Annotated in this window: 51 protein-coding genes (2 of these 51 only partly in view); 29 read left to right on the top strand and 22 right to left on the bottom strand. The window is 69.5% G+C overall.

Going from position 1 to position 54,752, the window contains the following annotated elements:
- The 10 genes from AC1Q9M_RS10860 to AC1Q9M_RS10815 all read right to left on the bottom strand — a co-directional run.
- Positions 1-1,195 carry the 5' portion of an acyl-CoA dehydrogenase family protein gene (locus AC1Q9M_RS10860; RefSeq protein ID WP_492433726.1) on the bottom strand. The gene continues 497 nt to the left of window position 1, outside the view, so 1,195 of the gene's 1,692 nt are visible here — the first part of the coding sequence; its start codon is at positions 1,193-1,195; its stop codon lies beyond the left edge, outside the window.
- Positions 1,192-1,932, bottom strand: a complete 741-nt coding sequence (locus tag AC1Q9M_RS10855) for an ABC transporter ATP-binding protein (protein WP_444686916.1) — start codon at positions 1,930-1,932, stop codon at positions 1,192-1,194. Before AC1Q9M_RS10855 ends, AC1Q9M_RS10860 begins: the two co-directional genes overlap by 4 nt.
- 10 nt (positions 1,933-1,942) lie before the next feature.
- On the bottom strand, positions 1,943-3,712 hold the full coding sequence (locus AC1Q9M_RS10850; RefSeq protein ID WP_444686915.1) for a branched-chain amino acid ABC transporter ATP-binding protein/permease: 1,770 nt from the start codon (positions 3,710-3,712) through the stop codon (positions 1,943-1,945).
- A 1-nt stretch (position 3,713) separates the two neighbouring features.
- A complete protein-coding gene (locus tag AC1Q9M_RS10845) occupies positions 3,714-4,754 on the bottom strand; it encodes a branched-chain amino acid ABC transporter permease (protein ID WP_382320653.1) in 1,041 nt (346 codons plus the stop codon).
- 141 nt (positions 4,755-4,895) lie between these two features.
- Positions 4,896-6,029, bottom strand: coding sequence for an ABC transporter substrate-binding protein (locus AC1Q9M_RS10840; protein ID WP_444686914.1), 1,134 nt, complete (start codon positions 6,027-6,029; stop codon positions 4,896-4,898).
- A 53-nt stretch (positions 6,030-6,082) separates the two neighbouring features.
- Positions 6,083-6,502 carry an acyl-CoA thioesterase gene (locus tag AC1Q9M_RS10835; RefSeq protein WP_382320649.1) on the bottom strand — a complete coding sequence of 140 codons (420 nt, stop codon included), beginning with the start codon at positions 6,500-6,502 and terminating at the stop codon, positions 6,083-6,085.
- Between the two features lie 8 nt (positions 6,503-6,510).
- Positions 6,511-7,275, bottom strand: coding sequence for an SDR family NAD(P)-dependent oxidoreductase (locus AC1Q9M_RS10830; protein ID WP_444686913.1), 765 nt, complete (start codon positions 7,273-7,275; stop codon positions 6,511-6,513).
- Positions 7,276-7,298: 23 nt separating this feature from the next.
- Positions 7,299-8,546, bottom strand: coding sequence for a thiolase family protein (locus AC1Q9M_RS10825; RefSeq protein WP_492433722.1), 1,248 nt, complete (start codon positions 8,544-8,546; stop codon positions 7,299-7,301).
- 12 nt (positions 8,547-8,558) lie between these two features.
- Positions 8,559-10,427, bottom strand: coding sequence for a feruloyl-CoA synthase (locus tag AC1Q9M_RS10820; RefSeq protein WP_492433720.1), 1,869 nt, complete (start codon positions 10,425-10,427; stop codon positions 8,559-8,561).
- A gap of 142 nt (positions 10,428-10,569) precedes the next feature.
- Positions 10,570-11,358 (bottom strand): crotonase/enoyl-CoA hydratase family protein, encoded by a 789-nt coding sequence (locus tag AC1Q9M_RS10815; RefSeq protein WP_382320642.1) that lies wholly within the window; start codon positions 11,356-11,358, stop codon positions 10,570-10,572.
- A 113-nt stretch (positions 11,359-11,471) separates the two neighbouring features.
- On the opposite strand from AC1Q9M_RS10815, the gene AC1Q9M_RS10810 reads away from it, so the two are divergent.
- On the top strand, positions 11,472-12,338 hold the full coding sequence (locus tag AC1Q9M_RS10810; protein ID WP_444686910.1) for an amidohydrolase family protein: 867 nt from the start codon (positions 11,472-11,474) through the stop codon (positions 12,336-12,338).
- Positions 12,339-12,348: 10 nt separating this feature from the next.
- Positions 12,349-14,187 (top strand): AMP-binding protein, encoded by a 1,839-nt coding sequence (locus AC1Q9M_RS10805; RefSeq protein ID WP_492433717.1) that lies wholly within the window; start codon positions 12,349-12,351, stop codon positions 14,185-14,187.
- A gap of 7 nt (positions 14,188-14,194) precedes the next feature.
- On the opposite strand, the gene AC1Q9M_RS10800 is transcribed toward AC1Q9M_RS10805, so the two are convergent.
- Positions 14,195-14,803, bottom strand: a complete 609-nt coding sequence (locus AC1Q9M_RS10800; protein ID WP_382320638.1) for a 2-hydroxychromene-2-carboxylate isomerase — start codon at positions 14,801-14,803, stop codon at positions 14,195-14,197.
- 215 nt (positions 14,804-15,018) lie between these two features.
- Between AC1Q9M_RS10800 and AC1Q9M_RS10795 the strand changes: the two genes are divergently transcribed.
- On the top strand, positions 15,019-16,059 hold the full coding sequence (locus AC1Q9M_RS10795) for a TRAP transporter substrate-binding protein (protein ID WP_444686908.1): 1,041 nt from the start codon (positions 15,019-15,021) through the stop codon (positions 16,057-16,059).
- 147 nt (positions 16,060-16,206) lie between these two features.
- Here AC1Q9M_RS10795 and AC1Q9M_RS10790 read toward each other — a convergent pair whose 3' ends face one another.
- Complete coding sequence (locus AC1Q9M_RS10790; RefSeq protein WP_492433714.1) at positions 16,207-17,337, bottom strand: 5-methyltetrahydropteroyltriglutamate--homocysteine S-methyltransferase; 1,131 nt, start codon at positions 17,335-17,337, stop codon at positions 16,207-16,209.
- A gap of 151 nt (positions 17,338-17,488) precedes the next feature.
- Here AC1Q9M_RS10790 and AC1Q9M_RS10785 point away from each other — a divergent pair, with 151 nt between their 5' ends.
- The 6 genes from AC1Q9M_RS10785 to AC1Q9M_RS10760 all read left to right on the top strand — a co-directional run bounded on the left by AC1Q9M_RS10785 (position 17,489) and on the right by AC1Q9M_RS10760 (position 23,507).
- Positions 17,489-18,271 carry a GntR family transcriptional regulator gene (locus AC1Q9M_RS10785; protein WP_382156709.1) on the top strand — a complete coding sequence of 261 codons (783 nt, stop codon included), beginning with the start codon at positions 17,489-17,491 and terminating at the stop codon, positions 18,269-18,271.
- A 177-nt stretch (positions 18,272-18,448) separates the two neighbouring features.
- Positions 18,449-19,489 (top strand): TRAP transporter substrate-binding protein, encoded by a 1,041-nt coding sequence (locus AC1Q9M_RS10780; protein ID WP_492433712.1) that lies wholly within the window; start codon positions 18,449-18,451, stop codon positions 19,487-19,489.
- Positions 19,490-19,606: 117 nt separating this feature from the next.
- On the top strand, positions 19,607-20,077 hold the full coding sequence (locus AC1Q9M_RS10775; RefSeq protein ID WP_382325655.1) for a TRAP transporter small permease: 471 nt from the start codon (positions 19,607-19,609) through the stop codon (positions 20,075-20,077).
- Positions 20,074-21,393: a TRAP transporter large permease gene (locus tag AC1Q9M_RS10770; protein ID WP_444686906.1), complete on the top strand. Its 1,320-nt coding sequence runs from the start codon at positions 20,074-20,076 to the stop codon at positions 21,391-21,393. The genes AC1Q9M_RS10775 and AC1Q9M_RS10770 overlap by 4 nt, the downstream gene beginning before the upstream one ends.
- A 5-nt stretch (positions 21,394-21,398) precedes the next feature.
- Positions 21,399-22,394 carry a Bug family tripartite tricarboxylate transporter substrate binding protein gene (locus AC1Q9M_RS10765; RefSeq protein ID WP_444686905.1) on the top strand — a complete coding sequence of 332 codons (996 nt, stop codon included), beginning with the start codon at positions 21,399-21,401 and terminating at the stop codon, positions 22,392-22,394.
- Positions 22,395-22,535: 141 nt separating this feature from the next.
- Positions 22,536-23,507, top strand: coding sequence for an AEC family transporter (locus AC1Q9M_RS10760; RefSeq protein WP_444686904.1), 972 nt, complete (start codon positions 22,536-22,538; stop codon positions 23,505-23,507).
- Here AC1Q9M_RS10760 and AC1Q9M_RS10755 read toward each other — a convergent pair.
- On the bottom strand, positions 23,504-24,397 hold the full coding sequence (locus AC1Q9M_RS10755; protein WP_382156719.1) for a LysR substrate-binding domain-containing protein: 894 nt from the start codon (positions 24,395-24,397) through the stop codon (positions 23,504-23,506). The two genes, AC1Q9M_RS10760 and AC1Q9M_RS10755, sit on opposite strands and share 4 nt — an antisense overlap.
- A 125-nt stretch (positions 24,398-24,522) precedes the next feature.
- Between AC1Q9M_RS10755 and AC1Q9M_RS10750 the strand changes: the two genes are divergently transcribed.
- The 8 genes from AC1Q9M_RS10750 to AC1Q9M_RS10715 all read left to right on the top strand — a co-directional run bounded on the left by AC1Q9M_RS10750 (position 24,523) and on the right by AC1Q9M_RS10715 (position 31,075).
- Positions 24,523-25,224 carry a substrate-binding domain-containing protein gene (locus AC1Q9M_RS10750; protein WP_444686903.1) on the top strand — a complete coding sequence of 234 codons (702 nt, stop codon included), beginning with the start codon at positions 24,523-24,525 and terminating at the stop codon, positions 25,222-25,224.
- A 29-nt stretch (positions 25,225-25,253) separates the two neighbouring features.
- Positions 25,254-26,288, top strand: a complete 1,035-nt coding sequence (locus tag AC1Q9M_RS10745; RefSeq protein ID WP_382156723.1) for an amidohydrolase family protein — start codon at positions 25,254-25,256, stop codon at positions 26,286-26,288.
- A gap of 10 nt (positions 26,289-26,298) precedes the next feature.
- On the top strand, positions 26,299-26,982 hold the full coding sequence (ligK, locus tag AC1Q9M_RS10740) for a 4-carboxy-4-hydroxy-2-oxoadipate aldolase/oxaloacetate decarboxylase (RefSeq protein WP_382156725.1): 684 nt from the start codon (positions 26,299-26,301) through the stop codon (positions 26,980-26,982).
- A gap of 111 nt (positions 26,983-27,093) precedes the next feature.
- On the top strand, positions 27,094-28,029 hold the full coding sequence (locus AC1Q9M_RS10735; RefSeq protein WP_492433709.1) for an amidohydrolase family protein: 936 nt from the start codon (positions 27,094-27,096) through the stop codon (positions 28,027-28,029).
- An 85-nt stretch (positions 28,030-28,114) separates the two neighbouring features.
- On the top strand, positions 28,115-28,546 hold the full coding sequence (gene ligA, locus AC1Q9M_RS10730) for a protocatechuate 4,5-dioxygenase subunit alpha (RefSeq protein WP_382320625.1): 432 nt from the start codon (positions 28,115-28,117) through the stop codon (positions 28,544-28,546).
- A gap of 1 nt (position 28,547) precedes the next feature.
- On the top strand, positions 28,548-29,414 hold the full coding sequence (locus AC1Q9M_RS10725; RefSeq protein ID WP_382320623.1) for a class III extradiol dioxygenase subunit beta: 867 nt from the start codon (positions 28,548-28,550) through the stop codon (positions 29,412-29,414).
- 1 nt (position 29,415) lies between these two features.
- Positions 29,416-30,378, top strand: a complete 963-nt coding sequence (locus tag AC1Q9M_RS10720; RefSeq protein WP_382156733.1) for a Gfo/Idh/MocA family oxidoreductase — start codon at positions 29,416-29,418, stop codon at positions 30,376-30,378.
- A 22-nt stretch (positions 30,379-30,400) separates the two neighbouring features.
- Complete coding sequence (locus AC1Q9M_RS10715; RefSeq protein WP_382320620.1) at positions 30,401-31,075, top strand: class I SAM-dependent methyltransferase; 675 nt, start codon at positions 30,401-30,403, stop codon at positions 31,073-31,075.
- A 16-nt stretch (positions 31,076-31,091) separates the two neighbouring features.
- Here the strand turns inward: AC1Q9M_RS10715 and AC1Q9M_RS10710 are convergent, their stop codons facing one another.
- Positions 31,092-31,916, bottom strand: a complete 825-nt coding sequence (locus tag AC1Q9M_RS10710; protein WP_444686901.1) for a class I SAM-dependent methyltransferase — start codon at positions 31,914-31,916, stop codon at positions 31,092-31,094.
- Positions 31,917-32,008: 92 nt separating this feature from the next.
- Here AC1Q9M_RS10710 and AC1Q9M_RS10705 point away from each other — a divergent pair, with 92 nt between their 5' ends.
- Complete coding sequence (locus AC1Q9M_RS10705; RefSeq protein WP_492433705.1) at positions 32,009-32,983, top strand: class I SAM-dependent methyltransferase; 975 nt, start codon at positions 32,009-32,011, stop codon at positions 32,981-32,983.
- On the opposite strand, the gene AC1Q9M_RS10700 is transcribed toward AC1Q9M_RS10705, so the two are convergent.
- From AC1Q9M_RS10700 to AC1Q9M_RS10680, 5 genes are all read right to left on the bottom strand, one after another.
- Positions 32,928-33,779, bottom strand: coding sequence for a class I SAM-dependent methyltransferase (locus AC1Q9M_RS10700; RefSeq protein ID WP_444686899.1), 852 nt, complete (start codon positions 33,777-33,779; stop codon positions 32,928-32,930). The two genes, AC1Q9M_RS10705 and AC1Q9M_RS10700, sit on opposite strands and share 56 nt — an antisense overlap.
- On the bottom strand, positions 33,776-38,968 hold the full coding sequence (locus tag AC1Q9M_RS10695; RefSeq protein WP_492434014.1) for a glycosyltransferase: 5,193 nt from the start codon (positions 38,966-38,968) through the stop codon (positions 33,776-33,778). The genes AC1Q9M_RS10700 and AC1Q9M_RS10695 overlap by 4 nt, the downstream gene beginning before the upstream one ends.
- Positions 38,969-38,978: 10 nt before the next feature.
- Positions 38,979-40,820, bottom strand: a complete 1,842-nt coding sequence (locus AC1Q9M_RS10690) for a glycosyltransferase (RefSeq protein WP_492433703.1) — start codon at positions 40,818-40,820, stop codon at positions 38,979-38,981.
- Positions 40,821-40,901: 81 nt separating this feature from the next.
- The gene (locus AC1Q9M_RS10685; RefSeq protein WP_492433701.1) at positions 40,902-41,756 is read right to left on the bottom strand and encodes a FecR family protein; all 855 of its coding nucleotides are present in this window, start codon (positions 41,754-41,756) and stop codon (positions 40,902-40,904) included.
- 55 nt (positions 41,757-41,811) lie between these two features.
- Entirely contained in the window at positions 41,812-43,146 is a 1,335-nt protein-coding gene (locus AC1Q9M_RS10680; RefSeq protein ID WP_492433699.1) for a surface lipoprotein assembly modifier, read from the bottom strand.
- 243 nt (positions 43,147-43,389) lie between these two features.
- Between AC1Q9M_RS10680 and AC1Q9M_RS10675 the strand changes: the two genes are divergently transcribed.
- Genes AC1Q9M_RS10675 through AC1Q9M_RS10655 form a run of 5 tightly spaced genes read left to right on the top strand, consistent with a single transcriptional unit; the run spans position 43,390 to position 48,562 of the window.
- Positions 43,390-44,271: a WcbI family polysaccharide biosynthesis putative acetyltransferase gene (locus AC1Q9M_RS10675; RefSeq protein WP_492433697.1), complete on the top strand. Its 882-nt coding sequence runs from the start codon at positions 43,390-43,392 to the stop codon at positions 44,269-44,271.
- Positions 44,272-44,281: 10 nt separating this feature from the next.
- Positions 44,282-45,463 carry a thiolase family protein gene (locus tag AC1Q9M_RS10670; RefSeq protein WP_492433695.1) on the top strand — a complete coding sequence of 394 codons (1,182 nt, stop codon included), beginning with the start codon at positions 44,282-44,284 and terminating at the stop codon, positions 45,461-45,463.
- Positions 45,464-45,523: 60 nt separating this feature from the next.
- Entirely contained in the window at positions 45,524-45,745 is a 222-nt protein-coding gene (locus AC1Q9M_RS10665) for an acyl carrier protein (protein WP_382156757.1), read from the top strand.
- Entirely contained in the window at positions 45,738-47,537 is a 1,800-nt protein-coding gene (locus tag AC1Q9M_RS10660) for an HAD-IIIC family phosphatase (protein ID WP_492433692.1), read from the top strand. The genes AC1Q9M_RS10665 and AC1Q9M_RS10660 overlap by 8 nt, the downstream gene beginning before the upstream one ends.
- Before the next feature lie 26 nt (positions 47,538-47,563).
- Positions 47,564-48,562, top strand: a complete 999-nt coding sequence (locus AC1Q9M_RS10655; RefSeq protein ID WP_444686892.1) for an aldo/keto reductase — start codon at positions 47,564-47,566, stop codon at positions 48,560-48,562.
- 22 nt (positions 48,563-48,584) lie between these two features.
- Here the strand turns inward: AC1Q9M_RS10655 and AC1Q9M_RS10650 are convergent, their stop codons facing one another.
- From AC1Q9M_RS10650 to uraD, 3 genes are read right to left on the bottom strand one after another with little or no spacing between them, the layout of a single operon-like run.
- Positions 48,585-48,953 carry a hydroxyisourate hydrolase gene (locus AC1Q9M_RS10650; protein ID WP_382156763.1) on the bottom strand — a complete coding sequence of 123 codons (369 nt, stop codon included), beginning with the start codon at positions 48,951-48,953 and terminating at the stop codon, positions 48,585-48,587.
- Between the two features lie 5 nt (positions 48,954-48,958).
- Positions 48,959-49,936, bottom strand: coding sequence for a Bug family tripartite tricarboxylate transporter substrate binding protein (locus tag AC1Q9M_RS10645; RefSeq protein WP_382320597.1), 978 nt, complete (start codon positions 49,934-49,936; stop codon positions 48,959-48,961).
- Entirely contained in the window at positions 49,933-50,520 is a 588-nt protein-coding gene (uraD, locus tag AC1Q9M_RS10640) for a 2-oxo-4-hydroxy-4-carboxy-5-ureidoimidazoline decarboxylase (protein WP_492433690.1), read from the bottom strand. Before uraD ends, AC1Q9M_RS10645 begins: the two co-directional genes overlap by 4 nt.
- 77 nt (positions 50,521-50,597) lie before the next feature.
- On the opposite strand from uraD, the gene AC1Q9M_RS10635 reads away from it, so the two are divergent.
- The 6 genes from AC1Q9M_RS10635 to AC1Q9M_RS10610 form a co-directional block, all read left to right on the top strand.
- A complete protein-coding gene (locus tag AC1Q9M_RS10635; RefSeq protein ID WP_382156769.1) occupies positions 50,598-51,569 on the top strand; it encodes a LysR family transcriptional regulator in 972 nt (323 codons plus the stop codon).
- A gap of 69 nt (positions 51,570-51,638) precedes the next feature.
- Positions 51,639-52,109, top strand: a complete 471-nt coding sequence (locus AC1Q9M_RS10630) for a Spy/CpxP family protein refolding chaperone (protein ID WP_382320594.1) — start codon at positions 51,639-51,641, stop codon at positions 52,107-52,109.
- Positions 52,110-52,123: 14 nt separating this feature from the next.
- The gene (locus tag AC1Q9M_RS10625) at positions 52,124-52,420 is read left to right on the top strand and encodes a hypothetical protein (protein ID WP_291118856.1); all 297 of its coding nucleotides are present in this window, start codon (positions 52,124-52,126) and stop codon (positions 52,418-52,420) included.
- A gap of 9 nt (positions 52,421-52,429) precedes the next feature.
- Entirely contained in the window at positions 52,430-53,137 is a 708-nt protein-coding gene (locus AC1Q9M_RS10620; protein WP_382156773.1) for a response regulator transcription factor, read from the top strand.
- The gene (locus AC1Q9M_RS10615; RefSeq protein WP_492433686.1) at positions 53,134-54,513 is read left to right on the top strand and encodes a HAMP domain-containing sensor histidine kinase; all 1,380 of its coding nucleotides are present in this window, start codon (positions 53,134-53,136) and stop codon (positions 54,511-54,513) included. The genes AC1Q9M_RS10620 and AC1Q9M_RS10615 overlap by 4 nt, the downstream gene beginning before the upstream one ends.
- 36 nt (positions 54,514-54,549) lie before the next feature.
- On the top strand, positions 54,550-54,752 hold the 5' portion of the coding sequence (locus tag AC1Q9M_RS10610) for a DEAD/DEAH box helicase family protein (RefSeq protein WP_492433684.1). 700 nt of this gene lie beyond the right edge of the window; 203 of the gene's 903 nt are visible here — the first part of the coding sequence; its start codon is at positions 54,550-54,552; the stop codon falls past the right edge of the window.

Genomic DNA, 54,752 nt, shown 5'->3' with positions numbered 1-54,752 from the left:
GCTCGGTCCAGGCGGACTTGAGCACCGGCGTGACCAGGCTGCACCAGCGCGCGGCAGCCTCGCGCCGGGCGGCGTCGGGGTGGTGCTTCTGGGTGTCGAGTTCGAGCGCGGTGCGGTAGGCGATCACGCGCCCGGCGTCGATCCAGGCGCGTTGGGTGCCCAGAATGCGTTGGATCGCCGGGTGCAGGGCGATCGGGTCGGCCTCGCCGGCCTTGCTCGTGGTGCCGGGCGCGCGCATCTGGCGGCGTTCCTGCGCGTAGGCATGGGCTTTCTGCCAGGCGGCGTCGAGCAGGCCCACGCCCTGCAGGCCCACCAGCAGGCGCGCCGCGTTCATCATGACGAACATGGCGTTGAGGCCCTTGCCGGGCTCGCCGACCAGGGAGGCGGCGGCCTCGTCGAAGCGCATCACGCAGGTGGGGCTGCCGTGGATGCCCATCTTTTCCTCGATGCGCTCGCAGTGCACGGCGCTGCGGCTGCCGTCTTCGTGGAACTTGGGCACGAGGAAGAGCGAGAGGCCCTTGGGGCCGGGCGGTGCGTCGGGCAGGCGCGCGAGCACCAGGTGCACGATGTTGTCGGCCAGGTCGTGTTCGCCGCCCGAGATGAAGATCTTGGTGCCGCTGAGGGCGTAACGTCCGTCGGCCAGCGGCACGGCCTTGGTGCGCACCAGGCCCAGGTCGCTGCCGGCGTGGGGCTCGGTCAGGCACATGGTGGCGAGCCATTCGCCCGAGGCCAGTTTCTCCAGGTAGCGCGCCTTGAGTTCGTCGCTCGCGTGGTGGCGCAGGCATTCGTAGGCGCCGTGCAGCAGGCCGGGCGCCATGGTCCAGCCATGGTTGGCGGCGTTGAGCATCTCGTGCAGCACCGCTTCCACCACGGTGGGCAGGCCCTGGCCGCCGTCTTCGGGGGCGCTGGCCAGCGAGGGCCAGCCGGCCTGCCAGAAGGCTTGGTAGGCGTCGCGGAAGCCGGGCGGCATGGTGACCGCGCCGGCGTTCCATTGCGCACCCACTTCGTCGCCCTCGCGGTTGAGCGGGGCGACCACCTCACCGACGAACTTGCCCGCTTCCTCGATCACCTGCGTGAGCAGGCCAGTGTCGGCGTGCTCGGCCAGCGCGGGCAGTTCGGCGATGCGTTCGTGCGCGCGCAGCACGTCGAACAGCACGAAGGCGTGTTCCGCGGCGCGGGGTTGGTAGGCGTTCATGCGGCGGTGGCTTTGCGCGCGGTGCCGAGGTAGGTCTCGATCACGCGCGGGTCGCTGGCGAGTTCGCTGGCGGGGCCCTGGGCACTGAGTTCGCCCATTTCAAGCACGTAGCCGTGGTCGGCGACCTGCAGCGCGGCGCGCGCGTTCTGCTCCACCAGCACGATGGTCACACCGGTCTGGCGCAGGCGGTCGATGATGGCGAAGATCTCTTTGACGATCAGCGGCGCCAGGCCCAGGCTGGGCTCGTCGAGCATCAGCAGGTCGGGGGCGGACATGAGCGCGCGTCCCACGGCCAGCATCTGGCGTTCGCCGCCCGAGAGCGTGCCTGCGAGCTGGACGCGGCGCTCCTGCAGGCGCGGGAAGATGCTGTAGACGTCGTCCAGGCGGCTGCGCCACTTCGCATTGCCCAGCCGCATCTGGCGGAAGCCCCCGAGCAGCAGGTTGTCTTCGACCGGCATGGTGCCGAACAGCTCGCGCTTCTCGGGCACCAGGGCCATGCCGTTCATCACGCGCTCTTCGAGCGTGAGGGTGCTGATGTCCTGCCCGCGGAACTCGATCGCGCCCTGGCCGGGCAGGATGCCCATGAGGGTGTTGAGCAGCGTGGACTTGCCCGCGCCGTTGGGGCCGATCACGGTGATCACGCCGCCGGCTTGCGCCTGCAGGTCGATGCCGTGCAGCACCTCGGCGCGGCCGTAACCGGCGCGCAGGCCCTTGACTTGAAGAATGGGGTTGCTCATGTCTCGTGCCTCAGTGTTCCGTGCCCAGGTAGGCGGCGCGCACCTTGGGGTCCTGCTGCACCTGCTCGGGCGGACCCTGCGTGAGAAGGGTGCCGAATTCCATCACCACCAGGTGGTCGCAGATCTGCATCACCAGGTCCATGTCGTGTTCCACCAGCAGGATGCTCATGCCCTCGGCCTTGAGCTGGCGCAGCACGCCGGCCAGGGCCTGCTTCTCCTTGTGGCGCAGGCCGGCGGCGGGTTCGTCCAGCAGCAGCAGGGTCGGGTCGGCGCACAGGGCGCGCGCGATTTCCATCAGGCGCTGTGGGCCCATGGCCAGGTTGCCGGCCTGTTCGTGCAGGTACTCGCCCATGCCGATGCGCTCGAGCTGGCGCTGCGCCTCGCGGAACAGCTGGCGTTCCTCGGCGCGGTTGGCGCGCAGCATGGCGGGCAGCACGCCCTTGCGGCCGCGCGTGTGCGCGCCCAGGGCCACGTTCTCGAGCACCGTCATGTCCGGGATCATCTTCACGTGCTGGAAGGTGCGCGCCATGCCCAGTTGCGCGATGGCGCGCGAGGGCTTGCCGATCACGTTGCCACCCTGGAAGCGCACCTCGCCGCTGGTGGCGGGCAGCACGCCCGTGATCAGGTTGAAGGTGGTGGACTTGCCGGCGCCGTTGGGGCCGATCAGGCCGACGATCTGGCCGGCGTGGATCTGGAAGCTGATGTCGTTCACCGCCACCAGGCCGCCGAACTGCATGCGTGCCTTCTGCACGTCGAGCACCAGCTCGCCGGCGGCGGGTTTGGCGCGCTCGGGCAGGGCGGCGGCGTTCTGCCAGTCCACCGCGCGCGGCTTCGGCGCCTTGCCCTTGCCGACCACGGACCACAGGCCGTCGGGCAGGTACTTGAGCACCACCACCAGCGCGATGCCGAAGACGATCACCTCGTAGCTGCCGCTGGTGCCGATCAGGCGGGGCAGCAGCACCTGCAGCTGGTCTTCCAGCACGCGGATGAGGCCGGCGCCGACGATGGCGCCCCACACGTGGCCCACGCCGCCGATCACCGCCATGAACAGGTACTCGATGCCCATCTTCAGGCCGAAGGCCGAGGGGTTCACCGTGCGCTGGAAGTGCGCGAGCAGCCAGCCCGCCACCGAGGCGAACAGCGCGGCCAGCACGAACATGGTGACCTTGTAGCGGAAGGTGTTGATGCCCATCGCCTCGGCCATCTGCGAGCCGCTCTTGAGCGAGCGCATGGCGCGGCCCGCGCGCGAGTCCAGCAGGAACATCAGCGCGGCCACGAAGGCCAGCAGGATGACCCAGGTCAACACGAAGAAGGCGCGGCCCTGGCCGATGTCGAAGCCGCCGATGGACAGGCTCTTGATGCCCAGCAGACCGTCGTACTTGCCCAGCGCGTCCAGGTTGCCCATGAGGTAGTACAGCGACAGGCCCCAGGCGATGGTGGCCAGCGGCAGGTAGTGGCCCGACATGCGCAGCGTGATCAGGCCCACGATGAGCGCGCTGCCTGCGGTCAGCGCCATGCCGATGAACAGCGTGATCCAGGGCGAGACGCCCAGGTTGAGCGTGAGCCAGGCCGTGGTGTAGGCGCCGATGCCGACGAAGGCCGCCTGGCCGAACGAGGTGAGGCCGCCCACGCCGGTGAGCAGGATCAGGCCCAGCACCGTCATGCTGTAGATGCCGATGTAGTTGAGCTGTGTGACCCAGAAATCGGGCAGGGGCGCGAGCGCAAGCAACGGGATCGCGACGGCCAGGATCAGCAGGCCCAGGTTTTGATTTTTTGGCATGTCAGTGGTCCTCGTCGGAGTGCTTGCTGCGCAGCGAGCGGAACAGCAGGACCGGAAGAATGAGCGTGAAGACGATGACCTCCTTGAAGGCGCTGGCCCAGAAGGAGCCGAAGGCCTCGATCACGCCCACGCCCAGGGCCGCGACCAGCGCGCCCGGGTAGCTCGCCAGGCCGGCCGCCACGGCGGCCACGAAGCCCTTGAGGCCGATCAGGAAGCCCGAGTCGTAGAACACCGTGGTGGTCGGGCCGATCAGCAGGCCCGAGAGCGCGCCGATGAAGGCCGCCATGGTCATGGTCAGCTGGCCGGAGGCTTGTGAGGAGATGCCCATCAGGCGGGCACCGGTGCGGTTGACGGCGATGGCGCGCAGCGCCTTGCCGCGCAGCGAACGCTCGAAGTAGAGCCAGAGCATGACGATGAGGGCCACCGTCGCCGCGAAGGTGATGATGGCCTGACCCGACAGCATGACGGGGCCGATGGCGTAGCGCGCGTCCCAGAACGCCGGGTTGCGGAAGCCCTCGGCGCCGAAGAACAGCAGGCCCAGGCCGGTCAAGGCGAAGTGCACGCCGACCGACACGATCAGCAGCACCAGCGGCGTGGAGCTCTCCAGCGACTGGTAGGCCACGCGGTACACCAGCGGGCCGTACACGGTGACCACCGCCACGCTGAGCACCGCCTGCACCCACAGCGGGAACTGCTGCGGCGCGGCCCAGATGGCGACGAGAGAGACGACAACGGGCAAGGCGAGCGTGCGCGCGGCCGCCTTGACGGCGATCAGCGCATTGCGCTGGTGCTGCCAACGGCCGAACAGCTCCATGAGCGCGGCCACGCTGGCCAGCAGCAACAGCAGCCACACGGTGCCGGGCACCTTGCCGGTCTGGAAGATGGCCAGGGTGAGCGCGCCGTAAGCGACGAACTCCCCCTGGGGAATGAAGATGATCCGGGTGACGGTGAACACCAGGACGATGGCCAGGCCCAGCAGCGCGTACACCGCACCGTTGGTCAGACCATCCAACGCCAGGATGCTGGCGATTGAGAAATCCATAAAAGCCTCAGCGCAAGAAAGAGACACTCTCGAACAGGGACACCGAGGGTCCGGCTCCGCCGGCCCCAGGTGTCGTCCCCCCTCGAAGCGCCGAAGGCGCGCCACAGAGGGGGGAAGCCGCGTCAGCGGCGCAGGGGGGTGTTACTCGACTTTGAACTTGCCGTCGACGACCTTCAGCATCACGCCCGTTTCGTTCGTGAAGCCCCAGTGGTCGTCCTTGGTCCAGTTCATCACGCCGTGCGCGAACACGGTGCGGCCCATGGTTTCGAGTGCGTCGCGCAGACCGGCGCGGAACTCGGGCGTACCGGGCTTGGCGGTCTTCAGTGCGATCGGCACGGCCTTGTTCAGTGCGATGGCGGCGTCGTAGGCGTGGCCCGCGAACTGGTTGCGCATGCCTGGGCCGACCAACTTCTCGTAGTTGGTGACGAAGTCCATGGCCAGCTTCTTGGACGGGTGGTTGTCAGGCAACTGTTCGGCGATCACAGCCGGACCGGAGACCACGAAGGAGCCTTCCACGTCCTTGCCACCGATGCGCACCAGGTCGGGCGTGGCGGCAGCGTGCGTCTGGTAGATCTTGCCCTTGTAGCCGCGCTCGACGATGGCCTTGTGCGGCATGGCCGCACCCGAGCCGGTCGCCACCACCAGGATCGCATCGGGGTTGGCGGCGGTGAGCTTGAGCGCCTGCGGCGTCACGCTGGTGTCGGCGCGCGCGAAGCGCTCGGCGGCCACGATCTTCATGCCGGCCTTCTCGGCCAGCGGCGTCATGGCCTTGAGCCACAGCTCGCCGTAGGCGTCGGTGTAGCCCAGGAAGCCGATGGTCTTGATGCCCTGCTTCTTCATGTGCTCGACCACGGCGAAGCCCATCACATCGTTGCCCTGCGGCAGGCGGAACAGCCATTGGTCGGCACCGGGCGGCACGCCTACGGGCGAAGCGGCCAGTTGCACGGTCTTGGCTTCGGCTGCCACCGGGGCGATGGCCGCGGCCACCGGGGTGAGGGTCGAACCGATGATGACGTCGACCTTGTCGTCGGTCACCAGGCGGCGTGCGTTGGCAGCGCCCTTGCCCGGGTCGCTCGCGTCGTCCAGGATGATCAGGTTGACCTTCTCGCCACCGATGGTCTGCGGAAACAGTTTGAACTGGTTCTGCATCGGAATGCCGAGGCCGGAGCCCGGGCCCGTGAGCGAGAGGATCACGCCGACGTTGATGTCGGCCAGCGCCGTGGTGCTGGCCAGGGCCGTGACGGCCACGGCGATGAGGGTTTTGACGGTTTTCATTCGAGTCTCCTTCTTGGGGTGGTGAAAAGGGAAAGGGCGGGGGAAACAGCGGTTCAGGAACAGAGGGCCTTGATGTCCTCGGGCACGGGAATGGCCTTGATGCGCTCGGGCGCCTCGGGCGGGTGGATCACGAAGGCGCGCGTCTCGGTGCCTTCGCAGAGCACCTCGTCCCCGCGTTTCACCACGTGCCGGTGCATGAACACCTTCTCGCGCCACTCGGTCACGCTGGTGTGGATCTGCAGGCGCTCGCCGTAGGTGGCGGGGCGGCTGAACTTGGTGTGGATCTCCAGCAGAGGCGTGCCCACGATGCCGCGCGTCTTGACCAGCTCGCGCCAGGGCGGCACGCCGCACTTGACGAAGAAGTTCAGCGAGGACGCATCCATCCACTTCGAGAAATTCGGAAAGAAGACGATGCCGGCGGGGTCGCAGTCGCCGAACATCACTTCCACTTCGTAAACAACGGTCTTGGTCATGAGGGGGTTTACCGGGGGGCCATGCGGAGTGCGCCATCGAGGCGGATCACTTCGCCGTTGAGGTGCGTGTTGGTGACGATGTGCGCGGCGAGCTGGGCGAACTCTTCGGGCTTGCCCAGGCGCGGCGGGAAGGGGATGCTGGCGGCCAGCGACTGCTGCACCGGCTCGGGCAGCTGCTTCATCAGCGGCGTGCTGAACAGGCCGGGCGCGATGGTGCAGACGCGGATGCCGTGTTGCGCGAGGTCGCGCGCCATCGGCAGCGTCATGCCCACCAGGCCACCCTTGGAGGCGCTGTAGGCCTGCTGGCCGATCTGGCCGTCGAACGCGGCCACGCTGGCGGTGAAAACCATCACGCCGCGCTCGCCGTCTTCCAGCGCATCCAGCTTGGCGCAGGCGGCAGCGAACAGGCGGCTGGCGTTGTAGGTGCCGATCAGGTTGACGTTGATGACCTTGGCGAAGTCTTCCAGCGGCGCGGGGCTGCCGTCCTTGGCGACCACGCGCTTGGCCGAGCCGATGCCGGCGATGTTCATCAGGATGCGCGCCGGGCCGTGGGCGGCGGCGGCCTGGTCGATCGCGGCCTGCAGGTTCTCGGTGTTGGTGATGTCGCACAGCAGCGCCACGCCGCCGATGTCGGCCGCCACGCGCTTGGCGTTGTCCAGGTTCACATCGAGCACGGCGACCTTGGCGCCCAGGCGCGCGAGTTCGCGCGCGGTGGCCTCGCCCAGGCCCGAGCCACCACCGGTGACGAGGGCCGCGTGTCCTTGAATGTTCATAGAGGTCTCCTTCTTCTCTGGTTTCAGGCGTTCGGATTTTGAATCAGGAGGGCCATGCCCTGGCCACCGCCCACGCAGGCGCTGGAGATGCCGTAGCGCTGGCCGCTGCGCTGCAGTTCGCGCGCCAGCGTGAGCGTCAGGCGCACGCCGGTGGCGGCCAGCGGGTGGCCCAGCGCGATCGCGCCGCCGTTGACGTTGAGCTTGTTCAGGTCCATGCCGAGCTCGCGTGCCACCGCCAGGGTCTGCGCGCCTTGCGCTTCGTTCACCTCGAAGCGCGCGATGTCGCTCAGCTTCAGGCCGGTGCGCTCCAGCAGCAGGCGGATGGCCGGCGCCGGGCCGATGCCCATGATCTCGGGCGGCACGCCCACGGCGGCGGCGGCCACCACGCGGGCCAGCGATTGCTTTCCGTTCGCCTTCGCGTAGGCGCCGGAGGCGACCACGCAGGCCGCGGCGGCGTCCACCAGGGCCGAGCTGTTGCCACCGGTCTGCACACCGCCATCGAACACGGGTTTGAGTTTGGCCAGCACCTCCATCGGCGAGAGGCGCGGGTGGGTGTCGGTGGCCACCTCGGTGAGCTTGCCTTGCAGCTTGATGCCGCGCGCCTTGTAGCCCGCGAGCTCGAACTTCTCGGTCACCACCGGCACGATCTCACCGGCGAGAAAACCGCTTTCCTGCGCGGCCACGGCCTTGGCGAACGAGGCCGAGGCGAAGGCATCCACCTCTTCGCGGGTGATGCTGTATTTCTTCGCCAGGTTCTCGGCGGTCTGGATCATGTTGATGCCCGCGGCCGGGTCCTTCAGCGCTTCCCACATGTAGTCCTTGAAGCCCACCGGCGCGCCCAGCTTGAAGCCGGTGCGGTGGTCGAAGGCGGCGATGGGGTTGCGCGTCATGCTCTCGGTGCCCACCACCAGCGCGGCCTCGCAGGCGCCGCCCTGGATGTGTTCGCCGGCCTGGCGGAACAGCTCGAAGCCGGTGCCGCAGATGCGCTGCGCCATGATGGCCGGCACCTCCACCGGCACGCCGGCGTACAGGCCGATGTGGCGCGGCAGGAAGAACTGGTCGAAATCGCCGGGCGCCATGTTGCCCGTGACCACCGAGCCGATGTGCTCGCCCGGCACGCCCGCGCGCGCCAGCGCTTCGCGCGCGGCCTTGATGCCCAGGTCGGTGGGCGAGATGTGGCCGAGCGCGCCGCAGTAGTCCACCAGGGGGGTGCGCACGCCGTCGAGCAGCCAGACGTCGTCGAACGCGTTGAAGAATCCTCGGGAAGCCATGTCGTCTTTCGTTTATTCGGGTTTCAGGATGGCGTGCAGCGTGTCGGCGTGCAGGCGCTCCACGGTCTCGGCCCGGTGGGCCAGCACCGCGCGCTGGTTGATCGAGCCCTTGTCGGTGATCTCGCCGCGGTCGATGGTGGGCGGGTCGGCCAGCAGGCATAGGCGCGCGATGCGGCTGGCGCTGCCGGTGGACGTCTTGGCCAGCTCGGTCACCACGCGCTGGAAATGCGCGAGCACGGGCGCGCTGTTGAGCACCTCGTGCAGCGAGGCCTCGGCGCCCAGGCCGCTGAGCGCGCGCACCGCGCCGGTGGGGAACACCATGGCGCCGACTTCCTTCATGTTCAGGCCGGTGAGCACCACGTCCTGGATGTAGGGCGCGCCGGCGGCGATGATCTTGGCGCGCAGCGGGCCCACGCTCACGAAGGTGCCGGTGGCGAGCTTGAAGTCTTCGGCGATGCGGCCGTCGAATTTCAGGCCTTGGTGGATGTCGGTCTCGTCGATCCACTTCACCGCATCGCCGGTCTTGAAGAAGCCTTCTTCGTCGAAGGACTCGGCGGTCTCCGCCGGCATGCGCCAGTAGCCCGGCGTGATGTTCGGGCCCTTGTAGCGCACCTCCGTCTTGCCGTCGGTGTCGACCAGTTTGAGCACCAGGCCCGGCGTGGGCAGGCCCAGGTCGCCGGCCTTCACGTTGGCGCTGGTCACGTACAGGCCGAACGGGCCCGACTCGGTCATGCCCAGGCCCGTGCCCATGACGATGCGCTCGCCGATCTCCTGTTCCTGCACCGCGTGCAGGGCGTCCCACACCGGCTGGGCCAGGGCGGCGCCCGCGTAGAAGAACATGCGCACGCGCGAGAGCAGGGTCTTGCGCAGGGCCTCGTCGGTCTTCATCGCGTTGGCAATCGCCTCGAAACCCGTGGGCACGTTGAAGTACACCGTGGGCGCGATCTCGCGCAGGTTGCGCAGCGTCTCGGCCATCAGCGCGGGCGTGGGTTTGCCGTCGTCGATGTAGAGCGTGCCGCCGTGGTACAGCACCATGCCGACGTTGTGGTTGCCGCCGAAGGTGTGGTTCCAGGGCAGCCAGTCCACCAGCACCAGCGGGTTCTCGGCCAGCACCGGCATGGACTCCGTCATCTGCTGCTGGTTGGCGCACCACATGCGCTGCGTGTTGATCACGGCCTTGGGCATCTTGGTCGAGCCCGAGGTGAAGAGGAACTTGGTGATGGTGTCCGGGCCGGTGGCGGCCATGGCGGCGTCCACCGCCGGTGTGGCCTCGGTGGCCAGCAGCGAGGCGAACGAGGTGGTGGCACGGCCGGGCACGCTGCCCTCGGTCGTCACCAGCTCCACGTCGGCCCCCAGCGTGGCCAGCATGGCGCGGCTGTAGCGCTGCGCGTCGGCGGCGAACACCAGGCCGGGCGTGAGCGTCTTCACCACGTGGTGCAGCTTGTCGAAGTCCTGGCTCACCAGCGAGTAGGCCGGCGAGGTCGGGCAGTAGGCAATGCCGGCGTAGACGCAGCCCAGCGCGAGCAGCGCGTGTTCCAGGTCGTTCTCGCTCAGGATCAGCACCGGCTTCTCGGCGGACAGGCCGCGGTTCAGCAGGCCCTGGCCGATGCGGCGCGCCGCATCGAGCGCCTGCGCGAAGCTGATGTGGCGCCAGTCGCCCGTGGTGCCGTCGGCGTTCTTCGCGCGGCGCGCGAACACGGTCTGGTCGGGGCGCGTCCGGGCCCAGTGCACCAGCCGGTCGGTGATGCGACCGGGGAAGGCGGGCAGGTCCTGCTGCGCGCTCAGGTAGTGCACGCCGGTGTCGCCGTCGCGCAGCGTGGCGCGGGTGACACCGAAGGTCAGGGGCCGGTAACGGGCGGCCGTGGCGGGGTTCTGGCTCATGTCTCTCTCGGGCTTTTCTTTATCGATCAGTTTCTCGAGTCGCGTGTCTCATTCCAGAGATGCCGCGGAACCGGCTTTGCCGGGCCGCTGGCATCGCCCCCCTCCGGGGGGTGACGCCGAAGGCGGCGCGGGGGGAGCGACGTCAGTCGCGTTGCACTTTGTTCGCGCGGCCTTCGAGGAAGGCGCGCACGCGCTCTTTTGCCTCGGGGGCGTTCTGCACGATGGCGGCCATCAGCGCTTCGGTGAAGAAGCCCTGGTCGGCCGGTTGTTCGGCGATGCGCGGCAGGGCGTGCATCAGCGCGTAGTTGGTCAGCGGTGCGTTGCTGGCGATGCGCGTGGCCAGTTCCATGGCTTTTTCCAGTGCCGTGCCTTCGGGCACCAGGTACTGCGCCAGGCCGATGCGCTCGCCGTCCTCGGCCTTGTAGACGCGGCCGGTGAACATCATGTCGGCCATGCGCGCGGCGCCGATCAGGCGCGGGATGCGCACCGAGCCGCCACCGCCCACGAAGATGCCGCGCGAGCCTTCGGGCAGCGCGAAGAAGGACGAGGCGTCGGCCACGCGGATGTGGCAGGCGCTGGCCAGCTCCAGGCCGCCGCCGACCACCGCGCCGTGCAGCGCCGCGACCACCGGCACCGGGCCGTGCTGCACGCACTCCAGCGCGGCGTGCCACATGCGCGAGTGGTGCAGGCCCTGGCCGGCGTCGCGTTCCTGCAGTTCGGAGAGGTCCAGGCCGGCGCAGAAGTGCTCGCCCGCGCCGTGGATCACGGCGGCGCGCACGCCTTGCGGCATGCCCTGGAAGATGTCGCGCAAGGCGAGGATCAGGCCGTCGTTGAGCGCGTTGCGCTTGGCGGGCCGGTTCAGCGTGATGACCGCGATTTCGGACGATTCGCCTTGCAGGCTCAGGCTGATGTCGGTGGAATGGATGGGCATGAGGCAGGAAGGGCTTGCTTGAAGTGAGGTCGCATTATTGTTATAAACAATAACCAAAACAAGCACACCGGTCGAAAACGACCCCCGTGTTTACCCTAGGTAAAGAGACACCCATGGACCACAAGAACCTGCTCGCGATCGACATCCACACCCACGCGGAAGTGAGCTGCCGCAACCCCTTCGACAACTACGGCGAGGAGTACGACCGCGCGGCCGACAAGTACTTCGGCAGCAACCGCCGGCCCACCATCGCCGAGACCATCGCCTACTACCGCGAGAAGAAGATCGGCCTGGTGATGTTCACCGTGGACAGCGAATCGAAACTCGGCCGCCGGCGCATCCCGAACGAAGAGATCGCGCAGGCCGCGCGCGAGAACAGCGACATGATGATTGCCTTCGCCAGCATCGACCCGCACAAGGGCAAGATGGGCGCGCGCGAGGCCGAGCGCCTGATCGCGGAAGAGGGCGTCAAGGGCTTCAAGTTCCACCCCACGGTGCAGGGCTACCACCCTTACGACAAGATGGCCTGGCCGATCTACGAGGTGATCAACGCGCACAAGCTGCCCGCGATCTTCCACACCGGGCACAGCGGCATCGGCTCGGGCATGCGCTGCGGCGGCGGCCTGCGGCTGGAGTACAGCAACCCCATGCACCTGGACGACGTGGCGATCGATTTCCCCGACATGCAGATCGTCATGGCCCACCCCAGCTTCCCGTGGCAGGACGAGGCGCTCAGCGTGGCCACGCACAAGCCCAACGTGTGGATCGACCTCTCGGGCTGGAGCCCGAAGTACTTCCCGAAGCAGCTGGTGCAGTACGCCAACACGCTGCTGAAGGACCGCGTGCTGTTCGGCAGCGACTACCCGCTGATCACGCCCGAGCGCTGGATGAAGGACTTCGAGGTCGCCGGTTTCAAGCCCGAGGTGATGCCCGGCATCCTGAAGGGCAACGCGGTGCGCCTGCTGGGGCTGGATGCCTGAGGCCGCGCCCATGCAGGCCTTCACCACGCTGGCCGACATCGAACGGCTGGAGCAGACCCCGCGCGAACAGACCGCGCCGCACCGCAGTCCGTATGCGCTGATCCGCGCCACGGCCGAGCGTTTCCCCGAGCGCGAGGCGTTCCGCTTTCTGCCCGACGCCGATCTCGCCACCGAGCCCCGCCGCATTAGCTACCGCGCGCTGCTGGCCGACATCCACCGCGCGGCCAACCTGTTCCGCTCGCTCGGCGTGGGGCCGGACGACGCGGTGGCGCTGCTCGCGCCCAACCTGCCCGAGGCGCATGCGGTGCTCTGGGGCGCGCAGCTCGCGGGCCGCGTGTGTCCCATCAACTACCTGCTGCAGCCCGATCACATCGCGGCCTTGCTGAAAGCCTCGAACGCCAGGCTGCTGGTCGCGCTCGGGCCCAACGGCGAGCTCGCGGTGTGGCCGGTGGCCGAGCAGGTGGTGCGGCACCATGCGCTGCCGCTGATCCAGATCCGCGTGGGCGAGTTCACCGCGCCCGGCGTGCCGGTGCTGCAGGACCTGCTGGCCGCGCAGCCCGAGGCGCTGGGCTTCGAGCCCGACCTGAACCCCGACCGTGTGGTGGCCTTGTTCCACACCGGCGGCACCACGGGCGCGCCCAAGCTCGCGCAGCACACCCAGGGCAACGAGGCGCACACGGCCTGGTTCGCCCACGCCTTCTACGACCTGGACGAACACGCGGTGGAGATCAACGGCTTTCCGCTGTTCCACGTGGCCGGCGCCTTCGTCTATGGCCTGGCTTTGCTCGCGGTGGGCGCGCGGCAGGTGCTGCCCACGCTCAGCGGCATGCGCAACACCGGGTTCGTGCAGCGCTACTGGCGGTTCTGCGAGCGCGAGCGGGTGACGCACCTGGCCTGCGTGCCCACGGTGCTCGCGGCCCTGATGGGCGTGCCGGTGGACGCGGACATCACCACCGTGCGCGCGGCCTACACCGGTGGCTCGCCGCTGCCGTCCGAACTCGCGCAACGCTTCGAAGCCGCCAGCGGCATCCCCGTGCGCAACATCCTGGGCATGACCGAGTGCGCGGGGCTGGTGAGCATCGAGCCCTTGCTCGGGCCGCGCACGCCCGGCTCGGCCGGCCTGCGCCTGCCTTACACCGAGGTGCATGCCGTGCCCTGGCGCGATGGCGAGGCGAAGCTGGACGAACGCTGCGCGGCGGGCGAGACCGGCGTGCTGGTGCTGCGCGGCCCGCACGTGAGCCCGGGCTACACCGACGCGGCGCGCAACGCCGGGATGTTCGAGCAGGGCTGGATCGTCACCGGCGACCTGGGCCACCTCGACGAGGCCGGCCGCATCCACATCACCGGCCGCGCGAAGGACGTGATCATCCGCGGCTCGCACAACATCGACCCCGGCCTGGTGGAAGACGCGTTCCTCGCGCACCCCGCCGTGGCCTTGTGCGCCGTGGTGGCCGAGCCCGATGCCTACGCGGGCGAAGTGCCGGTGGCCTTCGTGACGCTCAAGCCGGGTACGACGCTGCTTGCCGATGAGTTGCTGGCGCTGGTTGCGCCGCAGGTCTACGAACGGCCGGCGGTGCCCAAACGCGTGGTGCTGCTCGAGGCCTTGCCCATGACCGCGATCGGCAAGGTGTTCAAGCCCGAGCTGCGGCTGCGCGCGATCGAGATCAAGCTGGCCGAGGCGCTGCGCGAATGGGCGCCCGGTGTGCCGGCCCGCGTGCAGGCGCTGGAGCGGGGCGGGCGGCAGTGCGCGGTGATCACCGTGCCCGGTCCGCGCGACGACGCGCTGCGCGAGCGCCTCATGCAGGGTCTCGCGGCCATGGCCGTCGAGACCGAGCTGCGCTTCGACTGAGCGTGGGCTACCAACCGCCGCGCGTGAGCCAGCGCTCGACCTGATCGAGCTTGTCCACGCCCCAGAAGGGTTCGCCGTCCACCACCACGGTGGGCGAGCCGAACACGCCGGCTTTCAGCGACGCGTCGACCATCGCGCGCAGCAGCGACGCGGCTTCGTCGCCCGCGGCCGCCTCGGCCACGGCATCGGCCGACAAACCCTCGGGCAGGGCGAGGCCGCGCAGGGCTTCGGGCGTGGAAAGGTCCTGGCCCTCGCCCCAATAGGCCGCGTAGATCGCGTGCGCCAGCGCGGCCGCGTGGGCCGGCTGGTGCTGCTTCACCCAGGCGAAGGCGCGCGCGCAGGGCAGGGGGTTCATCACCGGGTCGTTCGGCTGGCGCTTCATCGGGAGGCCGTGTTCGCGCGCGTGGCGCAGCACGTCGCGCGCGGTGTAAGGGCCCTTCAGGGGCGTGTCCATCAAGGGTTTGAGGCCCATCACCTTCATCACCGACACGCCCAGCAGCATGGCGCGCCAGTCCACCGCGCGGCCATGGCGGGCGGCCAGGGCCTCGATGCGCAGCGAGGCGAAGTAGCCGTAGGGCGAGATGAAGTCGAAGTGGAACTGGATCGGTGAGCTCATGGGTGAGGGCGAGCGATCAAAAACCGCCTAGCAGGTTTCATAACAAGATGGAATAGCTGTTTGTACCTAAACAGGCTGGCACGGGGCGCGCGATGGCTGCACAGTGTGCCTCTTGTGCCTGACGCGGCACATGTCATGTCCTGGCCGCCCTTCAGGGGGTGGACCGCACGGATTTCGTTTTTCTCTCCTTCCCCCTTTCTCTCAGGAGCATCTCCATGACATTCCTTCGACGCCGCAACGCCATCGTGGCGATGGCCGCCCTTGGCGCGGCCACCCTGGCGGGCAGCGCCCTGGCGCAGCAGACCGTGACGCTGCGCCTGCACCAGTTCCTGCCGCCGACGGCGCCCATCCCCGCCCTGGCCATCGTGCCGTGGGCGAAGAAGGTCGAGGCGGAGTCGGGTGGCCGCATCAAGGTGCAGCTGTTCCACTCGATGTCCATGGGTGGTTCGCCGCCGCAGCTGTTCGACCAGGTGCGCGATGGCGTGGTGGACATTTCCTGGACGGTGCTGGGTTACACGCCGGGCCGTTTCAACAAGGCCGAGGTGTTCGAGCTGCCGTTCATGAGCGGCAAGGCCGAGCCGGCGTCGCGCGCGTTCCACGAGTTCGTGGAGAAGCACGCGGCCGATGAGTTCAAGGACGTGAAGCTGCTGGCGGCGCACACGCACGGCCCGGGCCTGTTCCACACGAAGGAGCCGCTGACGAAGCTGGAAGACCTGAAGGGCAAGAAGGTGCGCGGCGGTTCGCGGGTGATCAGCAGCATGCTGTTGAAGCTGGGCGCGACGCCGGTGGGCATGCCGGTGCCAGCGGTGACGGAGGCGATGACCAAGGGTGTGATTCAGGGCACGACGATTCCGTGGGAGGTGGTGCCTTCGCTGAAGATCGCGGAGATCGTGAAGAACCACACCACGTTCTCGGGCCCACAGGGTTTGTTCACGCAGACGTTCGCGCTGACGATGAACCGCAACAGCTATGACAAGCTGCCGGCGGATCTGAAGAAGGTGATCGACGCGAATTCGGGTGTGGAGACGGCGGCGTTGTTCGGTCGCGCGATGGACGAGGGTGACCGCATGGGTCTGGCGTCGGCGACGAAGCTGGGCAACAAGGTGGTGACCTTGGACGCTGCTGAAACCAAGCGTTGGCAGGCGACGGCGGCGGCCGTGGAGGCCGACTGGGTGAAGGAAGTGCAGGCCAAGAACATCGACGGCGCGAAGCTGGTGTCCGAGGCTCGGGCCCTGCTTGCCAAGCACAGCAAATAATTCAAGTTTCTCTTGGATGGGCCGCTCCTTATCGGGGCGGCCTTTTTTGTGCCTGCTGGGTGGGCGCGCCAAGCTTGGTGTGCCCACGCCTCTTGCAGGCGGGCGTCGCCACGGGCCTGACGCGAGGTCAACGCCAGAAAAGGAAACTCAGCCCCAAACCTCCCGAGCCGTCTCCACCACAAGGGCGAGCTTCCGACGCTGATCCTCCACAGCGATGTTGTTCCCATGCACGGTCGAAGAGAACCCGCACTGAGGCGACAGACACATCTGCTCCAGCGGCGCGTACTTGGCCGCCTCATCGATGCGCCGCTTCAGATCGTCCTTGCTCTCCAGCTGACCGAACTTCGTCGTCACCAGCCCCAGCACCACGACCTTGCCCTTGCTCAAGTAGCGCAAAGGCCGGAAATCCCCCGAACGATCGTCGTCGTACTCCAGGAAAAACGCGTCCAGCTTCATCTCCGACAACAAGGCCTCCGCCACCGGCTCGTAGTTCCCCGCCGCCGCATGCGTGCTCTTGAAATTGCCCCGGCACAAATGCATCGCCAGCGTCATCCCCGCCGGCTTGTGCGCCACCACCTTGTTGATGAAACCCGCATACCGGTGCGGCAACTCGTTCGGATCATCTCCCCGCTGCCGCGCCGCCTCCCGCATCCGCTCATCGCACAGATACGCCATGTTCGTGTCGTCCATCTGCACGTAGGTGCAACCCGCGTCCGCCAGACTCTGCAACTCCTCGCCATACGCCTTCGCCACATCGTCGTAGAACACCGGGTCCAGCTCCGGGTAGGCCTCCTTGCTGATCCCCGCGCGCCCACCCCGGAAATGCAACATCGTCGGCGACGGAATCGTCACCTTCGGCGTCACCGGCGCGGGCAGACCCAAAGCCGCCACCTGCGCCTTCAGGTACTCGAAGTCCGCCAGCTGGATGTTCTTCGCGTGCCGCACCTTGTCGATCACGCGGATCACCGGCGGCGCCAGCTCCTCCGTGCCGTCCGGCTTGCGGATCGTCACCGGAATGTCCGTCTTCACACCGCCCAGCTGCTCCAGGAAATCGATGTGGAAATACGTGCGGCGGAACTCGCCGTCCGTGATCGACTGCAGGCCCACATCGGCCTGGAACTTCACGATCTCGGTGATCGCCCGGTCCTCCACCTCGCGCAGCTGCGCCGCGCCGATCTCGCCCTTGGCCTTTTTCTCGCGGGCTTCGAGCAGGTAGGCCGGTCGCAGAAAACTGCCGACGTGGTCGGCGCGGAACGGGGCATGGGTGCGCAGGCTCATGGTGGAAAACGTCCTCGGGTCGTTGGGGGTTCTGGAAATGGGGTGAAGGCGCACTTTGCCAGCCTTCAATGCATACATAAACCTATGGAAAACCCCGATTCGATGGCAAATCGCTTGAAAAATGGCGGTTTCTGTATACATTGCGTATCCCATGACCTTGGACGCCACCACCCTGTCCCCGCCCGAGCCCGTGGGCGCCGCCACCGAGAGCGCGCAGGTGCGCGCCCTGCTGCAGCTGCGCGAACTCATCCTCTCGGGTGAGCTGGCCGGCGGCTCGCGCATCGCCGAACTCGCCATCGTGGAGCGCCTGGGCGTCTCGCGCACCCCCATCCGCGCCGCGCTGATGCGGCTGGAGCAGGAAGGCCTGCTCGAAGCCCTGCCCAACGGCGGTTACGTGGTGCAGACCTTTTCCGAGCGCGACATCGCCGACGCGATCGAGCTGCGCGGCACGCTCGAAGGCCTGCTGGCCCGGCTGGCGGCCGAGCGCGGCGCGCCCGGCGCGGTGCTGCTCGAAGCCCGGCAATGCCTCAACCGCCTGGACACCGTGCTCGCCGTGCCCGCGCTCGACGACAAGGGCTTTTCCGACTACGTGGCGCTCAACAGCCAGTTCCACGCCCTGGTCTGGGAAATGGCCGACAGCCCCACCATCGCGCGCCAGCTGGACAAAGTGCTCACCCTGCCGTTCGCCTCGCCCTCGGGCTTCGTCGTGATGCAGGCCCATTCCCAGCGCGCGCGCGACATGCTGGTGGTGGCGCAGGACCAGCACCGCCAGGTGCTCGACGCCATCGAACAGCGCGAAGGCACGCGCGCCGAGGCCATCATGCGCGAGCACTCCCGCCTGGCCCAGCGCAACCTGCGCGAGGTGCTGGCCGGTCACGCCACGGTGCACGCGCCGGCCTCCATGCCGGCCATCAAGCTCATCCGCCGCCGCTGAGGCGGGCGACAACCCGAAGGTTTCATAGAAAAACGGCATAACTGAAAGTCGGTTATCTGGCTGGCGGAGATGCCGGTGGCCATGCACAGTGTGGGCAAGACGTTCTTCAAGCCTGCCGGAAGTCGGAGTGCGCCCACACGCTACCGACCCGGCGAACACAAGGAACTGGAGACAAGCATGAGATTCATCCAACGCCGAACCGCCTTGCTGGCCGTGGGTGCCCTCGCTGGTGCCCTGATGGCGGGCAACGCCATGGCCCAGCAGCAGGTCACGCTGCGGCTGCACCAGATGCTGCCGCAGCAGGCCACCATCCCGGCGCGCGCGCTCATCCCCTGGGCGCAGAAGGTGGAGGCCGAGTCGGGCGGCAAGATCAAGGTCCAGCTGTTCCATGCCATGGCCCTGGGCGGCGCGCCCCCGCAGCTGTTCGACCAGGCCCGCGACGGCGTGGTGGACCTGACCTGGACCGTGCTGGGCTACACCCCGGGCCGCTTCAACAAGTCCGAAGTCTTCGAGCTGCCCTTCATGAGCGGCTCGGCCGAGGAGTCCTCGCGCGCCTTTCAGGAATACGTCGAGAAGTTCGCGGCCGACGAATTCCGCGAGGTCAAGCTGATTGCGGTGCACACCCACGGCCCCGGCCTGTTCCACACCAAGACGCCGGTGACCGGTCTGGAAAGCCTGCGCGGCATGAAGGTGCGCGGCGGCTCGCGCGTCATCAACAACATGCTCACCAAGCTGGGCGCCACGCCCGTGGGCATGCCGGTGCCGGCCGTGACCGACGCCCTGTCCAAGGGCACCATCGACGGCACCACCATCCCCTGGGAAGTCACGCCCTCGCTCAAGGTCACGGAGCTGGTGAAGAACCACACCACCTTCGCCGGCAAGCAGGGCCTGTATACCCAGACCTTCGCGTTCTCCATGAACCGCGCCAGCTACGAGAAGCTGCCGCCCGACCTGAAGAAGGTGATCGACGCCAACTCCGGCATCGAGACCGCCGCCCTGTTCGGCAAGGCCATGGACGACGGCGACAAGGCCGGCCGCGAGATCGCCGAGAAGGCCAAGAACAACATCGTGGCGCTCGACGCGGCCGAGACGCAGCGCTGGCGCCGCACCGCGGCCACGGTCGAGACCGACTGGGTCAACGAAATGAAGGGCAAGAACATCGACGGGGCCAAACTCCTGTCGGAAGCGCGTGCGCTGATCGCGAAGTACCAGCGATAATCCCGCACCCCCCACGGGACGGCCCTCCTGGCCGTCCCTCTACTGAGTGACCGATTCGCTTTCGCTGTGCTCAGCGGACGTGAATTGGTCCTTTTTTTGAAGGTGACAAGTTTGAAAGTGCTGTCTTTATTGGCCAGGTTCTGCGCCATCCTGGCCGGGGTCCTGCTCACGGTGATCACCATCATCACCTGCTTCAGCCTGATCGGCCGCAACACCATCGGCGTCACGCTGGTGGGTGACTACGAGCTGACCGCTGTCACCGCGGGCGCGGCGGTCGCGCTCTTCATGCCCTGGTGCCAGCTCAAGCGCGAGAACATCATCGTCGACTTCTTCACCGCCAAGGTGTCCGAAGCCGGCATCGCGCGCCTGGACCGCTTCGGCAGCCTGCTGCTGGCCATCCTCATGTTCGCGCTCGCGTGGCGCACCGCCATCGGCGGCATGAGCGCCCACAGCTCGCAGACCACCACCATGATGCTCGGCTTCCCCGAGTGGATCACCTACGCCTTCATGGTTCCGCCGTTCGTGCTGACTGGCTTGATCGCCCTGTACCAGGCATTCATTGGCAATTTTTCGGAGCAGGGCGAATGAGTTCTTTGAGTCTCGCGGGGTTGATCTTCGCAGTGATGTTGGTCCTGATGGCGATCCGCGTGCCGATCGCCGTCTCCATGTTCGCCGCCGGCGCCTTCGGCTACATCTACCAGGTGGGCCTGCCGCCCTTCTTCAACAACCTCAACGGCATGGCGTTCGCGCGCTTCGCCAGCTACGACCTCTCGGTCATTCCGCTGTTCATCCTGATGGGCAACTTCGCCACCCAGGGCGGCATCTCCAAGGCGCTGTTCCAGTTCGCCGCCGTGGTCATGGGCCGCTTCAAGGGCGGCCTGGCCATGGCCGCCGTGCTGGCCAGCGCGGGCTTCGGCGCCATCTGCGGTTCGTCGGTCGCCACGGCAGCCACCATCACCTCGGTGGCCCTGCCCGAGATGCGGCGCCACGGGTATTCCGGCCGCCTGTCCACCGGCACGCTGGCCGCGGGCGGCACGCTGGGCGTGCTGATCCCGCCCTCGGTGCCGCTGGTGATCTACGCCATCCTGACCGAGCAGAACATCGCCAAGCTGTTCGCCGCGGCCATGATCCCCGGCATCATCGCCGCCGTCGGCTACATGATCGCCATCGCGATCTACGTGCGCCTCGTGCCCGGCCACGCGCCCGAGCACGACGCCAACGACCAGAAGCTCACGCTGCAGGCCCTCATGGGCGTGGCGCCCATCGCGATCGTGTTCCTGATCGTCTTCGGCGGCATCTACGGCGGCCTGTTCACGCCCACCGAAGGTGCCGGCGTGGGCGCGGGCGCGACCTTCATCGCGGCCCTGCTCAAGCGCGAACTCACCTGGGCCAAGGTCAAGCTGTGCTTCTACTCCACGGCGGCGGCCAGCGCGATGATCTTCATGATCTTCATCGGCGCCGACCTCATGAACTCGGCCCTGGCCCTCACCCAGGTGCCGGCGCAGCTGGCCTCGGTCATCCAGGGCTGGGACGTCTCGCCGCTGATGGTGGTGGGCGGCATCCTGCTGTTCTACGTGGTGCTGGGCGCGGTGATGGACGAGCTCTCCATGATCCTGCTGACCATCCCGATCTTCTTCCCGGTGGTGATCGGCCTGGACTTCGGCATGCCGCAGGAATCCGTGGCGATCTGGTTCGGCATCATGGTGCTGATGACGGTGGGCTTCGGTCTGCTCGCGCCGCCGGTGGGCCTGAACGTCTACGTGGTCAACGGCCTGGCCAAGACCGTGCCGATCGGTGAGAGCTACCGTGGCGTGATGCCTTTCCTGGCCAGCGACGTGGTGCGCACCCTGCTGGTGCTCTTCTTCCCGGCCGTCTCTCTCTGGTTGGTTCAATTCGTGGGGTAAATGACATGACGACATTCCTGAATCTCCGTCGCCGCGCCGTGCTCGGCGCCACCCTGGCCACCGCCGCCATGGGCCTGGTGGCCCTGCCGGCCGTGGCGCAGTCCGCCTTCCCGTCCAAGGGCCTGCGCATCGTGGTGCCGTTCGGCCCCGGTGGCGTGGGGGACCTCACCGCCCGCATCGTGGCCGAGAAGCTGACCAGCCAGCTCGGCCAGCCGGTGGTGATCGACAACCGCCCCGGTGCCGGTGGCGTGGTGGCCGCCGAGTCGGTCGCGCGTTCCGAGCCCGATGGCCACACCATGTTCCTGATGTCCAACGGCACCGCCGTGACGGCCAGCCTGTTCCAGAAGCTGCCGTTCGACACCATCAAGGATTTCACGCCGGTCTCCACGCTGGGCTACTTCGACATCGCCGTGGTGGTGCCCGCGAACTCGCCGCACAAGACCCTGGGCGAGCTGGTGAGCTTCGCCAAGGCCAACCCCGGCAAGATCAACATCGGCAGCATCAACATCGGCAGCACCCAGCACCTCGCGGCCGAGCTGTTCAAGAGCACGGCCGGCATCGACGCGCAGATCGTGCCCTACAACGGCTCGCCCGCGCTGATCGGCGCCATCCGTGGCCAGCAGGTCGACGTGGCGGTGGAAATCCTGGCGCCGGTGCTCACGCAGATCCAGGGCGGCGCCCTGCGCGCGCTGGCCGTGACCGGCGAGAAGCGATCCATCGTGCTGCCCGAGGTGCCCACGGCGGTCGAGGCCGGCGTCAAGGACTACATCGCGTCGTCCTGGAACGCGCTGGCCGTGCCCTCGAAGACGCCGCGCGCGGTGGTGGAGCGCCTGCACAAGGAAATCGCCACCGCCGTGGCCGATCCCGGTGTGCGCGAAAAGCTGCGCGGCCTGAACATCGACGCGCGCTCGAGCACGCCGGAACAGAACGCGGCCTTGCTCGCGTCCGACATCCGCCGCTGGAGCGGTGTGATCGAGAAGGCCAAGATCCAGAAGCAGTGATCGGAGCACCCCCCGCCGCGCTGCCGCGCGTCCCCCCTGGAGGGGGGCGGGCCTGGCGGCCCGGCAAAGCCGGTTCCGCGGGCCCCCTGGATGGGGGCACGCGCGCCGGCTGATTTTTTCTTTCTTCTTTTTCCTTCCCCCTTGCTCGATATCCTGGCCATCACCGGGCCGATCTACCTTTGCATCGCGCTGGGTTTTGCGGCTGTGCGCTGGCGGGTGTTTTCGCCTGCGGACATGCGGGTGATGGGCAAGTTCGTCATCCAGTTCGCGCTGCCGGCGCTGCTGTTCAATGCGCTGGCTTCGCGGCCGATCGCCGAGTTGCTGCAGCCGGCCTACCTGCTGGCCTTCGGCGTGGGTTCGGTGGTGTGGCTGCTGATCAGCCTGTGGGGCGCGCACCGCCTGCAGAAGCGCTCGCTGACCGAGAGCGCCTACACCACCATGGGCATGACCTGCGGCAACAGCACCTTCATCGGTTACCCGGTGGTGCTGCTGGCGATCGGGCCGCTGGCGGGCGTGGCGCTGGCGATGAACCTGCTGGTGGAAAACCTCATCAAGCTGCCGCTGCTGATGACGCTGGCCGATGTGGGGGCGTCGGACACGGCGCGCTCGTCCTGGAGGCACGCCTTGCGCGAGACGCTGCACCGCCTGGTGCGCAACCCCATGATCATCGCCATCGTGCTGGGTTTCGTGGTCGCGCTGCTGGGCTGGCCCATCCCGTCGGTGATCGCGCGCACGGTCAACCTGTTCGGCGCGGCCAGCGGCGGCCTGGCGCTGTTCATCATCGGCGGCACGCTGGTGGGCCTGCAGGTGCGCGGCCTGCGCCGCCAGGTGGCGCAGATCACCCTCGGCAAGCTGCTGCTGCACCCCGCCGCGGTGTGGGCCGCCGTGATGCTCCTGCCCCTGATCGGCCTGCCCGCGCTCACCGGCGAGCTGCGCGCCGCGGTGGTGCTGTCCGCCGCCATGCCCATGCTGGGCATCTACCCGCTGCTCGCGCAGCGCCACGGCCATGAAGGCTTCACCGCGGCCGCGCTGCTGGCCACCACCGTGGCCTCCTTTTTCACGCTCAGCGCCATCCTCTGGTTGATGCGCCACAGCGCCGGCTGGTTGAGCTAAGCCACCAGCTTCCTGATGAGTTCCAGCGTGGTCTGCTGCGTCAGCGTGGCTGGGCGCTGTGAACTCACGGCCAGGCACAGGCGGGTGCGCAAGGGCGGGTCGCTCACCGGGCGCATGCGGTAGGCCGAAGGCCGGATCGAGCTGAACACCGCGTTGCGCGAGAGCAGGGCGGCGCCCGCGCCGTCGGCCACGAGGTCGAGGATGGCCGAGACGCCGTCGATTTCCAGCGCGATGTGGGGCCGGCAGCCGATGTTGGCCATCTCGGTTTCCACGTGCATGCGGATCGCGTTGGGCCGGCTCGGGATCACCAGCGGCAGTTCGGCCACCTCGCGCAGCGGGATCGCCAGGGGCGGCGGGTCTTCCGGCAGGCCCGGCGGGCGGGGCTCCACCAGCACCAGTTCCTCGTCGGGCAGCGGGTGGATCTCGAGTTCGGGCGAGGGCTGCGCGTTGTAGAGCACGGCGATGTCCAGCCGGCCGTTCACCAGCGATTCCTGCATGGTCATGGACAGGCCCTCGCTGATCGACAGGCTGGCCTGCGGCAGCTGCTGGCGGAAGGCGCGCGTGAGCGGCACCGTGAGCACCCGCGCCAGGCTGGGCGGCAGGCCGATGGCCACTCGCCCGGCCAGCGCGCCGCGCACCCGGCCCAGCTCTTCGCGCGCCCGCTCCACCTGGTGCAGGATGCCGCGCCCGTGCGCCAGCAGCAGCTTGCCGGCCTCGGTGGGCGTGGCGCCCCGGCCGTTGCGCACCAGCAGGTTCTGCCGCAGTTCCACCTCCAGCAGGCGCACCTGGCGCGAGAGCGCGGGCTGCGCCACGTTCAGCGCCATGGCGGCGCGTGTGAAGCTGCCGAGTTCGGCCACGCGCACGAAGTATTCGAGTTGTTTCAGGTCCATGGAAAAGGTCGGGTTGCAGCCCCCATCATAGTTATGTGATTTTGTTCTAGCTGATAGCCGCGACTGTGACTTTTCTTGAGGGGTGCTGGGGGTCACAATGCGCCCTTCAACCCGAGTCCCTGCCCATGACCACCGAGACCCCACCGAGCATCCGAGGCATTTCGTCCATGGCCACCCGCCAGGTGCTGGCCGAACTGGGCGCGGCGTTCGAGCAACGCGCGGGCGGCGCGGTGGCGATCGAGGCCGTCGGCGGCGTGGACGCGGCCAAACGCGTTGCCGCCGGCGAGCGCTTCGACGTGGTGATCCTCGCCTCCGACGCGATCGACAAGCTGATCGCCGCCGGCCACCTGCAGGCCGGCAGCCGTGTGGACCTGGTGCGCTCGAGCGTGGCCATCGCGGTGCGCGCGGGCGCGCCGGTGCCCGACATCGGCTCCGAAGCCGCGCTGAAGCGCGCCGTGCTGGCCGCGCGCAGCATCAGCTACTCCACCGGCCCCAGCGGCGTGGCGCTGGCCGCGCTGTTCGAACGCTGGGGCGTGGCCGACGAGGTGCGCGGGCGCACCGTGCAGGCGCCGCCCGGTGTGCCGGTGGGCACGCTGGTGGCGCGCGGCGAGGTCGAGCTGGGCTTCCAGCAGCTCAGCGAGCTGATCCACGTCGACGGCATCACCCTCGTGGGCGGCATGCCGCCCGAGGTCGAGATCACCACCGTCTTTTCCGCCGGCCTGCCCGCCGACGGACCGCAAGCCGCGCGCGTGCGCGCCCTGCTCGAATTCATGACATCCCCCGATGCCGAAGCGGCCAAGCGCCGCCAGGGCATGGAACCCGCCTGAATCCACCGACCCCCAAGAGGAGCCCCTACATGAGTCTCATCATCGACTGCCACGGCCACTACACCACCGCCCCCAAGGCGCTGGAGGCCTGGCGCAACCAGCAGATCGCGGGCATCCAGGACCCGGCGCTCATGCCGAAGGTCGCCGACCTGAAGATCAGCGACGACGAACTGCGCGAGTCCATCGAGACCAACCAGCTCAAGCTGATGAAGGAACGCGGCAGCGACATCACGCTGTTCTCGCCGCGCGCGAGCTTCATGGCGCACCACATCGGTGACTTCAACGTCTCCAGCACCTGGGCCGCCATCTGCAACGAGCTGTGCCACCGCGTCTCCACGCTGTTCCCCGACCACTTCGTGCCGGTGGCCATGCTGCCGCAGTCGCCCGGTGTCGATCCGAAGACCTGCATCCCCGAGCTGGAGAAGTGCGTCAAGGAATACGGCGCGGTCGGCATCAACCTCAACCCCGATCCTTCGGGCGGCCACTGGACCAGCCCGCCGCTGACCGACAAGCACTGGTACCCCATCTACGAAAAGATGGCCGAGTACGACCTGCCGGCCATGATCCACGTGAGCACCAGCTGCAACGCCTGCTTCCACACCACCGGCGCGCACTACCTCAACGCCGACACCACCGCCTTCATGCAGCTCATCCAGGGCGACCTGTTCAAGGACTTCCCGACGCTGAAGTTCCTGATCCCGCACGGCGGCGGCGCGGTGCCCTACCACTGGGGCCGTTTCCGTGGTCTGGCGCAGGAGATGAAGAAGCCGCTGCTGGACACGCACCTGATGAACAACGTGTTCTTCGACACCTGCGTGTACCACCAGCCCGGCATCGACCTGCTCAACACCGTGATCCCGGTGAAGAACGTGCTGTTCGCCAGCGAGATGATCGGCGCCGTGCGTGGCATCGACCCGACGACCGGCAACTACTACGACGACACCAAGCGCTACATCGAGGCATCGAAGATCCTGAGTGCGGACGACAAGCACCAGATCTACGAAGGCAACGTGCGCCGCGTGTTCCCGCGCCTGGATGCGCGTCTCAAGGCCAAGGGCCTGTAAGGAGTTTCACATGTACGAACTGGGCGTTGTCTACCGCAACATCACCCGCGCCGACCGCGCGGCCGCCGACGGCCTGGCGGCACTGGGCTCGGCCACCGTCCACGAGGCCATGGGCCGCGTGGGCCTGCTCAAGCCCTACATGCGCCCGATCTATGCGGGCCAGCAGGTCAGCGGCACCGCCGTCACCGTGCTGCTGCAGCCCGGTGACAACTGGATGATGCACGTGGCCGCGGAGCAGATCCAGCCCGGCGACATCGTGGTGGCCGCCGTCACGGCCGAGTGCACCGACGGCTACTTCGGCGACCTGCTCGCCACCTCGTTCCAGGCGCGCGGCGCCCGCGCGCTCATCATCGACGCCGGCGTGCGCGACGTGAAGACGCTGCAGGAGATGAACTTCCCGGTGTGGAGCAAGGCCATCAGCAGCAAGGGCACCATCAAGGCCACGCTGGGCTCGGTGAACATCCCCATCGTCTGCGCCGGCATGCTGGTGACGCCGGGCGACGTGATCGTGGCCGATGACGACGGCGTGGTCTGCGTGCCCGCCGCGCGCGCCGCCGCCACGCTGGAGGCCGCGCGCAAGCGCGAGAGCTTCGAGGGCGAGAAGCGCGCCAAGCTGGCCAGCGGCGTGCTGGGGCTGGACATGTACAAGATGCGCGAGCCCCTGGCCGCCGCCGGCCTGCGCTATATCGACTAACCCCCGCCGCGCTTTGCGCGACCCCCTTGAAAGGGGGCAACACCAGCGGCCCGGCAAAGCCGGTTCCGCGGTGTTTCTGGACAGCGTCACTTCATGCAGAAGGATTCGAGAATGACAAAACCGACTTCCGGTGATTTCACCAAGACCGCGGGCTGGCTCGACTGGTACGACGGCCCGAGCAAGCCGCGTTTCCAGCTGCCGGCCGGCGCCGTGGACGCGCACTGCCACGTGTTTGGCCCGGGCGCCGAATTCCCCTACGCGCCCGAGCGCAAGTACACGCCTTGCGACGCCAGCAAGGCCCAGTTGTACGCGCTGCGCGACCACCTCGGCTTTTCGCGCAACGTGGTGGTGCAGGCCACCTGCCACGGCGCCGACAACCGCGCCATGGTCGATGCCTGCCTCTCCAGCGGCGGCAAGGCGCGCGGCGTGGCCACCGTCAAGCGCAGCGTCTCCGACGAGGAACTGCAGCAGCTGCACGCCGCCGGCGTGCGCGGCGTGCGCTTCAACTTCGTCAAGCGCCTGGTGGACTTCACGCCCAAGGACGAGCTGATGGAGATCGCCGCGCGCATCCAGAAGCTGGGCTGGCACGTGGTCATCTACTTCGAGGCGGTGGACCTGCCCGAGCTGTGGGACTTCTTCACCGCGCTGCCCACCACCGTGGTGGTGGACCACATGGGCCGCCCCGACGTGAGCAAGCCGGTGGACGGCCCCGAGTTCGAGCTGTTCCTCAAGTTCATGCGCCAGCACCCCAATGTGTGGAGCAAGGTGAGCTGCCCCGAGCGCCTGAGCGTCACCGGCCCCAAGGCGCTGAACGGTGAACAGGCGGCCTACCAGGACGTGGTGCCGTTCGCGCGCAAGGTGGTCGAGGAGTTCCCCGACCGCGTGCTGTGGGGCACCGACTGGCCGCACCCCAACCTCAAGGACCACATGCCCGACGACGGCCTGCTGGTCGACTTCATTCCGCAGATCGCGCCCACGGCCGAGCTGCAGAAGAAGCTGCTCGTCACCAACCCCATGCGCCTTTACTGGCCCGAGGAACAAGTATGAACCCCCACGCTCATCACTTCGTGTATTCGCTGCCCCCCGAGGGGGCGCATGCCGCCCTTGAGGCGGCTCGGCGGGAGGCATAACCATGGCCCTGGACAAACCCTACCTGGACGTGCCCGGCACGACCATCTTCGACGCCGAGCAGAGCCGCAAGGGCTACTGGCTCAACCAGTTCTGCATGAGCCTGATGAAGGCCGAGAACCGCGAGCGCTTCAAGAAGGACGAGCGCGCCTACCTCGACGAGTGGGCCATGACGGAAGAGCAGAAGCAGGCCGTGCTCGCGCGCGACCTGAACTGGTGCATCCGCCTGGGCGGCAACATCTACTTCCTGGCCAAGATCGGTGCCACCGACGGCAAGAGCTTCCAGCAGATGGCGGGCTCCATGACCGGCATGACCGAAGAGGAGTACCGCAACATGATGGTGGCCGGCGGCCGTTCGGCCGAAGGCAACCGCGTGGTCGGCGAAGACGGCGATGCCCAGGCGCACCGCCAGCCACAGGGAAAAGGAAAGAACTGACATGGCCCGCATCACCGCATCCGTCTACACCTCGCACGTCCCGGCCATCGGCGCCGCGCTCGACCTCGGCAAGACCCACGAGCCCTACTGGCAACCGGTCTTCCAGGGCTACGAGTTCGGCAAGCAGTGGATGAAGGACAACAAGCCCGACGTCATCTTCCTGGTTTTCAACGACCACGCCACGGCCTTCAGCCTGGACATGATCCCCACCTTCGCGATCGGCACCGCCGCCGAGTACCAGCCGGCCGACGAGGGCTGGGGCCCGCGCCCCGTGCCCAAGGTGATCGGCCACCCGGACCTGGCCTCGCACATCGCGCAGTCGGTGATCCAGCAGGACTTCGACCTCACCATCGTCAACAAGATGGACGTGGACCACGGCCTGACCGTGCCGCTCTCGCTGATGTGCGGCCCGCAGGACCCGGTCAAGGGCGCCTGGCCCTGCCCGGTGATCCCGTTCGCGGTCAACGTGGTGCAGTACCCCGTGCCCAGCGGCCGGCGCTGCTACAACCTCGGCAAGGCCATCGCCAAGGCGGTGGCCAGCTACGACGAGGACATCAACGTGCACATCTGGGGCACGGGCGGCATGAGCCACCAGCTGCAGGGACCGCGCGCGGGCCTGATCAACAAGGACTTCGACAACGCCTTCCTCGACAAGCTGATCAGCGACCCCGAGGCCGCCGCCGACATCCCGCACATCGACTACGTGCGCGATGCGGGCAGCGAAGGCATCGAACTCGTGATGTGGCTGATCGCGCGCGGCGCGATGGCCGATGCGGCCGGCGGTCCCCGCCCGAAGGCCGTGCAACGCTTCTACCACGTGCCCGCGTCGAACACGGCGGTGGGCCACCTGATCCTGGAGAACACCTGACATGAGCAAAACCATCAAAGTCGCCCTGGCGGGCGCTGGCGCCTTCGGCGTCAAGCACCTGGACGGCATCAAGAACATCGACGGCGTCGAGGTCATCTCGCTGGTCGGCCGCGAGCTGGACAAGACGAAGGAAGTGGCCGCCAAGTACGGCATCGGCCACGTCACCACCGAGCTGTCCGAATCGCTCGCGCTCAAGGAGCTGGACGCCGTCATCCTGTGCACGCCCACGCAGATGCACGCCGAGCAGACCCTGGCCTGCCTGAACGCCGGCAAGCACGTGCAGGTGGAGATTCCGCTGGCCGACAGCCTCGCGGGCGCGCAGGCCGTGGTGGAGCTGCAGAAGAAGACCGGCCTGGTCGCCATGTGCGGCCACACGCGCCGCTTCAACCCCAGCCACCAGTACGTGCACAACCAGATCCAGGCCGGCAAGTTCAACATCCAGCAGATGGATGTGCAGACCTATTTCTTCCGCCGCACCAACACCAACGCGCTGGGCCAGGCGCGCAGCTGGACCGACCACCTGCTGTGGCACCACGCCGCGCACACGGTGGACCTGTTCGCCTACCAGGCCAACAGCCCCATCGTGCAGGCCAACGCCGTGCAGGGCCCGATCCACCCGACGCTGGGCATCGCCATGGACATGAGCATCCAGCTCAAGGCCGCCAACGGCGCGATCTGCACGCTGTCGCTCTCGTTCAACAACGACGGCCCGCTGGGCACCTACTTCCGCTACATCGGCGACACCGCGACCTACCTCGCGCGCTACGACGACCTGTTCAACGGCAAGGAAGAGCAGATCGACGTGTCCAAAGTGGCCGTGAGCATGAACGGCATCGAGCTGCAGGACCGCGAGTTCTTCGCCGCGATCAAGGAAGGCCGCGAGCCCAATTCGAGCGTGGGCCGGGTGTTCGCCTGCTACCAGGTGCTGCACCAGCTCGAGCAGCAGCTCAACGCGGCCGGCTGAGCCGGCGCGCCGATCGGCCCAGATGCACCCCAGCGCCTTCGACCACGGTCGCCTGTTCTTCGACACCTACCTCGATCCGCAGGCCGCACCCACCGTGCTCGACATCGGGGCGCAGGACGTGAACGGTTCGCTGCGCTCGCTGGCACCGGCGGCCAGCCGCTACATCGGCGTGGACTTCGCGCCCGGGCGCGGGGTGGACGTGGTGCTCGACGACCCGTACCACCTGCCGTTCGCCGACGGGAGCATCGACGCCGTGGTCAGCAGCTCCTGCTTCGAGCACATCGAGCTGTTCTGGCTGAGCTTCAACGAGGTGCTGCGGGTGCTCAAGCCCGAGGGCCTGTTCTACCTCAACGCGCCCTCCAACGGCGACTTCCACCGCTACCCGGTGGACTGCTGGCGCTTCTACCCCGACGCCGGCGGCGCGCTCGTGCGCTGGGGCGTTCGCTCGGGCCACCGCCCGGCCCTGCTGGAGTCGTTCACCGCCTACCAGCAGCTCGACGTGTGGAGCGACTTCGTGGCGGTGTTCGTGAAGGACGAGGCCTGCGTTGAGCGCCACCCCGCGCGCATGCTCGATCGGGTGGGGCGCTACATGAACGGTCGCCGCCACGGCGTGCAGGGCATCCTGTGCCCGCAGGACCACACGGAAGAGGGCGCGCGCCTGCGCCGCCTGACCGGCCACCCCCAGGGCCTGGGCTGAGCCCTGGCGCGGCGGCTCAGGCGGTCTTGCGCAGCCACAGGCTGCCGCCGGTGTTGCGCAGGCAGGCCGGCATGTGCGCGGCGAAGAAATCGCGGTGGAAGTGGGCCATGTAGGTGTTCATCAGCAGCACCTCGAAGGCGCTGTTGTACTGAAGGAAGGCCCGGACCATGTAGGCCTCGTTCCAGACCCGGCCTTCGTAGATCCATTCCTTCGGGTACTCGAAGGGGTAGAAGACGTCGTGCAGGTGGATCACCACGCCCGGGGCCAGCGCCGGAAGGATCTCGAACAGCAGGCGGTTGACGTCGCTGCCGATCTTGCCGACGTGCGTGGAGTCGATGAACAGCACGTCGTTCTCGCGCAGCTGGGTGAACACCGCCAGGTCCACCTCCTGCAGCGCCTGGGCGAGCACGGTCGTGGTGGCCAGGTCTTCGGGCCGCAGCAGCGACTGCAGCAACTGCGGGTAGGGGTCGATGAAGGTGGTGTGCATCGACGGGTCCAGGAAGTACTGCCGGGTGTCCAGCGTGACGCACGACGAGTGGCCCGACCCCACCTCCACCAGGCGCGCGGGCCGCAGGGTGCGCAGCATGCAATGCAGCATGATCGCGTCGGAGTAGCTGTAGGCCGGGTTCAGGTAGTGGTAGCGCAGCCCGGGCCGGGGCTCGTCGCCGAAGGGGATGTCGGGGTAGAGCGCCGCGAAGCCGTGCAGCAGCGCCAGCTGTTCGGGCTCGCGCAGGTCGATGCCGGGCAGGGTGGCGGGCGGCGCGCCGAACAACCGGGCCTCGTGGCGCCGAACCTCGTCCAGATCGGGCAAGGGCGAGTAGTAGTGGCCGGGCGGAAACATGGTGGGGGCGGTCTCGGGTGCGGTGGCGGTCGGGCGGACAAATTCTATCGAGCACACTAGGCGGGTCCGCATCCTCTTTTCACGCCCCAGCGATGTCCCCTGCGACCCCTTCCAACCCCGCCGACCCCGGCGCTGCCGCCCAGCTCGACGCCGTCTGGGGCGACCCGGCCACCTGGACCGAACACGGCCTGCACTGGACCCACCTGCCGGCGGTGAAGGCCCGCATCGCCGAGATGGTCTCGGGCGACGCGGGCATCCACCCGCTGGAGTGGTTCTTCCGCCAGGTGGCCGCCGAGCGGCCCCTGCCGCTGCGGCGGATCCTGGTGCTGGCCTGCGGCGCGGGGTATGTGGAGCGCGAGGCGGTGTCCCGGGGCTGGGCCGCCTCGGCGGTGGCGATCGATCTCTCGTCCCAGGTGCTGGCGCGCGCGCGCGCGCAGGCCCAGGCCGAGGGGCTGGCCATCGAGTACCACCATGCCGACATGAACCGCCTGCCCCTGGGGCAGGCGCCTTTCCTGCCCGGGACCTTCGACGCCGTGCTGGGCGTGGCCGGCGTGCACCACGGCAGCGACCTCGAGCGCCTGTACGCGGACGTGGCCGCGCTGCTGGTGCCCGGCGGCTGGTTCTTTCTCGACGAGTACGTGGGCCCGGACCGCTTCCAATGGCCGCAGGCGCAAGAGCGCCACCTCAACACCTTGCTGGACCTATTGCCGCCGCGCCTGCGCATGACGACCGACGGCCGGCTCAAGGGCAACGCGCGCCGCCCGAGCGTGCAGGAGGTGATCGCGGTGGACGCCAGCGAAGCGGTGCGCTCGTCCGAGCTGCTGCCGCTGCTGCCGGGCCATTTCGAGGTGCAGGCCGTGCGCCCCTACGGCGGCTCGATGCTGCACCTGGTGCTGGGGAGCATCGCGCAGAACTTCGCGCCGGCGGCCGAGGCGCCTTATCTGAATGCCTTGATGGAGGCCGAGGACGAGCTGATCCGCGCGGGGCAGATCGGGCACGACTTCGCCTGCGTCATCGCGCGTCCGCGGCCTGCCGCAGCCAGCGCCGCACCGCCTCCGGATCGTTGAGACCCAGGGCCAGCACGCGCGAGGGCGCATGCAGCGCGGCGTCGGGCGGCAGCCGGGCATAACTCTCGCGGATCGCGGCCCGCCGTTCGCTTAAGCGGGTGTTCGACGGGTCGAGCCCGGTCACCACGGTGAGTCCCGAGGGCGCGGTGGGCAGCGTGACGATGCGCAGATCGGGCCGCAGGGCGCGCAGGCAGGGCACGATCTTCCAGCCGTCGCCCGTGTGGAAACCGGTGAGGTGTTCGCGGCCGGCGGTCTCGGCGGTCAGCGGCACGGTGTCGTGCAGCAGCAGCACCGCGCCCGGCGCGGCCAGGCGCTCGGCACCGATGACGTCGTCGAGCACGGTGTCGAAGCGGTGATCGCCGTCGATGAAGGCGAGGTCGAAGCCGGTGTCGGCGAGGCCGCTGTCCGCTGGCACGGCGGCGAAGAAGTCGGCGCTGGTGCGGCGGTAGAGCCGCGCCGGCCCCGCGCAGCGGCTCAGGGGATCGCCCTTGGGCGCGGGGTCGACGCCGATCACCCGCGTGTCCGGCCCCGCCAGGGCCAGCGTGTGGCCATGCTCCACACCCAGCTCGAGGTAGATCCGCGGCTTCAGCTGTTGGTGGAACCAGGCGAGCCAGTGGCGGTAGTCCGGCCCGGGCCAGCGCAGGCGGGCCAGGGTCACGTGCACGCCGGGCAGGTTGGGCTCCAGCGCGAGGGCGTCCCACAGCACGGCTTCGGCGGCATCGGTCGCGCCCTCGGCGCTCAGGCGGCGCCAGCGGCGCAGGGCCGAGGTCTCCAGCGGATGCACGGGGGCGCTCACGCGGCGCCTTCCAGCACCTGCCGCAACAGCTGCCCGAAGCGCTGCGGGGCGTAACGTTCGGCGCACTGCTGCCACGCGGCCTGCTGTTGCCGTGTCCACAGGCCGTCGTCGCGCAGCAGGCGCGCGATGCCGTCGGCGAAGCTGCGCGCGTCGCGGCCGGCCTGGATGTCGAGGCCTTCGCGCCAGCCGAGCTGGCGCACCAGCAGCGCCGAGGCGGCGACCGGGATGCCCTGCGCGGCGGCCTCGATCACCTTCGCCGGCACACCACCGGCGAAGCGCACCGGCGCGATGAAGACCCGCGCGCCGTCGTACAGCGGCTCCAGCGCCTCGCGCGGGCCCAGCACCTGCACATCGTCACGGGCCAGCGCCATGATCCGGGCCGAACGGTTGATGCCCACGATGGAGAGCACCGGGGGCTGCGGCAGGCGAGCGCGCAGCAGCGGCATGACCTGTTCGATGAACCACACCAACCCGTCTTCGTTGGGCGTGTCGGGGTGCAGCGCGCCCACGAACAACAGGCCGCTGCGCCCGGCCGGCCCGGGCGCGTCGCGGCGCACGGCCATGCCGTGGCTCAACAGCGTGACGCGGTGGCCGGCCGCGCGAAAACACTCGGCGTCGCGCCGCGACACCACCAGCACGTCGCTGGCGCCGCGCGCCAGGGCGATCTCGCGCGCCAGATGCGCCTGCGCCGCCGCGCGCGACATCGGCTTGCCGCGCACGCCGGCCTCGGCGATCTCGCGCAGCGCGAACAGCGCTTCGGCGTCGTAGACCAGGCGCATGCCGGCGAAGAGTTCCGGCCGGCGCGCGCGCAAGGGCTGCAGGGCCCGCAGGTTGGGCGGGCGGCTGACCAGCAGCACGTCGTACACGCCGCGCCGGCGCTCGAGGAAGTCCTCGAGCCGCGCCAGGCCGTGGTGCAGCACCACCTCGACGCTGGACGGCACCGAGGCGTGCACCTCGCGCCAGTCGTCGTCGGTCTGCCACAGCGGGAAGAAGCTCACCGGCCAGTCGCGCAGGGCCTGCAGCATGAGGCGCGCGCGGGGCAGCCCGCCGCCCTTGACCATGTGCGGCACCTCGTTGTCGATGATGAGCACGCGCGGGCGGCGCGGCTGGTCTTCGGGCGAGCGCCAGCGGTCGCCGTCGAGCCGGGGGGCCATGGGGTAGGGGCGGTCCTGCAGCCAGTCGGCGTAGCGCGCCTGGAAGCGCGCGCGGTTCTCTCGCATGCGGTGGCCGGCTTCGTCGCCGGGGGCGCTGCCCCATTCCACGTGTTCGACCAGCACGCCGGGCTCGACCACCACGCGAAAGCCGGCGCGCCACACGCGCAGGCAGAAGTCGGCGTCTTCGTAGTAGGCCGGGACGAAGGCTTCGTCGAAGCCGCCGAGCATGCGCCACAGCGGCACCGGCACGGCCAGGAACACGCCGGAGACGTAGTCGGTGGCGCGGCTGGTCATGGCGGCGGGGCAGAAGGGGTCTTCGTCGCGCCCGATGCCGTGCGCGTTGCCGTCGCGGAAGATGAGGTTGCCCACCTCCTGCAGCCCGCCCGCGCTGAGCACGATGCGCCCGCCCAGCGCGCCGACGGCGGGGTCGGCGTCGAGCCGGTCGCGCGCGGCCCGCAGGGCGCCTTGCTGCACGATGGCGTCGTTGTTGAGGAACACCAGGTGGCGCCCGCGCGCCAGGGCCGCGCCCTGGTTGGCGGCCAGCAGGAAACCGGTGTTGTCGGCATTGATCACGGTCCGCGCGCCCGACACGCGCGCGAGCAGCTGGGCCGTTTCGTCGCGGGAGGCGTTGTCGATGACGATGGTCTCGAAGGACAGGCCGCGCTGGTCGGCCAGGGCCTGCAGCGTGCGCCGCGTCAGCCCGGCCTGGTTGTAGAGCACCACGACGACGGAGAGGTCGGGCACGCTGTCCGGGGCGGGTTCGGGCAGGGCGATGCGGCTGCCGGGCTTGTCGAGCCAGACCTGCAGCGCGTGGCGGGCCTGGGCGCGCAGGCGGGTCTTGGGGTCGGCGGCGAACAGGCCCGGGTCGGCGCCGGCCACGGCCTGCGCGCACAGGGCTTCGATCTGGCGGGCCACGCGCCGGCCGTCGGTCAGCGGCGCGTCGAGCAGGCGCGCGCGCAGCGTGGCGCGGTGTTGCGCCAGGGCCGCCGCGTCCCCGGCCAGCGCCGCGGCGATGTCGACGAAGCGCTCGGGCGTGTCGGCCACCCAGGCCTGCAGGCCGAGGGCGTCCAGGATGGCATGGCCCTGGCGCGCGCCGGCGCGGTCGCCGCTGAGCGTGACGACGGGCACGCCCATCCAGAGCGGGTCCAGCAGGCTGAGGCCGCCGTTGCCGGGAAAGCTGTCGAGCACCAGGTCGATCTGCTGGAACCACAGCAGCAGGTCTTCGTAGGAGCGCTGCGGGTCGAAGCTCACGCGCTCGGCGGCCACGCCGTGGACGTGCAGGGTGGCGAGGATGCGCGCGCGCTGCGGCCAGTCGGCGGCGACCTGGCCGACGAAGCGCAGGCGCGAGCCGGGGCAGGCCACCAGGCAGCGCGCCCAGGTCCGCAGGCTGGCGCCGTTGAGCCGCAAGCCGCGCGCGACCACGCCGAAGGTCACGGCGCCGGTGCGCTGCACGGGCGGCGGCAGCGGTGGCGGGGCGTGCGTGGGCGGGTCCCAGCACCATTGGCCGCCGTCCAGCCGCCACAGCGCCTCTTCGTGCACCGCCTCGTGGGCGGCGGGCACGGTCGCGGCGTCGCAGAGCAGGGCGTCGAACAGGCCGCCGGCCGGGCCCCAGCAGCCCAGCCAGCCGACCTGCAGCGGCGCCAGCCGCCGTGCCAGGGCTTGCAGCACCTCGAACTGGCCCTCGAACGGGTGCAGGCCGCCGGCGTCGATGACGACGTCGACGCGGTTGGCGGCGCAGGCGCGCGCCAGCTCTGGCGGGTCCAACGGTTCCTGGTGGATGTGGGCAGGCAGGCCGGCCATGGGCCGGTGCGCGAAGAGGAAGACCTCGGCGGCCAGGGGATCGTGGCCGGCGAGCACGCGGCGCAGCAGGCGCTCGTGCAGCTGGCCGGCGATGTAGGCGATGCGGGGGCGCGCGCCCGGTCGGCGCGGCAGGTCGGGGCGTTGCCAGGTGTGCAGGCCCGAGCGCAGCTTGAGATCGCGGAACACGTGCCGCGCGGTCTCGGCCAGGCCGTCGCGCGTGGCGTCGGCGCAGAGCGACTGGATGTAGAGCGCGGCGCTGGCGAGCCAGGGGTCTTGCGGGAAGTCGTGCGCGGCGGCCTGCGCCAGCCGCAGCAGGGCGTCGTGGCCGTGGCGGGCCGTGCCTTCCGCGATCGCTGCCCGGTAGGCGGCGTGGCGGTCGGCGTGCGGCACCAGGGCCAGCGCGGCGGGCGCACCGCCGGCGCCCAGGCTGTGCAGGCGCAGCAGGGCGCGAACGGCCTCGGCACCACGCTCGCGCTCGACGATCAGCTCGCGGCACAGGGCCACCGCGCGCGCCAGGTCGTCGGCGGTCGATGTCGGGTCTTCGCTCAGCAGACGCGCCTGCAGCAGCCGCGCCTCGGCATCGTCGGGGTGCAGGGTCTGCAGCCGGTCGATCGCCTGCAGACCCTGCGCGAACGCGCCGCCCCGCAAGCAGGCTTCGGCCAGCTCGCGCAGCGGCACGGCGGGGTCGGCGGCGCGTTCGCTGGCGTGCAGAAAAGCCAGGCGGGCCGCGCCGAAGCGTTGCGCGTCGAGCAGGATCCAGCCGAGCTGGCGCAGGCTGTCGACGCGCTCGGGTTGCAGCTGCAGAGCGGTCTCGATGGCGCTCTGGGCTTCGTCCAGCCGCTGTTGCCGGTAGCGCACCTGGGCCAGCGCGCGCCAGGCCTGCACGCTGGCCGGGTCCTGGGCCACGGCGGCCTGCGCTTGCAGGGCGGCGGGGGCCAGGTCGCCGGCGGCGGCGAACACGAACGCCGCCTGCACGCGGGCGAGGTGCTCGTCGGGCCGGTGCCGCAGCAACTCGCGCACGGCGCCGCTGGCGGTGGTCAGGTCACCCTGGTCCTTGGCGATCCAGCCCAGCAGGCGCAGCACCTCGGCCTCGTCGCCGCCGGCGCGCGCGGCCCGCGCGAGCGCGCGTCGCGCCAGCACCCAGCGGTGCCGCCGCGCGTGCACCTGCGCCAGCACCAGCCAGGCGTCGGCGTGGCGCGGCTGGGCGCGCAAGCCCTGCAGCAACTGGCGCCGCGCGGCCTCGACGCGCCCGAGATCGAGCTGCACGCGGGCCATCAGCGACTGCGCGGGCAGGCAGTCCGGTTGACTGGCCAGGACTTGCATCAACAGCCATTCGGCGTCCACCGGGTGCTGCCACGCGACCTGGATCTGCGCGCGGCGCAGCAGCGCGTCCCAGCGGCTCATGTCGCGCTGCTGGACTTCGTTGAAGCTGCGGTCGGCCGCCTTCAGGTCGCCCGCGCGCTGCTGCAGGGCGCCGAGCAGGTGCCAGGCGGCGGCCTGATCGGGAAAGGCGTCGACCTGGCGGCGCGCCACGTCGACGGCGCGGTCCAGGTGGCCGTGCTCGCACTCCCAGTCCACCAGGGCGGTCAGGAGTTCGGGGTCGTCGGGGTGGCGCGCGAGCCCGTCGGCCAGGCAGTCGGCGGCGCGCGCGGCCTGTCCCAGCGCCACCAGGCATTGCGCGCGGTGCAGGTGCAGGCGCACCTGTTCGGCCGCGTTCCAGGGGTAGGCCGCGACGGCTTCTTCGTACAGGGCCAGCGCGTCTTCGAATTCGCCCGCCTTCTGGTGCAGCCAACCCACTTGCAGCAGCCGGCCCGGCAGGCGCGCGCCCTGCAGCGCGCGTTCGGCCCAGGCGCGCGCCTCGGGCAGTTCGTCCAGGTCGTGCAGCAGCCAGGCCAAGGCGAAGGCGGTCTCGTGCAGCGATTCGTCGAGCAGGCAGGCCATGCGCAGGGACGCGGCGGCCCGCGCCGGTTCGCCCTGCCGCTGGCGCAGCAGGCCCAGGCAGGCGTGCAGGGGGGCGTGATCGGGCGTGCGCTCGCACGCGGCGAGCAGCACGTCTTCGGCCGCCACCAGATGGCCGGCGTGCGTCAGGAAGTGGCCGAGCGCGGCGGCGGCCTGCGGCGTCGGCGCGTCGGCATGGGCCTGCAGCGCCAGGTGCAAGGCTCGGTCAAGGAGGCCGGCACGGAAGGCCTGCCAGGCCTCGCCGAGCAGGTCGTCGGTGCCGGCGTGGGGGTCCATGCTCAAGGGGTCACACCTCGGGCCGTTCGCCGACCACGGTGAACAGCGGCACCATGCGGTCCATCGAGGGCTGCCGCTGGTGGTGCACGCTGACCCGCACCTCGGTGAAACCCAGCAGGCCCAGCGCGGAGACGATGAACTGCGGCGTGAACTGCCACCAGGTGTCCACCTGATCCACACCGCGGTGCGGTTGCAGTTCGGCCAGCGCCCGTGGGCCGAGCGTGGCGTCGTACAGGTCCGTCACGATCAGGGTGCGGCGCGTGCGCCGGGCCACGCTCTGCAGCATGTCGAAGGGGCGGCGGCAGTGCAGCAGCACGGCGGCGAGCAGACCGATGTCGAACGGGCCGCAGTCCTCGGGCAGGGCGTAGGGGTCGCCCTCGACCATGCGCACGCGCGAATGGCGCTGCTGGTGCACGTACCAGAACGAATTGCGCACGCCTTCGATGTTGCGGGTGAAGGTCTTGCGCCACTTCGGGGTGTCGAAGCCCTCGAACGGCACCACGTCCCACAGGTGCGACATGGGCGGCTCCAGGCAGGTGACCTCGGCCCCGGCGGCCTCCATGTGGAACGACAGGAAGCCGCTGGCCGGTCCGATCTCGATCACCGAGCGGCCCGCGAAGTCCACCTCGCCCAGGTACTGGGCGGTGGCCGGGCGCAGGTCCCAGTCACCGCTGACTTCCTCGCCATCGGCCAGGTTGTACGAGTGATAGAACAGGCAGTCTTCGCGGCGCGGCTGGCGCGGCGGAACCTCGCGCCAGGCGGCTGCGCGGGCCGGGGTCGGTGGCACGGTGTCCTGGGCCGGCACTGGCTCGCGCCCGGCCGTCTGCGCGGCGTGGACTTGCAGCAGGCCCAGCAGCCGGGCCACGGTGGTGGCGGTGCCGGCGACATGCGCCGCGCCCAGGCGCCGCGCGGCGTCGCGCTCGGCGGTGGCGAAGGGGTCGTACAGGCGGCGCAGCGCGGCGGCCCAGTCTTCCACCGGTGCGTGCGGTTCCAGCACCATGCCGCCGCCGCCCACCAGTTGCGGAAGGGCGCCGCGGCGGCTGGCCAGCACCGGCAGGCCGTTGAGCTGGGCCTCGACCACGGTGCGGCCGAACGACTCTTCCCACACCGAGGGCATCAACAGCACGCGCGCCTGGCCGAACACCTCGTGCATGGCCGCGCTCGGGCCGCGCCATTGAATGTTGCCCAGCTGGGCCGCGCGGGCCTGGCAGTGCGCGCGCCAGTGGGGGTCGAGGTGCCAGCTCTCCATCACGAGGAAGGGCAGCTCGGGGCAGGCCATCGCCAGCTCGAACATCCGCTCCACGCCCTTGATGGGCGTGGGGTTGACGAACAGCACCTTGTCGCCGGTGCGCGCTGCAAGGTAGTCCTGCGGCGAGACCACCGGTGGGATCACCGCGCAATCGAGGCCGTAGAGGGCGTGCCAGCGCTGCGCCGTGAAGTCCGAGTTGGCCAGGTAGAGCAGCGAAGGGTCGGCCACGAGATGGCCGCCGAGCTGGCTGGTCTCGACGTTGTGCAGGTACACGGCGGTGGGCCGCCCGGTGTCCAGGCTGGCCAGCACCAGGGGCGCCAGGGTGGTGCCGCTCTGCACGACGATCACGTCGGCGTCGAAGCGGGCCGCGGCGGCGGGCAGGGCCTGCACCGGCCGGGGCGAACGCAGCACCGGGTAGCCCAGGTGCTCGTCCTGTGTGAGGGACGCCTCCGTGTCACCGGAGGCGGCCGTCGCCTGGCCACAGAGCACGGCGGCCTCGGCCCCCATGGCGCGGATCGCCAGGCACAGGTCGTGGGTGGTGGTCTGCAAGCCGCCGACGATGTCGGGCAGGTGCGGGTAGGTGGAGACGAACAGGACGCGCATGGTGGCGGATCAATGCAAAAAGAACGGCGGCTGCGCCAAGGCGAGCCGCCGGTCTGTGGAAGGGGCGCGGCCGTTCCTCGGTCAGGACTGGTTTTGAACCTGACCGGTGCCCAACAGATTTCGCAGCATGTTGGATGGATTGGCGCCGGTGACGCTGTCGACCACGTTTTTCAGGCGGTCGTTGGCGAGGGTCGAGCCAGGGCCGTTCGCGCCGCCCGGCGTGTTGCCGGTGCTGATCAGCTGGCCTGGAGGGGCCGGCGCCGGGTTCGAGGCCGTATTGCCCGCAGGAGGGCGGCTCTCCAGCCGCTGCAACATGTTGTTGAGTTCGGCAACGGGGAGGCGTTGCGGGGATGTCGGCGGGGCGTTGATGGTGAGCGCGCTGCCGAAGCCGGCCCGGGTCACGGTCTGGGTGTTGCCGTTGTTGTCGCTCACGCGCATCGACTGGCCGAACAGGAAGGTGCCCGACGTTCTGGCGCCATCGGTTTCGGCGATGGTGATGCCGCCCAGGATCTCGATCTTGCCGTGCGCCGTCGCGATCGTGGTCGCGGTGTTCTTGCTGATCTGGCCGCCCACCACGCGCACCAGGCCCTTGACCAGGCCCAGGCGGATCCGGCCTTGTTTGGTGCCCGGGTCGAAGGTGAATTCGTCGATGGTGAGTTCCGCATTCGGGCCCAGGGTCAGGGCCGACTGGTCCATGAACAGCACATGCATCGAGCCGCTGGCATCGGTGCGCAGGCGCTGGCCCGGCACGACGCTGCTGCCCACCACCATCAGCTCGTTGTTGCCGGTGACCTTGCCGCTGGGGGCGACGGCCGTCACCACGCCGGTGCGGCCGTCGCCGCCCGCGGCCGTGGGGCTCTGGGCCATGGTCGCGGGCACAGTGGCGGTCGACAGTGCGGCGGCAAGCCACCAGTCCTTGGAAATCGGCGGGGTCATTTCGGGGTCCTCGGGAATGCGGTCGAAGGGGTGTGTGCGGGGCCGTGCATCGGCATCAGAAGCGGTAGCCGGCCGCCAGGTACAGCGAGGTGTTCTTGCTCTCGTTGTTGGGCAGGTTGGCGTTGGTCTTCATGTGCTCCAGCTGCACCAGCAGCGACCAGGCGTCCGACAGCGGAACAGTCTGGCCGACGCCGATGCGCCATTCGGTGTCGCGGCGCGCGGTGTTCGCATCGACCGCCGGATCGGCCGCGTCATAGCTGCGGCGCTGCACCCCGCCCCAGACCGAGGTGCTCCACAAGCCGCCGCTCTTGAGCGGGCTGGCGTAGCTGCGCACGTAGGTCACGCGGACTTCCTGGGCATCGTGGTCGAGATAGCTCCGCTTCGTGCGTTGCCAGCGGGTGCGCAGCTCGCCGCTGAGCACGTGGCCGGGCGCGAGTTCGCGCGTCAGGCGCACGCGCAGCAGGTTGCTGGGGCCGCTGAGTTCGTCCGCGGCGGGCACGTCGATGCGGGTGGCGTAGTCGTTGTAGCGGTACTCGAAGCCACCGTCGATGAAGGTGCGGTCGTTGAGGCTGTAGGCGGCGTCCAGGCCCGCGCCGTGGTTGCTCAGGTAGCGGTGGCCCTGCGCCACCAGTCCGGCGGCGACCAGGTAGGGCCGGATCGTCAATGCCGGCGCGCCGGTGGGCGAGGGCTTGAAGCGCACGCCCGAGGTGACTTCGATCAACCCCAGGTTGTACGGGTCGGTCTGGTTGGCCTGCAGCGTGCTGCCCGACGACGAGCTGAACTTGACCATCTGCGCCGTCAGCGAGCTGACGATGGCCGCTTCGTTCTGCAGGCCCAGGTCGTACTGGTGGTCCAGCCGCAGGGTGGCCTGGATGTCGGTGTCGCTCTCGGGGCGGTTGGGGTTGTTCACCAGCGCGCCGCCCGCCAGCAGGTTGGCGCTGTCGCTGCGCGCGGTGGGGTTGCTCTGGGCCCGCAGGCCCAACACCACCTGCCCGTCCAGGCGCGAGACCTGGGTGCGCTTGCCGATGTCCTTGAGCAAGGCCTCGGCCTGGCTGCGCTGAGTGGGGTCTAGGCGCGGGTCTTCGATGGCGCGGCGCAGCAGGCCGGCGGCCATGTCGTAGGAGCCGAGCCGGTAATACAGCACGCCCAGATCGAGTCGCACCGAGGCCGGTGCGTTCGGGTCCAGCAGCTGGCGCTCGATCGCGGCGATCGCGCCTTCGTAGTTGCCTGACTGCGCCAGCAACTGGGCGTAGCGGGTGGTGGCCGCGGCATCGCCGGGCGAGCGCATCGATTGGCGGAAGGCCTCGTCGACCTGCCGTTCCAGCGGTGGGTTGCTGGGTGCCTGAGCCCAGGCGGCGGTGCAGAAAAGGCTCCAGATGGCAAGCGCCACGGCAGAGGAACGCAGTGGTCGGGTGTCCGGCACACGCATGGGGTCAGGCTCCTGGGATGGGGATGGGCGGTGAAAGCGCGTTTGATAATACACACTGTGATGTCTTGTAACGTGTTGAATTGGCCGCTTTGATGCGCGATTGACACGCTTGCTCATCACAATTTGCCTCGACTTGCTGCTTTCTTATTAATAGTGCCCGCCGACGACAACGCCCCTGATGCCGCGCAACGTTCGCCCCACGCCATGGTCTTCGGTAGCCACAGCGCGCGGGCGCGCACGGTGCTGGTCTACGGCAACTGTCAGGCCCCGTACCTGGCGCGGATGCTCGCGTCGCTCGACGACCTGAACGGCGACTACCGTTTCGTGGTCGCGCTCAACCACGCGCTGCCGGGCGATGCGCTCGCGCCGGCCATTCCCGACGAGGACCTGAAGGACGTGGTGCTGCTGCTGCGCCAGTTCGAGGACCAGCAGGACAACCCGGCCCTGACCGCGCTGACCTCGCGCCTGCCGGCCCACTGCCCGGTGATCCGCTACCCCAGCTTCGCCCTGCTCAGCGCCTGGCCCTTCGAATGCCCGGAGCCGCGTGTGCATCACGACCCGGCCTACACGCTGTGGAAGCGTTACCCGCTGGGCGACATGCTGGGCTTGCGGATCGCGCAGTCGGGGCTCACCGGGCCGATGGCGGTGGCGGCGTACATGGACCTGTCCGAGCGCAAGATGCCCGACCTGCGGGTGCGCCTGCAGCGCGACATCGACCGCATGCGCCACTACGACGCCCACTGCGACGTGCGGCTGGCCGACTACGTGCTGGACCGTTTCCGCGACGAGCACCTGTTCTGGACCAGCGGGCACATGTCCGCGCCCGCCATGGCCGAGCTGACGCGCCGCGTGGCCGAGCGCGCGCGGGCGGTGCTCGGCGGCAGCGCCGCGCGGGCCGAGGCCTGCCTGGCCGCCGCATCGCACGACGGCGGCATGGGGGTCCATCAAAACCCCATCCATCCCCTGGTCGCCGAGGCCCTGGAACTGCGCTTCTGGCACACGGACTTCGCCTACCGCTGGCACACGCAGCAATGGACCTACTATGAGTACATCCAGCGCTACATCGAATACGACACCAGTTGGTGAGGACCGTCGCATGAACCTTGACCCGGTGGTGATCACAGCCGCGGCGCGCACGCCGATCGGCGCTTTCCAGGGCGTGTTCAAGGACGTGCCCGCGACCGCCCTCGGCGTGAGCGCGATGCAGGCCGTGCTCACGCAGGGCGGTGGGGCGGCGGCGGACATCGACGAGGTGTTCTTCGGCCACGTGGTGGTGGCCGGCCTGGGCCAGGTGCCGGTGCGCCAGGCCGCGCTGCGCGCGGGGCTGGCGCCCGAGGTGCCGTGCACGGCCATCTCCAAGGTCTGCGGCTCCAGCCTGCAGGCGGTGATGCTGGTGCACGACCTGCTGCGGGCGGGCACGGTGTCGACCGCGCTGGCCGGCGGCATGGAGAACATGAGCCGCGCGCCGATGCTGCTCGGGCGCGAGCGCGGCGCGCACCTCGCCGGCCTGCTCGACCACCTGATGTTCGACGTGATGCAGGACGCCTGCACCGGCGCGACACCGATCGGCCTGAGCCATTTCGTCGACGCCACCGCTGCGGAACTCGGCCTGACGCGCGCCTTGCAGGAGGCCCAGGCGCTGAGCTCGTTCGAGCGCGCGCGGGCGGCGCAGGACAGCGGCGCGTTCGAGCGCGAGAACGTGCCGGTGACGCTGGTCGACGGCCGTGTGGTCGCGCGCGATGAACCGGTGCAAAACGTCTTGCCGGCGAAGTTCGCCGAACTCAAGCCCTTGAGCGGCCCGGGCGGCACGGCCACGGCCACGGCCGCCACGGCCTCGCCCCTGTCGGACGGCGCCGCGGCCCTGGTGATGACCGTGCAATCGCGGGCGCGCGAGCGAGGCTGGCCGGTGCGCGCGCTGGTGCGCGGGCACGCCTCGCACGCACAGGCGCCGGCACAGTTCAGCACCGCACCCGTGGGCGCGGTGCGCAAGCTGCTGGACAAAACCGGCTGGCCGATCGACACGGTCGAGCTGTGGGAGATCGGTGAGGGCTTCACCGTCGGCCTGCTGGCGGTGTGCCGGGCGCTGGGTGTGCCGCTGGCGCGCGTGAACGTGCACGGTGGCGCCTGCGCGCTCGGCCACCCCGTGGGCGCCACCGGCGCGCGCATGCTCGTCACGCTGCTGCACGCGATGGAGCGGCGGGGCGCGCGGCGCGGCATCGCCACGCTCTGCATGGGCGGCGGCGAGGCCCTGGCGGTGGCGCTGGAGATGCCCTCGTGAGAGCCCCACGCCTCCCTATACTGGCGCGCTGCCTTTCAACGCCTTTCGAGAAAACCGCCCATGCCTGAAGTCCGCGCCCTGATCGCCTCGGTGCTGCAGATCCCCGCCGATGCCCTCCACGACGACGATGGCGCCGAGACGGTCGAGTCCTGGGACAGCCTCAAGACCGTCATGCTCGCCAGCATGATCGAGATCACCTACGACATCACGCTCGACAACAGCGACATCGAGCGGCTGACCAGCGTGAGCGCGGTGCGCGAGGTCATCGCCCGCCATGTCTAGCTGGGCGGGCATTCGCGAGCGCCTGGCCGTGGCCAGGCCGCCACTGCCCGAGCTGATGGCCTGCGCGACGGACATCGCCACGCTCGCGGCCGAGGCCGCCGCCTCGGGCGGTGCCGTGCGGCGCGTCGCGCTGGCCGCCGACCTCACGCCCGACCTGCTGCGGCAGGCCATCGCCTGCGCCATCGCCCAAGAGGGTGAGCTGTCGCTGGTGCATGCCGCACCTTACGGCGTGATGCGCCAGGAATGCATGGACGGCGGCTCCGCCCTGCATGCTTTCGAGCCCGAGGTGGTGGTGCTGGTGCCCGACTGGCGCCAAGCCCTCGAACCCCTGCCGCTGAACGCCGATGCCGACGCGGTCGCGGCCGACACCGCGCGGCAGGTGCAAGGCTTCGAAGCGATCTGGGCCGCGCTGGAAGCGCGCGGCTGCCGCATCGTGCAGCACCTGTTCGTGCCGCCCGCGCCGTTGTGGCGCGGGGTGGCCGACCGCCGTTCTCCCGCGTCGGACACGCGCCGCGTGCAGGCCCTCAACGACGCGCTGATCGACGCCGGCGCGGGCCGCGTGACCTGGCTGGAAGCCGACCGGCTCGCGGCCGGCGTGGGCCTGGCCGCGTGGTCGGCGCCGCGCTTCTTCCACGCCGGCAAGCTCGGCTTCGATCCGCGCTTCCTGCCGGACTACCTGCCCTGGTTCCGTGGCGCCTGGCGGGCCACCACGGGCCGCACCCGCAAGCTGCTGGTGCTCGACCTGGACGACACCCTGTGGGGTGGCACCATCGGCGACGACGGTCTCGGCGGCATCGCCCTGGGGTCGACCCATGGTGGCAAGGGCGAGGCCTTCGCCGCCTGGCAGCAGCACCTGGCGGGCCTGTCGCGGCGCGGCGTGGTGCTCGCGGTCTGCAGCAAGAACGCTCCCGAGATCGCCGCCACCGGCTTCGAGCACGCCGACAGCGCCCTGCGCCGCGAGGACTTCGCCGCCTTCGTCTGCAGCTGGGGCGACAAGGCCACGGGCCTGCGGCGCATCGCGCAGGAACTCAACCTCGGGCTGGACGCCGCCGTGTTCGTCGACGACAACCCGGCCGAGCGCGCGCTGGTGCAGCAGCTGCTGCCCGAGGTGGCGGTGGTGGACATCGGCGCCGACCCGGCGCAGTTCATCGAGCGCCTGGAGGCCGGGCACTGGTTCGACCAGCAGGCCTACACCGAGGTGGACCAGGGGCGCAGCGCCGCCTACGCCGCGCTGCGCCAGGCGCGCGCGGTGCAGACCTCGTCGGCCGACATCGGCAGCTACCTCGCGGGTCTGGCGATGCAGGGCCGCGCCGGGCCCGCGCTCGCGCAGGACCTGCCCCGGCTGGCGCAGATGGAACTCAAGACCAACCAGTTCAATCTCACCACGCGGCGCTACACCCAGGCGCAGCTCGCGGCGCAGATGCAGCAGCCCGACCGGCTTGTGCTGGCCTTCCACCTGAAGGACCGCTTTGGCGATCACGGCCTCGTCGGCTCGCTGCTCGCGGTGCGCGAAGCGCAGGCGCTGCGCATCGACAGCTGGCTGCTGAGCTGCCGCGTCTTCTCGCGCGGGGCCGAGGCCTTCATCCTGCGCGCGCTGATCCTGTGGGCCCGCGAGCAGGGCGCGTCGGCCCTGGTGGGCGAATACCTGGCCAGCGCGCGAAACGCCGTGGTGGCCGACCTGTATGCGAAGCTGGGCTTCGCGCCTTGGTCCGCCGATGGGCGGCTGTGGCGGCGAGACCTGGCCGCGCCCCTCGATGACCTGACCTCGTCCATCGCCGAGGCCAGTCCCTGAAACCCGTTTTGAGAAAGAAACCCGCCATGAACCAACGCCAACTGGGCCCCTTCAGCGTCAGCGCCATCGGCCTGGGCTGCATGAACATCTGCCACGCCTACGGCGCGCCGGTGTCGAAAGAGCAGGCCGAGCGCGTGCTGCTCACCGCCTTCGACGAAGGCGTGACGCACTTCGACACCGCGGCGCTCTATGGCTTCGGCGCCAGCGAAACGCACGTGGGCCATGTGCTCGCGAAGCACCGCCAGAAGTTCACGCTGGCCAGCAAGGGCGGCATGGCCGGTGTGCAGTTCGACGACGGCGTGAAGCGCGTGATCGACGGCCGGCCCGAGGCCATCCGCAGGAACTGCGAAGACAGCCTGCGCCGCCTCAAGACCGACGTGATCGACCTCTACTACCTGCACCGCTGGGACAAGCAGGTGCCGGTGGAGGACAGCGTGGGCGCGATGAGCGACCTGGTGCGCGCGGGCAAGGTGCGCGCGCTGGGCCTGTCCGAGGTGTCGGCCGCCACCCTCCGCAAGGCGCAGGCGGTGCACCCCATCACCGCGGTGCAGACCGAGTACTCGCTGTGGACGCGCAACCCCGAGATCGCGGTGCTCGACACCTGCCGCGAGTTCGGCATCGCCTTCGTGGCCTTCAGCCCGGTGGCGCGCGGCTTCCTGTGCGGCCCCGACCTGGACGTGAGCGCCTTCGACGCCAAGGACATCCGCCGCGCCATGCCGCGCTTCGCGCCCGAGCACTTCGCCGCCAACCTCAAGCTGCTGCCCGCCTACCGCGCGATCGCGAACGACGTGGGCTGCACGCCGGCCCAGCTCGCGCTGGCCTGGCTGCTGCACCAGGGGCCGGACGTGCTGCCCATCCCCGGCACCTCGCGCGAAGACCACCTGCGTGACAACCTGGGCGCGGTGGACGTGGCGCTGGACGCGGCCACGCTGGCCCGGCTGGACGAACTCATCAACCAGCGCACGGTGAGCGGCAGCCGCTACAACGAGCAGTCGAACCGCGAAGTCGACACCGAAACGTATTGAACCTGAGTCGCGCGACGGCGTTTCAGGCGCCGCCGCGAAAGAGCGAGAAGCCCCAGGCCGTGAACTTGAACGGCAGGTGGTAGTGCTGCGAGGTGTCGGCGATGTGGAAGCGGTAGGGCACCGTTTCCAGGAACGCCGGCTCGGGCACGGGGGTGCCCTGGTCGCGGTAGAAGTCGCCCACCGCGAAGCGCACCTCGTAGCCGCCGGCGGTGATGGCTTCGCTCATCAGCACCGGGTGCTGCAGCAGACCGTTGGCGCCCACGCGGCCTTCGGCGAGCACCGGGCCGTGCGGCAGGCCGTCCGGCCCCAGCCGCACCACGGTCACCTGCAGGCCGACGGCGACGCGGCCACTGGCCACGTCCACACAATGAATGGAGAGTCCACCGTTCATGGCGTTCAATTCAACCGTGCGCCGGACGCTTTGACCGCGGGCGCCCATTCGTTCACCTGGTCGGTGACGAATCGGGTGAACTGCGCGGCGCTCATGGGCTCCGACTCCACCCCCAGGTCGCTCAGTCGCCTGGCCACGTCGGGCCGCGCCACGACGTCGGTCACCGCCTTGTTGACCTTGTCGACCACGTCCGCCGGCGTGCCGGCGGGCCCGGAGATGCCGAGGAAGTTCTCTGCCACCAGCTTGGGGTAACCCGCTTCACCCACCGTGGGCACGGTGGGCGACATGGGCGCGCGGGCGCGCGACGTGACCGCGATGCCGACCAGCTTGCCCTCCTTCATGAAAGGCACGTTCTGCGTCAGCGTGTCCACCGCGAATTGCAGGGAGCCGCCGAGCAGGTCGTTGTGCATGGGGGAAGAACCCTTGTACGGCACGTGTTCCATCTTCAGTTGGTACTGCTGCTTGAACATCTCGCCCACGATGTGGCCGATGGAGCCGACGCCGCCCGAGCCGTAGTTGACGGGTTTGGCCTGCGCGTTGATCCACTTCACCAGCTCGGGCATGGTCTTGGCGGGCACCGAAGGATGCACCACGAACACATTGGGCACCGAGCCGATGTAGGCGATGTGCGTGAAACCCTTCACCGGGTCGTAGGGTGCCTTGTCCATCATGAAGGGCGAGATGCTCATGGGCGCGGTGTTGGACAGCAGCAGCGTGTAGCCGTCGGGCGCGGCGCGCGCCACCTCGTTGGCGCCGATGGTGCTGCCCGCGCCGGGCTTGTTCTCCACGATCACGGTCTGGCCCAGCTTCTCCTGCAGGCCGGGCTGCAGCAGGCGCGCCACGATGTCCGACGAGCCGCCGGGCGAGAAGGTCACGATGATCCGGATCGGCTTCTGTTGCGGCCAGGCCTGTGCGTGGACCAGCGGCGAGGCCAGCATCGACAAGGCACTGACGGCCAGAAGAAGGCGGCGTGGGGTGTTCATGACGGGGTTCCTGCGAGGGTGTTGACGGACGGGGAGGACGGAGGGGAGGGCTCGGGTGACACGGTCTGCGCCAGCCGTCCGCGCATGACTTCGCAGACCTGTTGCAGGGCGTTTCGGCGCTCGGTGCGCGCGTCGTTCGCCAGGCGCGCTTCACCGGCCTGCAGCACCGTGGCCAGCGAGCCGTGCAGCCGCAGCGCGACGATGAAGGGAAAGCCGAAGCGCTCGCGGTAGCGCCGGTTGATCGATTCGATGCGCTGCACGGTGGCGGCATCCAGCGCCAGCAGGCGCAGGCGGCCTTGTTCGCTCTGCGAATCCGCCGTCATGGTGCCGGCCCGCGCCTCCTGGCCGGCGAGTTCCGGATGGCTGCGCAGCAGGGCCAGCTGGCGGGCCTCGTCGGCGCCTTGGATCACCCGCGACAAGCTGTCGTACAGCGACGCCCAGTCGGCGAACGGGCGGGCCGCCCAGGCCTCTCGGGCGACCCAGGGCGAGTGCTCGACCACCGGCCCCAGGCGCGCGCAGAAAGTGGCTTCGTCCAGGGAGGCCAGGGCATGCCAAGCCAGGGGTGAGGGTGTCGGGGTGTTCATGCGGTCGCAGTTTGCGGCGCCATTGCATTGCTGTCCATCGCATAATTGGGCATGTTGCATTCGAATTTTCAGTACGCATGAGTTCGCTGAACCAGCTTCTGCATCCGAAGGCCCTGCGCTACCTGGCGGCCGTCGCGCAGCTCGGTTCGGTGCAGGCGGCCGCGCGCGAGGTGTCCATTTCCGCCTCCGCGATCGACCGCCACATCCTGCTGATGGAAGAAGACCTCGGGCTGCCGCTGTTCGAGCGCCAGCCGCGCGGCATGCGGTTGACGGCCGCGGGCGAACTGCTGCTGGCGCTCTCGCAGCGATGGAAGACCGACCTCAACCGCACGCTGTCCGACATCAAGCACCTGCAGGGCGTGAGCCAGGGCCAGCTGCGCCTGGCCGCGATGGACAGCCACGTCAACGGCTTCCTGCCCGAGTTCGTGGCGGTGGTGGCGCGGGAACACCCGGGCATCGTGCTGGAGGTGGACATCGTCAGCACCGACGACGCCGTGCAGCGCCTGCGCGCGGGCGAGGTCGATCTGGCGGTGGCCTTCAACCTCAAGCCCGGGCGCGACCTGCACATCGTGGCCAGCGCCGAGCTGCCGCTGGGCTGCGTGGTGGCGCCGGGCCATCCGCTGGCCGCGCAGGCCCAGGTGACGTTCAAGGACGTGGCGGCCTGGCCGATGGCCGCGCAAAGCCGGGTGCTGGCGATCCGCCGCTACCTGGAGCGGCGCCACAACTGGCTGCTGGAGGAAGCCCGGCCACCGCTGGTGACGAACTCGCTGCAGCTCGTCAAGAGCCTGGTGCGCAGCGGCAGCCACGTGGCGCTCACCTCCGAGCTCGATGCCGGTCCCGAGATCCTCGCGGGCAGTCTGTGCTTCGTGCCCCTCAAGGACAAGAGTGCCCAGCCGCAGACCGTGGGCGTGGCGATCAGCGCGAGCCGCTCGCTGCCGCGCATCGCGCGCATGGTCGCCGAGCGCCTGGGCGCGCATGTGAACGACTACCTGGCCCAGGTGCGTGCGGCCGGCGTCGATACAAAACGAAAAAAACCGAAACTGCGCTGAGACCCCGAGGCGCACCGCTGCCGGCACCATGGCGGTCATGTTCAACAGTCCCTTTGAAAGGACACCGTCATGAAACCCTGGATCAAGCGCTCGCTCATGGCCTTCACCGGCATCTCCATCGCCATCGGCGGCCTGGCCGCCTGCGGCACGCGCGGTCACCACGAGCGCGCGCCCATGAGCGCCGAGAAGATCGCCGAAGTGCGCGGCAAGGTGGTCAACCGCATCACGAGCAAGCTCGACCTCAACGCCGAACAGCAGCAGAAGCTCAACGTGCTGGCCGACAAGGTGCAGGCCCAGCGCACGGCCCTGATCGGCCAGACCACGAACCCGCGCGGCGAGATGCAGGCGCTGATCGCCGGCGAGAAGTTCGACCGCGCCCGCGCGCTGAACCTGCTCGACGAGAAGACCCGCGTGGTGCAGGTCAGCAGCCCCGAGGTGATCAACGCCCTGGCCGACTTCTACGACAGCCTGAGCCCGACGCAACAGGCCGAGGTGCGCGAGCGCATGGGCAAGCGCCGCGGCTGGTTCTCGCGCGGCTGAGCGGGGTGAACCCCATGTCGCCCGTGCTGCAACCGATCGCCCAGCGCCTGCGCGACCACGGTCCGGCGCTGCTGGCCGGGGTGGACGACCCGCACGACGAGCTGCTGGCCCTGGTGTGGGGCCCGCGCTTCGACCGCGAGCACGCGCTGGGGCTGTGGGCGCGGCTCTCGCGCCGCCAGCCGAACGACGCCGTGCCCGCGCTGCCGGCCATCCTCTCGGTGGCCGACCGTTTCGACGGGCTGGACCGTGGCGCGCAGCAACGGCTTCGCCGCCTCATCGTGCGCCACCGCAGCCTGACGGGCGCAATGTGACAATGCCGCATGCACCGCGTTCTGCTCATTGACGACGACGAACAGCTCGGCCCGCCGCTGGCGACCTACTTCCAGCGCTTCGAGCTGGCGCTGGCGCACGCGCTGCGGCCCAGCGAGGGCTTGGCGCGCCTGCGCGCCGAAGCCTTCGACGCCGCCATTCTCGACGTGATGCTGCCCGAGATGGACGGCTTCGAACTCTGCCGCACCATCCGCAAGGAAAGCGACATTCCCATCGTCATGCTCACCGCGCGCGGCGACGTGATGGACCGCGTGGTCGGCCTCGAACTCGGCGCCGATGCCTACCTGCCCAAGCCCTTCGAGCCGCGCGAGCTGGTGGCGCACATCCAGACCGTGCTGCGGCGCCGCCATGGCGGCAACGGCCCGCCGGCCGCGCCCGCCAGCGCGGTGGAGCCCGGCACCCTGGTGTTCGACGGCCTCACCATCGACCCGACGCGCCGCAGCGTGCTGCGCGAGGGCCAGGCGGTGGAGCTCACCAGCACCGAGTTCGACCTGCTGCACCTGCTCGCGCGCGAGGCCGGGCGCGTGCTCAGCCGCGACGACATCCTCAACCAGCTGCGCGGCCACGAAGCCGACCTCTACACGCGCGCGGTCGACATCGTGGTGAGCCGCCTGCGCAAGAAGCTCGAGCCGCTGGACTGCATCAAGACCCTGCGCAACGCGGGCTACTCGCTGGCGCTGCGCCGCATCGCGCCATGACCCAGGCGCTGCCCTGGTACCGCCGGGCTTTCCTGGCCTTGCGCTGCTCCCTCAAGCTGCGCATGGTGATGGTGTTCCTGCTGCTGGCCATGGCCATGTCGTTCACCTTCATCAGCGGGGCGCAGAAGGCTTTTTCGGTCGGCTGGCGCGAGGCCGCGCGCCCGGTGCTCATGGACTACGTGGACCGCCTGACGGCCGATGTGGCCGCCGGCGGCAGCCCCAGCATCGAGCGCGCGCAAGCCCTCACGCAGCGCCTGCCGCTCACCATCGACATCGTCGGCCCGCGGGTCAACTGGCGTTCGCACCCCGACCAGCAGCGCCCGCACTGGCTGCGCGAGCGGGCCCGGGACCGGGGCGCGGACGACGACGCCGGCTGGGGCGACGACAAGGACTGGCAACAGCTGCTGCAACGCACCACGGCCGATGGCCACCGCCTGGAATTCGGCTTGAACGAAGCGGTGTTCGACCGCCGGCCCAAAATCGTGGGCTACACGCTGGTGGCCTTGCTCATCCTCACGCTGCTCGCCTTCCTGTACGTGCGCCGCCTGCTGCGACCGCTCGACGACATCCGGCAGGGCGCCCTGCGCTTCGGCGCGGGCCGGTTCGACCAGCCCATTCCTGTGCGCCACCCCCGGGGGCCCGACGAACTGGGCGAACTGGCCGCGACCATCAACACCATGGGCCAGGACATCCAGCAGATGCTCGACGCCCAGCGCTCCCTGCTGCTGGCTATCAGCCACGAGCTGCGCAGCCCGCTGACCCGCGCGCGGCTCAACACCGAGCTGCTGCCCGAGGGCGTCGACGTCGCCCCGCAGCGCGAGGCCCTGTTGCGCGACCTCAGCGAAATGGCCCGCCTCATCAGCGACCTGCTGGAAAGCGAGAGACTGGCCGGGCGCCACCAGGCGCTGAGTCGCGAGCCCACCGACCCGGTTGCGCTGGCCCGTGACGTGATCGACGAACTCACCATCACGCAGCCCGCGGCCCGCAGCATCCAGCTGCACGCTCCCTACAGCCTGCCCACGCTGCCGCTGGACCAGATCCGCGTGCGCCTGCTGCTGCGCAACCTGCTCGACAACGCACTGCGCCACAGCACCGGCGCGCCGCGGGCGGTGGAACTGCACATCCGCGCGCTGGAAGCGGGGCAGGGCATCGAACTCGAAGTGCGCGACCATGGCCCCGGCGTACCCGACGACCAGTTGCCCCACCTTGCGCAGGCCTTCTTCCGCCCCGACACCGCGCGCACGCGCAACGCCGGCGGCGTGGGCCTGGGCCTCTACCTGTGCAGGCTGGTGGCGCAGGCGCACGGGGGCACTTTCGCGGTGCGCAATGCACACCCCGGGCTGGCGGTGACGGTGACCTTGCCTTCCGCCCCCTAGAATGCAACAAGAGGAAACAACGCCACTACCACACGCATGACGCCCGAGGCCCGCGCCCGCCAGACCATCGACGCATTGCTCATCGCAGCGGGCTGGCACGTCTGCAGTGTGGCCAACGCCAACATCCATGCAGGTGATGGCGCAGTCAAAGGCGTCGCCATTCGCGAGTTTCCCCTCAACCCGGGCCACGGTTACGCCGACTACCTGCTGTACGTCAACGGCAAAGCCTGTGGCGTGAT

The sequence above is a fragment of the Hydrogenophaga sp. GW823-FHT04C09 genome (assembly GCF_058796355.1).
Note: the sequence above shows the minus strand (reverse complement) of the source record. Positions and strands in the feature narration are given on the sequence as shown.

Excerpts from the sequence above, each read along its gene's own strand:
- AC1Q9M_RS10855 (WP_444686916.1), bottom strand. The coding sequence starts at position 1,932 with ATGAGCAACCCCATTCTTCAAGTCAAGGGCCTGCGCGCCGGTTACGGC.
- AC1Q9M_RS10850 (WP_444686915.1), bottom strand. The coding sequence starts at position 3,712 with ATGCCAAAAAATCAAAACCTGGGCCTGCTGATCCTGGCCGTCGCGATC.
- AC1Q9M_RS10845 (WP_382320653.1), bottom strand. The coding sequence starts at position 4,754 with ATGGATTTCTCAATCGCCAGCATCCTGGCGTTGGATGGTCTGACCAAC.
- AC1Q9M_RS10840 (WP_444686914.1), bottom strand. The coding sequence starts at position 6,029 with ATGAAAACCGTCAAAACCCTCATCGCCGTGGCCGTCACGGCCCTGGCC.
- AC1Q9M_RS10835 (WP_382320649.1), bottom strand. The coding sequence starts at position 6,502 with ATGACCAAGACCGTTGTTTACGAAGTGGAAGTGATGTTCGGCGACTGC.
- AC1Q9M_RS10830 (WP_444686913.1), bottom strand. The coding sequence starts at position 7,275 with ATGAACATTCAAGGACACGCGGCCCTCGTCACCGGTGGTGGCTCGGGC.
- AC1Q9M_RS10825 (WP_492433722.1), bottom strand. The coding sequence starts at position 8,546 with ATGGCTTCCCGAGGATTCTTCAACGCGTTCGACGACGTCTGGCTGCTC.
- AC1Q9M_RS10820 (WP_492433720.1), bottom strand. The coding sequence starts at position 10,427 with ATGAGCCAGAACCCCGCCACGGCCGCCCGTTACCGGCCCCTGACCTTC.
- AC1Q9M_RS10815 (WP_382320642.1), bottom strand. The coding sequence starts at position 11,358 with ATGCCCATCCATTCCACCGACATCAGCCTGAGCCTGCAAGGCGAATCG.
- AC1Q9M_RS10810 (WP_444686910.1), top strand. The coding sequence starts at position 11,472 with ATGGACCACAAGAACCTGCTCGCGATCGACATCCACACCCACGCGGAA.
- AC1Q9M_RS10805 (WP_492433717.1), top strand. The coding sequence starts at position 12,349 with ATGCAGGCCTTCACCACGCTGGCCGACATCGAACGGCTGGAGCAGACC.
- AC1Q9M_RS10800 (WP_382320638.1), bottom strand. The coding sequence starts at position 14,803 with ATGAGCTCACCGATCCAGTTCCACTTCGACTTCATCTCGCCCTACGGC.
- AC1Q9M_RS10795 (WP_444686908.1), top strand. The coding sequence starts at position 15,019 with ATGACATTCCTTCGACGCCGCAACGCCATCGTGGCGATGGCCGCCCTT.
- AC1Q9M_RS10790 (WP_492433714.1), bottom strand. The coding sequence starts at position 17,337 with ATGAGCCTGCGCACCCATGCCCCGTTCCGCGCCGACCACGTCGGCAGT.
- AC1Q9M_RS10785 (WP_382156709.1), top strand. The coding sequence starts at position 17,489 with ATGACCTTGGACGCCACCACCCTGTCCCCGCCCGAGCCCGTGGGCGCC.
- AC1Q9M_RS10780 (WP_492433712.1), top strand. The coding sequence starts at position 18,449 with ATGAGATTCATCCAACGCCGAACCGCCTTGCTGGCCGTGGGTGCCCTC.
- AC1Q9M_RS10770 (WP_444686906.1), top strand. The coding sequence starts at position 20,074 with ATGAGTTCTTTGAGTCTCGCGGGGTTGATCTTCGCAGTGATGTTGGTC.
- AC1Q9M_RS10765 (WP_444686905.1), top strand. The coding sequence starts at position 21,399 with ATGACGACATTCCTGAATCTCCGTCGCCGCGCCGTGCTCGGCGCCACC.
- AC1Q9M_RS10755 (WP_382156719.1), bottom strand. The coding sequence starts at position 24,397 with ATGGACCTGAAACAACTCGAATACTTCGTGCGCGTGGCCGAACTCGGC.
- AC1Q9M_RS10750 (WP_444686903.1), top strand. The coding sequence starts at position 24,523 with ATGACCACCGAGACCCCACCGAGCATCCGAGGCATTTCGTCCATGGCC.
- AC1Q9M_RS10745 (WP_382156723.1), top strand. The coding sequence starts at position 25,254 with ATGAGTCTCATCATCGACTGCCACGGCCACTACACCACCGCCCCCAAG.
- ligK (WP_382156725.1), top strand. The coding sequence starts at position 26,299 with ATGTACGAACTGGGCGTTGTCTACCGCAACATCACCCGCGCCGACCGC.
- AC1Q9M_RS10735 (WP_492433709.1), top strand. The coding sequence starts at position 27,094 with ATGACAAAACCGACTTCCGGTGATTTCACCAAGACCGCGGGCTGGCTC.
- ligA (WP_382320625.1), top strand. The coding sequence starts at position 28,115 with ATGGCCCTGGACAAACCCTACCTGGACGTGCCCGGCACGACCATCTTC.
- AC1Q9M_RS10725 (WP_382320623.1), top strand. The coding sequence starts at position 28,548 with ATGGCCCGCATCACCGCATCCGTCTACACCTCGCACGTCCCGGCCATC.
- AC1Q9M_RS10720 (WP_382156733.1), top strand. The coding sequence starts at position 29,416 with ATGAGCAAAACCATCAAAGTCGCCCTGGCGGGCGCTGGCGCCTTCGGC.
- AC1Q9M_RS10715 (WP_382320620.1), top strand. The coding sequence starts at position 30,401 with ATGCACCCCAGCGCCTTCGACCACGGTCGCCTGTTCTTCGACACCTAC.
- AC1Q9M_RS10710 (WP_444686901.1), bottom strand. The coding sequence starts at position 31,916 with ATGTTTCCGCCCGGCCACTACTACTCGCCCTTGCCCGATCTGGACGAG.
- AC1Q9M_RS10705 (WP_492433705.1), top strand. The coding sequence starts at position 32,009 with ATGTCCCCTGCGACCCCTTCCAACCCCGCCGACCCCGGCGCTGCCGCC.
- AC1Q9M_RS10695 (WP_492434014.1), bottom strand. The coding sequence starts at position 38,968 with ATGGACCCCCACGCCGGCACCGACGACCTGCTCGGCGAGGCCTGGCAG.
- AC1Q9M_RS10690 (WP_492433703.1), bottom strand. The coding sequence starts at position 40,820 with ATGCGCGTCCTGTTCGTCTCCACCTACCCGCACCTGCCCGACATCGTC.
- AC1Q9M_RS10685 (WP_492433701.1), bottom strand. The coding sequence starts at position 41,756 with ATGACCCCGCCGATTTCCAAGGACTGGTGGCTTGCCGCCGCACTGTCG.
- AC1Q9M_RS10675 (WP_492433697.1), top strand. The coding sequence starts at position 43,390 with ATGGTCTTCGGTAGCCACAGCGCGCGGGCGCGCACGGTGCTGGTCTAC.
- AC1Q9M_RS10670 (WP_492433695.1), top strand. The coding sequence starts at position 44,282 with ATGAACCTTGACCCGGTGGTGATCACAGCCGCGGCGCGCACGCCGATC.
- AC1Q9M_RS10665 (WP_382156757.1), top strand. The coding sequence starts at position 45,524 with ATGCCTGAAGTCCGCGCCCTGATCGCCTCGGTGCTGCAGATCCCCGCC.
- AC1Q9M_RS10660 (WP_492433692.1), top strand. The coding sequence starts at position 45,738 with ATGTCTAGCTGGGCGGGCATTCGCGAGCGCCTGGCCGTGGCCAGGCCG.
- AC1Q9M_RS10655 (WP_444686892.1), top strand. The coding sequence starts at position 47,564 with ATGAACCAACGCCAACTGGGCCCCTTCAGCGTCAGCGCCATCGGCCTG.
- AC1Q9M_RS10650 (WP_382156763.1), bottom strand. The coding sequence starts at position 48,953 with ATGAACGGTGGACTCTCCATTCATTGTGTGGACGTGGCCAGTGGCCGC.
- AC1Q9M_RS10645 (WP_382320597.1), bottom strand. The coding sequence starts at position 49,936 with ATGAACACCCCACGCCGCCTTCTTCTGGCCGTCAGTGCCTTGTCGATG.
- uraD (WP_492433690.1), bottom strand. The coding sequence starts at position 50,520 with ATGAACACCCCGACACCCTCACCCCTGGCTTGGCATGCCCTGGCCTCC.
- AC1Q9M_RS10635 (WP_382156769.1), top strand. The coding sequence starts at position 50,598 with ATGAGTTCGCTGAACCAGCTTCTGCATCCGAAGGCCCTGCGCTACCTG.
- AC1Q9M_RS10630 (WP_382320594.1), top strand. The coding sequence starts at position 51,639 with ATGAAACCCTGGATCAAGCGCTCGCTCATGGCCTTCACCGGCATCTCC.
- AC1Q9M_RS10625 (WP_291118856.1), top strand. The coding sequence starts at position 52,124 with ATGTCGCCCGTGCTGCAACCGATCGCCCAGCGCCTGCGCGACCACGGT.
- AC1Q9M_RS10620 (WP_382156773.1), top strand. The coding sequence starts at position 52,430 with ATGCACCGCGTTCTGCTCATTGACGACGACGAACAGCTCGGCCCGCCG.
- AC1Q9M_RS10615 (WP_492433686.1), top strand. The coding sequence starts at position 53,134 with ATGACCCAGGCGCTGCCCTGGTACCGCCGGGCTTTCCTGGCCTTGCGC.